Source organism: Pseudomonas sp. LS-2 (assembly GCF_003605735.1).
Lineage (GTDB): Bacteria > Pseudomonadota > Gammaproteobacteria > Pseudomonadales > Pseudomonadaceae > Aquipseudomonas.
Genome location: NZ_QXTJ01000045.1, coordinates 255442 through 313112, shown reverse-complemented (window position 1 = coordinate 313112; position 57671 = coordinate 255442). Strand labels below are relative to the sequence as shown.

General features: G+C 59.1%; 48 protein-coding genes and 2 pseudogenes (1 of these 50 running past the window's edge). 18 read left to right on the top strand and 32 right to left on the bottom strand.

Going from position 1 to position 57671, the window contains the following annotated elements:
- The 8 genes from D3M70_RS29990 to yaaA all read right to left on the bottom strand — a co-directional run.
- Positions 1-716: the beginning of an alginate O-acetyltransferase gene (locus tag D3M70_RS29990; RefSeq protein WP_120129700.1), read on the bottom strand. Its footprint begins 724 nt before the window's first position; 716 of the gene's 1440 nt are visible here — the first part of the coding sequence; the start codon lies at positions 714-716; the stop codon falls past the left edge of the window.
- A gap of 13 nt (positions 717-729) precedes the next feature.
- Positions 730-2373: a mannuronan 5-epimerase AlgG gene (gene algG / locus D3M70_RS29985; RefSeq protein WP_120129698.1), complete on the bottom strand. Its 1644-nt coding sequence runs from the start codon at positions 2371-2373 to the stop codon at positions 730-732.
- A gap of 27 nt (positions 2374-2400) precedes the next feature.
- Positions 2401-3780, bottom strand: a complete 1380-nt coding sequence (locus tag D3M70_RS29980) for an alginate export family protein (RefSeq protein WP_375233061.1) — start codon at positions 3778-3780, stop codon at positions 2401-2403.
- 128 nt (positions 3781-3908) lie between these two features.
- Positions 3909-5321: an alginate biosynthesis TPR repeat lipoprotein AlgK gene (gene algK / locus D3M70_RS29975; RefSeq protein WP_120129695.1), complete on the bottom strand. Its 1413-nt coding sequence runs from the start codon at positions 5319-5321 to the stop codon at positions 3909-3911.
- A gap of 2 nt (positions 5322-5323) precedes the next feature.
- Complete coding sequence (locus D3M70_RS29970) at positions 5324-6496, bottom strand: PilZ domain-containing protein (protein ID WP_120129694.1); 1173 nt, start codon at positions 6494-6496, stop codon at positions 5324-5326.
- A gap of 53 nt (positions 6497-6549) precedes the next feature.
- A complete protein-coding gene (alg8, locus tag D3M70_RS29965) occupies positions 6550-8031 on the bottom strand; it encodes a mannuronan synthase (RefSeq protein WP_120129692.1) in 1482 nt (493 codons plus the stop codon).
- 129 nt (positions 8032-8160) lie between these two features.
- Positions 8161-9477 carry a nucleotide sugar dehydrogenase gene (locus D3M70_RS29960; RefSeq protein WP_120129691.1) on the bottom strand — a complete coding sequence of 439 codons (1317 nt, stop codon included), beginning with the start codon at positions 9475-9477 and terminating at the stop codon, positions 8161-8163.
- A gap of 916 nt (positions 9478-10393) precedes the next feature.
- Complete coding sequence (gene yaaA, locus D3M70_RS29955) at positions 10394-11173, bottom strand: peroxide stress protein YaaA (protein ID WP_120129689.1); 780 nt, start codon at positions 11171-11173, stop codon at positions 10394-10396.
- 291 nt (positions 11174-11464) lie between these two features.
- On the opposite strand from yaaA, the pseudogene D3M70_RS29950 reads away from it, so the two are divergent.
- The 5 genes and pseudogenes from D3M70_RS29950 to moaE all read left to right on the top strand — a co-directional run.
- Positions 11465-12628: pseudogene (locus D3M70_RS29950) on the top strand (polysaccharide deacetylase family protein); the annotation flags it as partial.
- A 417-nt stretch (positions 12629-13045) separates the two neighbouring features.
- Positions 13046-14440 (top strand): PhoH family protein, encoded by a 1395-nt coding sequence (locus D3M70_RS29940; protein WP_074753735.1) that lies wholly within the window; start codon positions 13046-13048, stop codon positions 14438-14440.
- 202 nt (positions 14441-14642) lie between these two features.
- Positions 14643-15128, top strand: a complete 486-nt coding sequence (gene moaC, locus D3M70_RS29935; protein ID WP_120129687.1) for a cyclic pyranopterin monophosphate synthase MoaC — start codon at positions 14643-14645, stop codon at positions 15126-15128.
- The gene (locus D3M70_RS29930) at positions 15125-15376 is read left to right on the top strand and encodes a MoaD/ThiS family protein (RefSeq protein ID WP_165869927.1); all 252 of its coding nucleotides are present in this window, start codon (positions 15125-15127) and stop codon (positions 15374-15376) included. Before moaC ends, D3M70_RS29930 begins: the two co-directional genes overlap by 4 nt.
- Positions 15377-15378: 2 nt before the next feature.
- Complete coding sequence (gene moaE, locus D3M70_RS29925) at positions 15379-15840, top strand: molybdopterin synthase catalytic subunit MoaE (RefSeq protein WP_120129686.1); 462 nt, start codon at positions 15379-15381, stop codon at positions 15838-15840.
- 111 nt (positions 15841-15951) lie between these two features.
- On the opposite strand, the pseudogene rhlB reads toward moaE, so the two are convergent.
- Together rhlB and D3M70_RS29915 are read right to left on the bottom strand one after the other, a co-directional pair.
- A pseudogene (gene rhlB / locus D3M70_RS29920) lies at positions 15952-17235 on the bottom strand (ATP-dependent RNA helicase RhlB); the annotation flags it as partial.
- Positions 17236-17521: 286 nt separating this feature from the next.
- Positions 17522-18178, bottom strand: coding sequence for an alpha/beta hydrolase (locus D3M70_RS29915; RefSeq protein WP_120129684.1), 657 nt, complete (start codon positions 18176-18178; stop codon positions 17522-17524).
- Positions 18179-18667: 489 nt separating this feature from the next.
- Here D3M70_RS29915 and D3M70_RS29910 point away from each other — a divergent pair, with 489 nt between their 5' ends.
- The 8 genes from D3M70_RS29910 to D3M70_RS29875 all read left to right on the top strand — a co-directional run bounded on the left by D3M70_RS29910 (position 18668) and on the right by D3M70_RS29875 (position 26345).
- The gene (locus D3M70_RS29910; protein ID WP_120129683.1) at positions 18668-19699 is read left to right on the top strand and encodes an amino acid ABC transporter substrate-binding protein; all 1032 of its coding nucleotides are present in this window, start codon (positions 18668-18670) and stop codon (positions 19697-19699) included.
- A 67-nt stretch (positions 19700-19766) separates the two neighbouring features.
- Positions 19767-20948, top strand: a complete 1182-nt coding sequence (locus D3M70_RS29905; RefSeq protein ID WP_120129681.1) for an amino acid ABC transporter permease — start codon at positions 19767-19769, stop codon at positions 20946-20948.
- Between the two features lie 10 nt (positions 20949-20958).
- Positions 20959-22056 (top strand): amino acid ABC transporter permease, encoded by a 1098-nt coding sequence (locus D3M70_RS29900; RefSeq protein WP_120129680.1) that lies wholly within the window; start codon positions 20959-20961, stop codon positions 22054-22056.
- Between the two features lie 10 nt (positions 22057-22066).
- Positions 22067-22831, top strand: a complete 765-nt coding sequence (locus tag D3M70_RS29895) for an amino acid ABC transporter ATP-binding protein (RefSeq protein ID WP_081565416.1) — start codon at positions 22067-22069, stop codon at positions 22829-22831.
- 276 nt (positions 22832-23107) lie between these two features.
- A complete protein-coding gene (locus tag D3M70_RS29890; protein WP_120129678.1) occupies positions 23108-24403 on the top strand; it encodes an MFS transporter in 1296 nt (431 codons plus the stop codon).
- An 87-nt stretch (positions 24404-24490) separates the two neighbouring features.
- Positions 24491-24976: a nuclear transport factor 2 family protein gene (locus D3M70_RS29885; protein WP_120129676.1), complete on the top strand. Its 486-nt coding sequence runs from the start codon at positions 24491-24493 to the stop codon at positions 24974-24976.
- 45 nt (positions 24977-25021) lie between these two features.
- The gene (locus tag D3M70_RS29880; protein WP_120129675.1) at positions 25022-25348 is read left to right on the top strand and encodes a GIY-YIG nuclease family protein; all 327 of its coding nucleotides are present in this window, start codon (positions 25022-25024) and stop codon (positions 25346-25348) included.
- A 64-nt stretch (positions 25349-25412) separates the two neighbouring features.
- Positions 25413-26345 (top strand): glutathione S-transferase family protein, encoded by a 933-nt coding sequence (locus D3M70_RS29875; protein WP_120129673.1) that lies wholly within the window; start codon positions 25413-25415, stop codon positions 26343-26345.
- Positions 26346-26392: 47 nt separating this feature from the next.
- Here the strand turns inward: D3M70_RS29875 and D3M70_RS29870 are convergent, their stop codons facing one another.
- On the bottom strand, positions 26393-27358 hold the full coding sequence (locus D3M70_RS29870; protein WP_120129672.1) for a hypothetical protein: 966 nt from the start codon (positions 27356-27358) through the stop codon (positions 26393-26395).
- Positions 27359-27718: 360 nt separating this feature from the next.
- On the opposite strand from D3M70_RS29870, the gene D3M70_RS31800 reads away from it, so the two are divergent.
- On the top strand, positions 27719-28747 hold the full coding sequence (locus D3M70_RS31800; RefSeq protein ID WP_133306540.1) for a hypothetical protein: 1029 nt from the start codon (positions 27719-27721) through the stop codon (positions 28745-28747).
- 14 nt (positions 28748-28761) lie between these two features.
- On the opposite strand, the gene D3M70_RS29860 is transcribed toward D3M70_RS31800, so the two are convergent.
- Both D3M70_RS29860 and yejK read right to left on the bottom strand, forming a co-directional pair.
- Positions 28762-29112 (bottom strand): glutaredoxin family protein, encoded by a 351-nt coding sequence (locus tag D3M70_RS29860; protein ID WP_120129668.1) that lies wholly within the window; start codon positions 29110-29112, stop codon positions 28762-28764.
- 5 nt (positions 29113-29117) lie between these two features.
- Entirely contained in the window at positions 29118-30119 is a 1002-nt protein-coding gene (gene yejK, locus D3M70_RS29855) for a nucleoid-associated protein YejK (RefSeq protein ID WP_081565405.1), read from the bottom strand.
- Positions 30120-30471: 352 nt separating this feature from the next.
- Here yejK and D3M70_RS29850 point away from each other — a divergent pair, with 352 nt between their 5' ends.
- Positions 30472-30753, top strand: coding sequence for an HU family DNA-binding protein (locus D3M70_RS29850; RefSeq protein ID WP_003221909.1), 282 nt, complete (start codon positions 30472-30474; stop codon positions 30751-30753).
- Between the two features lie 140 nt (positions 30754-30893).
- On the opposite strand, the gene rlmF is transcribed toward D3M70_RS29850, so the two are convergent.
- The 5 genes from rlmF to D3M70_RS29825 all read right to left on the bottom strand — a co-directional run bounded on the left by rlmF (position 30894) and on the right by D3M70_RS29825 (position 37683).
- Positions 30894-31922, bottom strand: coding sequence for a 23S rRNA (adenine(1618)-N(6))-methyltransferase RlmF (rlmF, locus tag D3M70_RS29845; protein WP_120129667.1), 1029 nt, complete (start codon positions 31920-31922; stop codon positions 30894-30896).
- A gap of 167 nt (positions 31923-32089) precedes the next feature.
- Positions 32090-34936, bottom strand: a complete 2847-nt coding sequence (locus D3M70_RS29840) for a valine--tRNA ligase (RefSeq protein ID WP_120129665.1) — start codon at positions 34934-34936, stop codon at positions 32090-32092.
- Between the two features lie 309 nt (positions 34937-35245).
- Complete coding sequence (locus D3M70_RS29835) at positions 35246-35689, bottom strand: DNA polymerase III subunit chi (RefSeq protein WP_120129910.1); 444 nt, start codon at positions 35687-35689, stop codon at positions 35246-35248.
- A gap of 7 nt (positions 35690-35696) precedes the next feature.
- The gene (locus D3M70_RS29830) at positions 35697-36125 is read right to left on the bottom strand and encodes a DNA polymerase III subunit chi (protein ID WP_120129664.1); all 429 of its coding nucleotides are present in this window, start codon (positions 36123-36125) and stop codon (positions 35697-35699) included.
- Between the two features lie 67 nt (positions 36126-36192).
- Positions 36193-37683 (bottom strand): leucyl aminopeptidase, encoded by a 1491-nt coding sequence (locus D3M70_RS29825; RefSeq protein ID WP_120129662.1) that lies wholly within the window; start codon positions 37681-37683, stop codon positions 36193-36195.
- Positions 37684-38001: 318 nt separating this feature from the next.
- Between D3M70_RS29825 and lptF the strand changes: the two genes are divergently transcribed.
- Together lptF and lptG are read left to right on the top strand one after the other, a co-directional pair.
- Positions 38002-39120, top strand: coding sequence for an LPS export ABC transporter permease LptF (gene lptF / locus D3M70_RS29820; RefSeq protein ID WP_120129661.1), 1119 nt, complete (start codon positions 38002-38004; stop codon positions 39118-39120).
- Positions 39113-40174, top strand: coding sequence for an LPS export ABC transporter permease LptG (gene lptG, locus D3M70_RS29815; protein WP_120129659.1), 1062 nt, complete (start codon positions 39113-39115; stop codon positions 40172-40174). Before lptF ends, lptG begins: the two co-directional genes overlap by 8 nt.
- Positions 40175-40324: 150 nt before the next feature.
- On the opposite strand, the gene D3M70_RS29810 is transcribed toward lptG, so the two are convergent.
- From D3M70_RS29810 to gap, 14 genes are all read right to left on the bottom strand, one after another.
- On the bottom strand, positions 40325-40803 hold a 479-nt coding region (locus tag D3M70_RS29810), incomplete at its 3' end, for an RDD family protein (protein ID WP_256660036.1).
- A gap of 97 nt (positions 40804-40900) precedes the next feature.
- Entirely contained in the window at positions 40901-41113 is a 213-nt protein-coding gene (locus D3M70_RS29805) for a cold-shock protein (RefSeq protein ID WP_003227496.1), read from the bottom strand.
- Between the two features lie 392 nt (positions 41114-41505).
- Positions 41506-42627, bottom strand: coding sequence for a glycine cleavage system aminomethyltransferase GcvT (gene gcvT / locus D3M70_RS29800; RefSeq protein WP_120129656.1), 1122 nt, complete (start codon positions 42625-42627; stop codon positions 41506-41508).
- A gap of 68 nt (positions 42628-42695) precedes the next feature.
- A complete protein-coding gene (locus D3M70_RS29795) occupies positions 42696-44072 on the bottom strand; it encodes an L-serine ammonia-lyase (RefSeq protein WP_120129654.1) in 1377 nt (458 codons plus the stop codon).
- 209 nt (positions 44073-44281) lie between these two features.
- Positions 44282-47146, bottom strand: a complete 2865-nt coding sequence (gcvP, locus tag D3M70_RS29790) for an aminomethyl-transferring glycine dehydrogenase (RefSeq protein ID WP_120129653.1) — start codon at positions 47144-47146, stop codon at positions 44282-44284.
- 10 nt (positions 47147-47156) lie between these two features.
- A complete protein-coding gene (gene gcvH, locus D3M70_RS29785; protein ID WP_120129651.1) occupies positions 47157-47540 on the bottom strand; it encodes a glycine cleavage system protein GcvH in 384 nt (127 codons plus the stop codon).
- 282 nt (positions 47541-47822) lie between these two features.
- Positions 47823-49331: a sigma-54-dependent transcriptional regulator gene (locus D3M70_RS29780; protein ID WP_120129650.1), complete on the bottom strand. Its 1509-nt coding sequence runs from the start codon at positions 49329-49331 to the stop codon at positions 47823-47825.
- A 181-nt stretch (positions 49332-49512) separates the two neighbouring features.
- Positions 49513-49863 carry a DUF5064 family protein gene (locus D3M70_RS29775; protein ID WP_120129648.1) on the bottom strand — a complete coding sequence of 117 codons (351 nt, stop codon included), beginning with the start codon at positions 49861-49863 and terminating at the stop codon, positions 49513-49515.
- 60 nt (positions 49864-49923) lie between these two features.
- Positions 49924-50349 carry a YbaN family protein gene (locus tag D3M70_RS29770; protein WP_120129647.1) on the bottom strand — a complete coding sequence of 142 codons (426 nt, stop codon included), beginning with the start codon at positions 50347-50349 and terminating at the stop codon, positions 49924-49926.
- Positions 50350-50444: 95 nt separating this feature from the next.
- Positions 50445-51044 (bottom strand): biliverdin-producing heme oxygenase, encoded by a 600-nt coding sequence (locus D3M70_RS29765; protein WP_120129645.1) that lies wholly within the window; start codon positions 51042-51044, stop codon positions 50445-50447.
- Positions 51045-51256: 212 nt separating this feature from the next.
- A complete protein-coding gene (locus D3M70_RS29760) occupies positions 51257-53845 on the bottom strand; it encodes a TonB-dependent receptor (RefSeq protein WP_120129644.1) in 2589 nt (862 codons plus the stop codon).
- Between the two features lie 121 nt (positions 53846-53966).
- Positions 53967-54872, bottom strand: a complete 906-nt coding sequence (locus D3M70_RS29755; protein ID WP_120129642.1) for a FecR family protein — start codon at positions 54870-54872, stop codon at positions 53967-53969.
- Positions 54873-55012: 140 nt separating this feature from the next.
- Positions 55013-55528 (bottom strand): RNA polymerase sigma factor, encoded by a 516-nt coding sequence (locus tag D3M70_RS29750; RefSeq protein WP_165869925.1) that lies wholly within the window; start codon positions 55526-55528, stop codon positions 55013-55015.
- 218 nt (positions 55529-55746) lie between these two features.
- Positions 55747-56748, bottom strand: a complete 1002-nt coding sequence (gene gap, locus D3M70_RS29745; protein ID WP_081565386.1) for a type I glyceraldehyde-3-phosphate dehydrogenase — start codon at positions 56746-56748, stop codon at positions 55747-55749.
- Between the two features lie 236 nt (positions 56749-56984).
- On the opposite strand from gap, the gene D3M70_RS33825 reads away from it, so the two are divergent.
- A partial coding sequence (locus D3M70_RS33825) for a dihydroxy-acid dehydratase (protein WP_256660035.1) occupies positions 56985-57671 on the top strand: 687 nt, incomplete at its 3' end.

Genomic DNA, 57671 nt, shown 5'->3' with positions numbered 1-57671 from the left:
TCCATGTACTGGATGGCGTAGCTGGTGCCGCACAATTGACCGGCCATGTTGTGCAGAGTGCCCTTCTTGCCCATGCGACCTGACAGGTGGGTCTCGAATTCACGCTTGGGAATGTCGGCGAAAGCCGGCATCTTTTTCACGGAATCAGCAACGATTTTCGCGGTGCGTTGAGCGCCGTACGGCGTCCAGTGCTGGTCACCGCGGAAGTAGAAGTCATGGGCCTGCTGTTCGTTGGTCAGAGGCGACAGATCCGGCACGGTGTAGCCCATTTTCGCAAAGCGACCAAGCATGGCCTGGTAGTTGCGCAGGGCGGTGTTGTAGTCGAACTTGTCGCGCTCGGCCGGGAACAGTTTGTTGCGATCGACCAGGCCACGAGTGGGCTGATAGACGACCACCAGTTCTACACCTTTGCTCTTGAAGGCGTCGTGCAACTGTTGCATGCGACGGTAGCCCTCAGGCGTGGTGTCGAACTCGGTGCGCAGGTCTTCCTTGGTACGGAACAGCCAGTCGCCCTGAGCCTGAACCAGTGTGGTGAAGTTCTGCTGGTAGCGGGTGACGTAGTTCTTCTCGTCGTGGGCTTCCGGGCACAGGCTGCAGCAAGGCTCGGCCGTGAACGTCGGTGCGCTTGCATCGGCGGCATACGCGGCGTTGCTGGCGGCGAAGAGTGCTGCGGTCAGGCCGGAGAGGCTGAGCAACTTGATCAAATGTGCGTGCATAGAAATAGCTTCCTCAGTCCCGGAGTTGTTTCTGGCTTTCGACCGGGTCGATCAACACGGCTTTTTGTTGGCGGACAAGCAGATCAAGGATTTCGTCCTGGCGGTCACCCAGTACGCCGTTGAAGCTGATCCCGCTGCTTTTGGTCGGCGCCAGCATCGACACTTTGTACAGCTCGACGCTGAGCGGCGAGTCGATGGACAGCGGGCCGGAACCGTTGGAGGTCAGCTCGCCGCCAACCATGATGAGCGACACCTCGGCGTCGAACGGGTCGAGCTTGATGTCGCGGTCGGTGTCGGAGAGATCCTTGATGTGGCCGTAGACGCCCATCAGGCCGTTGCCGATCGCCAGATTCTCGTACAGCTTGATGTTGGTGCTGTTGCGAACCCGGATGCCGTGGCGTTTGTTGGCGAACACGCGGTTGCCCCACAGCAGGTTGTCAGCACTTTCATACAGCGTGATGCCGTCGGTGTGGTTGCGGTAGATCTGGTTGTAGGCCACCAGATTGTTCACGCTGTTACGGTCCAGAACGATGCCCGACAGGTGGTTCTCGTAGCTTTTGTTGTTAATGATGAAGCTGTCGTTCACCTCACGGGAAATGATGATCCCGTGTTTCTTCTTGGTCCCGTAGACGGTGTTCTCGGCAATGATCAGGCCGTGGGAACGGTCGTGTGGGTCGATGCCGTAGATGATGTTGTCGCGGTAGGTATTGCCCTTGACCACGAAGTCGCGGGTCTCATAGCAGTAGTAGCCGTACCACATGTCCGAGAATTCGGAATTGACGATCCAGCCGGTCGGGTCCGGACGGTTCATCTGTGCCTTCATGTTCGGCGTGTACTGGGAAATACTCAGACCGTACGACTTGCTGTTGTTGTAACCCAGGCTTGCCACCTTGGTGTTGAACATGTAGGTCTGAGTGCCGCCCCAGGACAGCAGGAACGGGCGGAATTCCTTCGGCGCCTTGAAAGTCGACGGGCCGTTGGCCTTCTCGCTCCAACCGGTAATCCGGGTGTCGGAGACGAACAGCAGGTTGTCGTTGACCATGAACGCACCGGCTTCCTGCGACAGGCGCAGTTCACTGGTCTTCTTGTCGATTTCCAGAATACCTTTCTTGCCGACCACGATCGGCAAGCGCGCCAGGAACACGCCCGGGGATGTTTCGTTCAGGTACTGCTTAGGCACTTTTTTCGCCAGGTCCTGAAGGGTCATGTAACCGTCGTCGATGAAGATCGCCTGCGGGATGCCGTGCTGACGGGCAACCCATTCGGCCATCTTGTTATCGCCGCCGATGAACTCCTTCAGCGAGTCCTCTTGCATCATGCGGCGAATCGAGGCCTTACCGGCCTTGCTGCGCACGATCTTCTTCTGCATGGCCTGTTGGGTATAGCCCGACAGATCCGGCAGTTTGGGCTTGTCCATCATCAGTGGGCCGGTGGGCGGGCTGGTGATGGTGTAGGTTTGCGCCTGATGCAGTCCTTTGACCACATCATCGCCGGGCGCAGGTTGCGTCGCAGGTTGTGCCGCGGCAGCGTGGGGCGCCGGAGCAGTGCTGGCAATGGCAGCAGTGCTCGCCAGCAATAGGGCGCTGCTGAGCACTGCGCTTTCCAGCAAGGCATGAGGCCATGCCCGGTGACGCATATTGCTTGCTTGACTGTTCATCTCATTGCACTCCTATCGCGGCTTGCATCAGAAGCGCCAGATGACGTCGACGATGGCGCGGTGCATGTAATCGTCCACACCGCTGTGATATGCATCGCCTGGCTTGAACACGCCTGCGCGCAGGCGAATCAGAGCAGACGGCTCGTCGAACGACTGGCTGACCGAGGCGGGCAGCAGGCCTTGCTTGAAGTACTTGGTGACGACCAGGTCCATCTCCTGCCCCAGATCCTTGCGGCCGTCTTCCAGCGGCAACGAATCGAAGGTGCCAGTGCTTACGCCATCGGCATCGAAGTTTTCGCGGGCAGGATTGACGCCGGCGCCGCCGATACCGGAGTGGCCGTCCACGCGACGGAACTTGTGGTAGATCAGAGAGGCGTCGTAATCCTCTTGCATCTGCCAGGAGGCGAACAGCGAGCCGGATTCCACGTTGGCCATTTCGCCCTGGAAGGCCTCACCGAAGCGATGCACGCGCGAACGCGTACCGGTCCAGTTCGAGCGGTTGCTTTCCAGACCGTTCTGCTCGTAGTTCTTGCTGGCGCGGGAGTAGGCGCCGCCGACCTGCCATTGCGGATCGAGACGCAAACGCAGACCCAGATCGGTCGCCCAGCCGTTGACGTTGCTGCTGTCTTTCTGACCGGCCAGATACTGGTCAGTGGTCGCGTCGTAGGTCGAGCCGATCTGGTCGCGGTTACCGGTCAGCCAGGTCAGGCTGCCCCAGTAGTTGACGGTGTTCAGGTTGCGATAGTTGTACGCGTCGCTGTTGGCCTGAATGCCGAGCCAGGTCAGATCGCCGCGAGACGTCTTGTCCAGATCATCGATCGACTCGCCCTGATGTTTCAGGCTGCCACCATCGTGGCTGTAGTGAGCGCGTACACCCGCCCATTGGCCAGGAGTCCACTGGTATTCGACATCGCCGAACAGGTGCTGGCGATCCTTGTCCTGCGCCGACAGCTCGGTGAGGTCGGTGCGGTATTCGCTGAAGCGCTGGGCAGCGCCGACTTCGGCCTTGAGCAGCGTTGTGTCGAAGGTCCAGTTCAGGGCCTCGATATTGGTGTCGTGCCACTGGCCGTCGTCGTTGCGCAGACGCTGACGACCGAACTTGAGGATCTCGCCAGGGTAGGGCGTGAAACCGCTGTAGCCGATCCAGAATTCACGAAGGGCCGCGTAGCTGTCGTCCACTTCGCGACTGCTGGACGTGCTGCGGGCGCGCTGGCTGGTCTGGCCTTCGGCGTTGGTGGTCTGTTCGTCCAGCGGGTCGGTCTGGATGGTGTCGCTGGCAGTGACCACCTGACCCATCGCGTAGCCGCTCCAGTTGCCCCATTGGCCATACATCCATGGGCGCAGATCAAGACCGATCCCGTTGACGTCGCCACCGCCACGGGTGCCCAGGTCGCGGTCGTCTTCCATCTGGCCGGTGGCCTTCACTTCGATCCCGAAGTTCTTGTCTTCGGTCAAGGCAGCCAATGTCGGGGTAGCCCAGATCAGGGTGAAACCCAGACCGAGCCCGGCCGCCATCAGAGGGTTCAACTTAAGCTTCATAGAGGTGCGTCCTCGCCGTCTTTTTCTTCTTGCAGTGCCTGCATGGCCAGCGCGTTCTGCGCAGTGGTGCCACGGACCTGCTGTTCTCGCTGGAGAAGACTCTGCGCCTGGGCGCGTTTCTCAGGCGGCAATTGATCGTTGAGTTGCTGCGCAAGATCCGTCGCTTGCGGGGTGCCCTGCGCTTGCGCCAACTGGCCAAATACCCAAGCGTTGACCGGGTCGGGTTTGATGCCCTTGCCTTGCGAAAATAGCTGCGCGAGGGCGAAGTCGGCGCTGTTCTGGCCGCCGCGAGCGGAGGTCAGCAGTTCGTTGACGGCCTTCTGGGCATCGGGGTGGCCGAGGTAACCACGGCGATAAAGCTGGCCCAGGTAATAGTGTGCGGATATCTGCGTCGGAGCAGCCTTGAGCAGATGCTCTTCGGCTTTCTTTGCGTCCGGCAACACCAGCTTGCCTTCGTAATAGACCTTGCCCAGCAGCAGTTCGGCGCGCGGTTGGTCGGCGGCCCGGCCGTTGTCCAGGTACTCCATCATCTTGTTGACGTCGCCCAACTCCGGATAGTCGTAGAGCAACTGAGCCAGGCTCACCCAGGAAGCGGGATAGGCCGGCGCGATCTTCTCCAGCAGTTGCTGGGCGGTCTTCTCGTCGGGCTTGCCCAGGGTCGAGTCCGCCAGTACGCGAGCGACACTGTCGACACGCATGGCGGGCACGCTGCCCATGGCATAGCCGCTCTGCATTTGCTCCAGCAGTGCGGCCTGTTTGTCGGCTTCGCCGCGCTTCTGATAGACCGTGGCCAGTTCCATGTAGCAAACGTCGTTGGTGCGCAGGGCCTGTTTGCAGATGCTTTCGACCTCACCCAGATGCTGGTCGTAAGTACCCTGAGTGCGATACAGCAGCACCTGAGCCAGACCCGCTTCCGGATAACCCGACGCGCGCCATTCGTTGATCTTCTGCTGAGCATTCACGTTGGGGAACGTGTGCGGGTATTGCAGATAGAGCATTGCCAGCGGTATCAGCGTGCCGGCCTCGCCGTTGGCGAAGGCTTGCTTCAACAGACCTTCGGCTTCGCGTTGCTCGGCTTCGGTGGAGTTGGGCTTGACCGCCAGCAGCTTGCCCAGGCGCGATTGCGCACGGGGCGATGTCTGGGCTGCGGCGCGGTAAGTCGCCTCGGCCTGTTTGATCAGTTCCGGGTCGCGAGTGCCGACCTGGATGTCCGCAAGACCTACCTGTGCATCGCTATAACCCAGGTCCGCCAGTTGCCGATAGTTTTGCTCCGCCAGCGCGGTATCGCCGCGTTTCAGGGCTTCATTGGCCAGACGTTGATCGGGCAGGCCGGCACAGCCGCCCAGACCGATGGCGATCGCCAGGCTCAACAACGTAGGGGCTGACAAGCTTCGAAGTGGGCTAGCCATGTTTAGAGACCTGCGGCCGTGGCTTTATCGATCAGCCAGTTCAGCGAAGGGCCGCGATCGCTGACCACCTCGACCGGACGGCCTGCCAGGCTGCTGTTGATCGAATCGTCAGGTTTGATCTGTACGCGAAGGTCCGAAGAAAGATCGGCCGGGCTCAAGGCGGTGGAGCTGACCACCTTGCCGCTGTGAGTACCGCTTTCGCCGGCGATCTGGAAGTTCACGCGAGCGCCCGGCTGGACATCGGCGAACTGGCGGTAGGTGAAGCGGGCGTCGACGTTGGCGGCGACGTTGCGAGGGACCAGTTGGAAGATCACCTGACCCTTGGCGGCGTACTGACCATCTGCAACCAGTTGCTTGCCGACTACGCAATCGCATGGGCTGGTCATGGTGCCTGCCAGTTGGCGACCGAACAGCTCTTCAACCTTGGCCGGTTGCATTTCATCCGGGTCCAGGTTGCCCTTGAGCATTTCCAGCATGCTGGTATTGAACGTCGCCAACGGGGCGCCTTTGGCTACCACGCCGTCAGGACCCACCAGGCTGGTGACGGTACCTTCGCGCGGCATGGTCACGTCCATGCTCGGCACGCTGACCAGGCCGGAGGTCGAATGGCTGACGAAATACATGCCGTAGACGGATTTTGCGACGAAGCCGAAAGCCGCCAGGCCGATGACGAAGATACCGGCGCTGAAGGTCACTGCACGCAGGCGACCGAACGCGCTCATGCCGCTGCCGCTGTCCTTGACCTTGCGCGCCTTGGTGAAGTTGTCGCGCTGCAGGGTGGCGAGCACTTCGCCCATGCTGACGATATCGCCCGACAGATGCGAAGTGATCAAGTGACGCAGCGTGGCGATGTCCTGTGGTTCCAGATGCTGGAACTGGCAACCGACGCGGCCGGTTGCGGCATCGATAGCACGAACCTGCAGCTGGACGTCCATCGCCAGTCCCAGGTTATCGATCAGGAACTGCATACGGCCTTTGATAACCTGGCCCGCCGTCAGTTTCAGGCCGCTTGGCGCAATGAAGCTCAGGCCCCCGGCAGAGAGATCTTCGACACGCACCAGAGGCGCGTTCGGCTGACCATTGAGCAGGCGCAGCTTGGCTGGAATCTTGACCCGGGCGTGCTGACGCTGGGCTTCGGATTCATGGACGACGTTCACATTCACGGCTGTATTCATGGCGGTAATTCCTGATTAATCGAGTTGATCCATTAGTGCGGTCAGAGACCCGGTCAAACCATTGTCAGCAGCACGGCAACGAAGATGCTGCCAGCCGAGAAAGTCATGGTCCGAGACGACCAGGTATTGAACCAACCCTGGAAGCTGGCCATGTCGCGGCTCAGTTTGGTGTCCTGGCGTGTCCAGGACTGGCGGTCGAGGCGGAAGAAGACGTAGATCTTCATCAGTGCGCCGACGATCTGGTTGTAATAGAGAATCAAGGGGTAGGCCGGGCCGATGGCATGCCCTGAGCAAGACAGCAGCACTGTCAGGATCAGGCGTGTGATGCCGATCCAGAGCAGGTAGGCCAACAGGACACCCATGCCAAATTTGAAAGCGGCCAGCACTGCGACTGTGAGGCCCAGGATCGAGGTCCACATCGAGACGCGCTGGTCGAACAGGACGATGCTGGTGAACACGCCGAGGCGACGCACGCCTAGGCCGAGAGCACGGGAGTTCTGGCGCAGATTGTTGCCGTACCAGCGATACATCAGCTTGCGGCTGGCCTTGAGGAAGCTCTTCTCCGGCGGGTGCTCAACCGTGTTGATGGCGGCGTCCGGCACGTAGAAAGTGTCGTAACCCAGGCGCATCAGGCTGAACCAGCTGGACTTGTCATCGCCGGTCAGGAATTTGAAGCGGCCCAGGCGCCAGTGCTGCAGCGAGTCGCTTTCGACGTCGGCGATGAAGTCCGGGTCGGTAACCACCGTGGCGCGGAATACCGACATGCGGCCGGTCATGGTCAGTACGCGTTTGGACAGAGCCATCGAGCACATGTTGATGTGCCGCTGAGCGAAACGCAGCTTGTGCCACTCGCTCATGATGTAGCCGCCGCGTACTTCGCAGAATTCGTTGGTGGTCAGGCCGCCGACGTTGCCGAACAGCTGAAACCACGGCACGGTTTTCTGCACCACGCCTTCGGCCAGTACGGTGTCGCCATCGATCACGGCCACGACGGCACGATCATCCGGCATGTGGCGGGAGATGGCGCGAAAGCCGAACGCCAGGCCGTCGCGCTTGCCGGTGCCGGCAATGCGCACGAAGTCCAGTTTCACGTGTTCCGGTGGGTTGTACTTGGCCCACAGGGCCTTGACCAGCAGTTCATCGGACATTTCCACCAGCGAGCAGACGACCGTGGTCGGGTAGCCGCAGGCGATGGCTTCCTGAATCACCGAGCTGTAGACCTGAGCGGTGGTCAGCGCGTCGATGCGAAAGCTGGTGACCATCAGGAACACGTGAGATGGATCCGCTGCCTTGCCGAGCTTGCGCACTTTGCGGCGCAGGTGCGGATAGACGATGTAGAGAAAAATCATGCCGCGCACAAAATGCGTTGCGCCCATCGAGTAACGCCAGATGCCGACGATACCGACGAGAAAAATAAAGTCTTTCGACTGCGAGTCGAAAAGTGTCGAAGGCAGCGCCATGGCAATGGCGGCCAGCAAACTTAAATAAAACAGCCAACCTGCGGCCTGAAGTAAGCCGTGTTTTAGCCTGAGCATAATCTGGACCTCTAGAAGTCAGTTGCAAGCCGCAAGCTTCAAACCGCAGGTCCATGCGAAAACGCATTGGACCTGTGGCCTGGAGCTGGCTTTGAACCTGTCACTTGAAACTTGCAGCTTGCAGCTGCCTTACCAGCAAATACCCTCGGTCTGACCGTCTTCGGTGGTAGTGCCTTTCATGAAGCCCACCAGGTCGATGACACGTTTGCCGGCTGGCGCTTCATTGGCCAGTGCGCGGAAACGTTCGTCGCGGTTACCGAGAATGATCACGTCGGAGTTATCGATGACCGCGTCGAAGTCCGAATTCAGCAGGGACGAAACGTGCGGGATCTTGGACTCGATGTAGTCCTTGTTCGCGCCGTGAACGCGAGCGTATTCGACGTTGCTGTCGAAGATGCTGAGGTCGAAACCCTTGCCGATCAGCATCTCTGCCAGCTCGACCAGTGGGCTTTCGCGCAAATCATCGGTACCGGCCTTGAAGCTCAGACCCAACAGGGCAACCTTGCGGGTGTCGCTGGCAGCAACGATGTCGAATGCGTTCTGCACCTGAGACACATTGCTGCGCATCAGGGAGTTGAGCAGTGGTGCTTCGATGTCCAGAGAGCTGGCGCGGTAGGTCAGGGCGCGAACGTCCTTCGGCAGGCAGGAGCCGCCGAACGCGAAGCCCGGGCGCATGTAGTACTGGGACAGGTTGAGCGCCTTGTCCTGGCAGACGACTTCCATCACTTCACGGCCGTCGACACCGACTGCCTTGGCGATGTTGCCGATTTCGTTGGCGAAGGTGACCTTGGTCGCATGCCAGACGTTGCAGGTGTACTTGATCATTTCGGCAACGGCGATGTCCTTGCGGATGATCGGTGCGTCGAGTTCTTCGTACAGCGATTGCAGAACGTCACCGGAGGCCTTGTCGAATTCGCCGATTACGGTCATCGGAGGATGATCGTAGTCTTTGATCGCAGTGCTTTCACGCAGGAATTCAGGGTTTACCGCAACGCCGAAATCGACGCCGGCTTTCTTGCCCGAGCAGTCTTCCAGAATCGGGATGACCACGTTTGCAACGGTGCCTGGCAGAACGGTGCTGCGCACGACGATGGTGTGGCGAGAGGTCTTTTCACGCAGTACGAAACCGATTTCGCGGCAGACGGATTCGATGAAATCCAGCTCCAGATCGCCATTCTTCTTGCTTGGCGTGCCGACGCAGATCATCGAAAGGTCAGTGGCGCGGATGGCCTCGGAGAAGTCGGTCGTACCGCGCAGCTTGCCGGTCTTGATACCGTTTTCCAGCAGTTCACCCAGACCCGGTTCAACGATCGGCGATTTGCCCTGGTTGATCAGGTCGATCTTGGCGCTGGAGATATCCACACCGACAACGTCATGACCACGTGCCGAGAGGCAACCAGCACATACTGCACCGACATAGCCCAAACCAAAGATGCTGATATGCATCGTAATCTCCTCGATTTTTACGCCATTTAGTTGGCTGGATATAAGTACTGTCTAACAACTTTCGCGCACTCGTTCGCACGGCAAGTTAATGTCGTGACACAAGCACAGGCAGAATTTAAGTGTGAGCGGCCTGATTTCGTAGGCGGGCTCGAATGTTACAGAATATAAGCGTCGAGTAACCGATACATATGTATGTAGGTTCCCGATCTGGGATATGGCATAACACTCCAACGAATGATGCGAGTCGCTGCCGCGCCTCTGGCTCAAGGCTTTTAGCCATGATCAGTCTTGTCTTGCTCGTCAGTGGCTGCAGGCACCCGATTGGTGCTTGCTCGATTTACTTCAACTAGTTTGGTGCGTTCTCTCCTTGTACGTACCACCGGAACGGGTCGTCCAACTACGTTGATAAGCAACTTCCAGAATCGTCCTGCTGCTATGTAAGAGATGTCTCACAAGGTGGACGAGAATTGTTACGGGATGTAGGAGCGTGAGGCTTCCCCATAAGTTCCGGGCCGCTCGTCCTCTTTTTGAGATTTTTTGAAATACCTTCGGTCTTGCGAATAGTTGCACTCTGATAGCACATCCGGTTTAGCCCTTATTAATAAAGGGCCTGAGGCAAGTGTATGTAAGTGTGCCACTAGTGCGAACAGACAAAGTGCCAGCACTCAAAAATGTTGTTAATTTTTTGAGAAAAAAGCGGCCTGCTCGGACGCCGACTTATTGTTGGCGCCAAATAGTTGTCTTGCGTGCCGTTCGTCCGCCAATAGGGCGCAGGAGGAACTTCAAAGGGCATTCAATTGGATGGGCATTAAACGTTTTTTTAAACGCGTCGGGATGTGCTCGACGTCGCTCAACCGGTCTTCAAGTGATGCACAGAATGAAAAAGGGCTCGATCGAGCCCTTTTTTTGTGCCTGATCAAACGGCGGATTCATCCCTCAGGAACACCAGCTTGTCCGTTTTCGACAGGTCCTTGCTGTAGCGGTAACCCTGCAAATCGAACTGCTTGAGGTGTTCAGGGTTGTCTATCCGCTCGGAAATCACGAACCGGCTCATCATGCCGCGCGCCTTCTTGGCGTAGAAGCTGATGATCTTGAACTGACCGTTCTTCTGATCGCGGAACTCTGTGTCGATCACACGGGCTTTGAGCGCAGGGCGTTTGACTGCAGAGAAGTATTCGTTAGATGCCAGGTTGAGCAGCACGTCGTCGCCTTGCTCGGCCAGTGCCTCGTTGAGCCATTCGCTGATGCGCTCACCCCAAAAGGCATAAAGGTCCTTGCCGCGGGCATTGGCCAGTTTGGTGCCCATTTCCAGCCGATAGGGCTGCATCAGGTCCAGTGGGCGCAGCAGGCCGTACAAACCGGAAAGCATGCGCAGATGTTGTTGTGCATAGTCGAGATCGGCTTCACCGAGGGTCTCGGCGGCAAGTCCGGTGTAAACGTCGCCCTTGAATGCCAGCAGAGCCTGCTTGGCGTTTTTCGGGGTGAACGCTGGTGTCCAACTGCCGAACCGCGCGGCATTGAGCCCGGCCAGTTTGTCGGAAAGATGCATCAGCTCGCTGATTTGCGCAGGTGTCAGCTCGCGCAACTGAGTGATCAGTTCCTGTGAGTGGTCCAGGTATTGCGGCTGGGTGAAGCGCTCGGTGGTCGGCGGGGTCTCGAAATCGAGGGTTTTCGCTGGGGATATCACCATCAGCATGCAGTCGTCTCCTTTAATCGTGGGGGCGATTCTAGGGGTTGTGACCCGATGACTCCAGCTATGGTGATGATAGGTAGAGGTCCACAGATGGTCGGAGTAAATGCAGGAGCGCGCTTGCCCGCGATTGTGGTGTTCCTGCTAGCCAATGGATAACTGAAACACCGCAATCGCGGGCACGCGAGCTCCTGCAAGGCCTGAGCATGAATTCGAGACTCTGGGTGCAGCCATCAAATCCGCTATAGTGCCTCGCCGGTTTCGGCCGCTTTGTTCAAGGATTGGGAGCACATCGTTTTGCGCATGCCGTTATTGATCGGTGCCTGTCTGCTGGCGTTCAGCGCCCAGGCGGCGACCGGAGAGATTGCGACGATGGATCGCAGTGTCTGGCCGGAGGTTCTGGAGACTCCGCAACTGTTCGATGTCGCCTCTCGCGCCGAAATCCTGAGTTTTGCCCATCAGTTGCTCGAGAGCGAAAACCTCAGCGATGTTCAGCTTGCCGAACGCATGGGCTTGCGCCAGATCAATGTGCAAACGGTCAACGTGATCCGCACGCGCATGTGGGCGAGGTTGTTCGAGAACTGGAAATCCGCCGAAAAATCCTGCGAGGCCGATGCTTCGTTCTGCGTGCTGGTCGACGACGTACCGATGCTGCGTCAGCGAGCGGCGGAGTACAAGGTTGCTGACGACTCCTTCTATGCACATTGGGCCGCCCCTGCTGATGCTTTCAACCAGCGTTATCTCAACGAGCTGCTGCGCATGGCGGCGTTGTTCCCGCAGACCAGCAGCGAGATCGAGCGCTACAACTCGGACGAGTTGAGTGGCGAGGAGATGCCGGATCGCACCTTCCTGCTCAATTTCGAGAGTGGCCCTACGGTGGCTGACGGTGCAACCGACTGGCTCGCTGACTTCATGCGTCAGCAGAAAATCAACGCAACGTTCTTCGTGCTTGGCAAAAACCTGCAGAGCCGTATTGATGCCAGTTCCCCACAAGCGCTGCAAACGTTGTATCGCCAGCAGTGTGTCGGCCTGCAAGGCTGGGAATATCGCTCGCACGCTCATTGGAACGACTGGCAGGATTCGATCGAGCGCAGCGCGGCGCTGGTTCAGCAAACGCTGCCGGATAATTTCGTGCCGCTGTTCCGCCCGCCGTACGGTCATCGTCGGGCCGACGGTGCACAGTTCTTCCGTGATCAGCAGTTGCAGGTATCGTTGTGGAATATCGATTCACAGGACGCGACCGGACGCATTTCCGCTGAACAGAGTGCGCACCGGGTGCTGACCCTGATGCTGTTATGGCGGCGTGGCAATATCGTCTTCCACGACAGCACTGACAAGCCGCAACAGGCAGTGCCCTGGCTGATGGCCAATACCGCGCAGAGCGGTGTGACGTGGGAGGACTGTCATATTTATCCGCAGCAATTGCCGGATGAAACCGATGAGGCGCCACCCGACGACGATGACTCCGACGAGCCCTCGGACGAGCAGACGCAAGATTCTCAGGAACAACCAGCGGATCAGGCTCAAGAGCCCGTAAAACAAGGCGAGTAGCGGGGTGATGCGGCAGGGCCGGTCAGAAAAATCCGAGGATTTCTCGTCGACCGGACTTCCGACTGTAAACGCGTGGAAGACATCCGCCAAGGGCTATTCGTCATGCTGTGAAATAAACTTCGAATTACGTTCAAAACGCTTTTTTATGTCATCGGTTTTGCGGTATTACGACAACAGACCGCCGAACCCTGCAACACAGGTGGCGTCCCCCCAGACCCCACTTTGCGCATTTCTCTCCTGCCTTAAGGGGAGAGCCTCGGCGGCCTTTTCGTGGCGCGACATCGTTTCGTGTGTCGCGTTACCTGGCTTCTACAAAGGTGAGCGAGTATGGATGACCACGGACGCACCCCTTCCTCTAACCAGCCAATCCTCTATGTGCTCGATACCAACGTATTGATTCACGATCCAAACGCTCTGCTGAATTTCGAAGAACACCACGTCGCACTCCCCATGACTGTCCTCGAAGAACTGGACAAGCTCAAGGCGGGCAAGCACTCGGTCGCCGCTGAATGCCGTCAGGCCATCCGGTTGATCGACAAGACACTGGGCGAAGCGACCCCGGAGGAGGTCGAACGAGGCGTACCGATCGATCGCGGTACTGGCGTTTTCAAGGGTTATCTGTCCATCCTGATGAACAAGCGTGAAGAGCCCAACAGCCTTCTGCCCGAGCATCTGAACGACAACATCATCATCAACCAGTTGATTGACCTGCATGCGCGCAAAAAGGACATGCGCATCGTGCTGGTGACCAAAGACATCAACATGCGCCTCAAGGCGCGTGCCTGCGGTATCGCGGCAGAGGATTACAGCACCGACCAACTGGTCGATGACGTATCGATGTTGTCGCGTGGTTATCACACCATGACCGGCTCTTTCTGGGACCGCGTCAGCAAGGTAGACACCCGTCAGGATCACGGTCGCACCTGGCACAAAGTGCAGATGACGGAACAGATTCCGGCCGTCCATATCAACGAGTTCATCATCGACGAGCAGGGCTTCGTCGGCTGGGTCAAAGGCGTGAAGCCGGATGAGTTGCTGCTGCTGGACATGCACCAGGAGCCGCTGCTGCATCAGGAGGCGTGGGGGCTCAAGCCTCGCGACATCTATCAGGGCCTTGCGCTGTTTGCGCTGCTCGATCCCGATATTCACCTGGTCAACCTGTCTGGCGCTGCGGGCTCCGGCAAGACCATCCTGGCGCTGGCCGCTGCCATCGAGCAGACCATGGTCAGCAAGCGTTATCGGCGCATCATCGCCACTCGCAGCGTGCAGGGGCTCGATCAGGAGATTGGCTTCTTGCCCGGTACCGAGGCGGAAAAAATGGAGCCGTGGCTAGGCGCCATCACCGATAACCTGGAAGCGCTGCACATGGATGATGAAAACACCCATGGCAGTGTCGACTACATCCTGAGCAAGGTGCCGTTGCAGTTCAAATCCCTCAACTACATTCGGGGCCGCAGTTTCCAGCAGAGCCTGATCCTGATCGACGAATGCCAGAACCTCACACCGCACCAGATGAAAACCATCATCACTCGTGCCGGTGCGGGTTCCAAGGTGGTCTGCCTGGGTAACCTGGCGCAGATCGACACCCCCTACCTGTCGGCCACGAGTTCAGGGCTGACTTACCTGACGGAGCGCTTCAAGGATTTCCCCAACGGCGTGCACATTACCCTGCAAGGGGTTCCACGCTCGATCCTGGCCGAGTATGCGGAGAGTCATTTGTAACGTCGCCGTTTGAAACTGTGGGAGCCGGCTCGGCTCCCACGTCCTTCTCGCACCACAACTCCCCCGTAGCAGTCCGGCTTGCCGGCGGTGGCGTCATTCAGGTCGCTGCCGCCGGCAAGCCGGACTGCTACAGATTCAAAAGCGGATCGCAGCGTCATCCGCACACGCGCTACAATCGCGGCTCCTGTCCAGGAGTCATCCCGTGCTTACTCATCTCGATTCCCAAGGTCGCGCCAACATGGTCGACGTCACTGAAAAATCCGTGACGTCCCGTGAAGCCGTGGCCGAAGCGCGTGTGCGCATGCTGCCCGAAACCCTGCAAATGATCGTTGCCGGTGGACATCCGAAAGGTGATGTCTTCGCCGTGGCGCGTATTGCTGGCATTCAGGCGGCGAAAAAAACCAGTGATCTGATCCCTCTCTGTCACCCGTTGATGCTGACCAGCGTCAAGGTCGAGCTCAGCGCCGAAGGCACTGACACCGTCCACATCGTCGCTCGCTGCAAACTGTCGGGGCAGACCGGCGTTGAAATGGAAGCCCTGACGGCTGCCAGCGTCGCCGCACTGACCATCTACGACATGTGCAAGGCGGTCGATCGCGGCATGGTCATCGAACAGGTACGCCTGCTTGAAAAGCTCGGCGGCAAGAGCGGGCACTTCGTCGCTGACGAGAAGGTGGAGGCCCCATGAGTATTCACGTGCAGGTTCAGTTCTTTGCTCGCTTCCGGGAGACCCTGGGCACTGAAAGCGAGCGCCTGGAAGGTACGTTCGCCACTGTCGAGGCTGTACGTCAGCATCTGCTGCAGCGCGGTGGAGTCTGGGATGTGCTGAGCGAACAGAGCATTATGTGCGCCCGCAATCAGGAGCTTTGTTCGCTCAACGAACCGGTCGAGCAGGGCGACGAGGTGGCGTTTTTCCCCACTGTCACGGGAGGTTGAGCATGGGCGTTCGCGTGCAGGTCACGGCGTTCGATCCGGGCGCTGAAGTCAACGCGATGCACGACGCCAATGTCGGCGTTGGCGCGGTGGTGAGTTTTATTGGATATGTGCGCGATTTCAACGACGGTCGTGAAGTCGCAGGCATGTTTCTGGAGCATTACCCCGGCATGACCGAGAAGGCGCTGATCAAGATCGCAGACGAGGCGCAACAACGCTGGCCGCTACTCAAGATCGAGGTGCTGCATCGCATCGGTGCGCTCGAGCCAGGAGAGCCGATCGTGTTCGTCGGCGTTGCCAGCGCCCACCGTCAGGCGGCGTTCGAAGCCTGCGATTTCGTCATGGACTACCTGAAAACCCGCGCCCCGTTCTGGAAGAAGGAAAACACTTCGCAAGGGCCGCGTTGGGTGGAGGGGCGAGACAGTGATCACGCGGCTGCGGATCGCTGGAAAAAAGCCGAGCTTTAACTCGGTATGGGTAGGAGCGCGCTTGCCCGCGATAGCGCTGTGTCAGTCACCCAGGAGGTAGCTGAACTCATGCTATCGCGGGCAAGCGCGCTCCTACAGGCGCAGTGTTCGTTACTCCGCCGCAGGCTCAACCCTTGGCTTGCGCACCACGGCCCGCAACAGCTCGGTCGGCGGCATTTCACAGCTGATCTTGCGACCCAGCTTCTCTTCGATCGACGGCAACTGATACGAATCGTCTTCGCCTGCGAAGCTGATCGAGACACCGTCGGCACCTGCGCGACCGGTACGACCGATGCGGTGCACGTAGTCGTCCGGCACTTCCGGCAGGGTGAAGTTGATCACGTGGCTGATACCGTCGATGTGGATTCCCCGACCGGCAACGTCGGTGGCGACCAGCACACGAATCTTGCCTTCGCGGAAGCCTTCCAGGGTCTTGATTCGCTTGTGCTGTGGCACGTCACCTGACAGCTGCGCGGCATTCACGCCATCGCGCACCAGGCGCTCTTCGATCCGGCGCACCTCGTCCTTGCGGTTGGCGAACACCATGACCCGGGACCAGCCGTTGTCGTTGATCAGGTTGAAGAGCAGCTTGTACTTGTCCGCCGCAGCCACCGCATAGATGTGCTGCTCAACGTTGTCACTGGCGACGTTTTCCGACTCGATCTCGACAATCGCAGGGTCGGTAGTCCACTGCTTGGCAAGGTTCATCACGTCGTCGGTGAAAGTTGCCGAGAACAGCAGCGTCTGACGCTCGCCCTTGTGCGGAGTCTGGCGAATGATCGAGCGCACCTGCGGGATGAAACCCATGTCCAGCATGCGGTCGGCTTCGTCCAGCACCATCACTTCGACCATGTCCAGATGCACTTCACCGCGCTGATTGAAGTCCAGCAAACGGCCTGGCGTTGCCACCAGAATGTCGCAGTGTCGCGCTTCCAGTTGTTTGAGCTGTTTATCGAAATCCATGCCACCGACGAACGTCATGACGTTCAGGTCGGTGTATTTGGTCAGTGCAGCGGCGTCTTTGGCGATCTGAACCACCAACTCACGGGTCGGTGCAATGATCAGTGCGCGAGGCTCGCCCATGTACCGCTCTTTCGGCGGTGGGGTCTGGGTCAACTGAGTGATGATCGAGATCAGGAACGCGGCGGTCTTGCCGGTGCCGGTCTGTGCGCGACCGATCGCATCCTTGCCCTTGAGGGTGAAGCCCAGAACGCCTGCCTGAATCGGCGTGCAATACGGGAAGCCCAGGTCCTGAATGGCGTGCATCAGTTCGGGTGCGAGCGGGAAGTCATGAAAGCGGGTCTTGCCTTCTGCGGGGTCGACCACGAAATCTTCGATTTTCCACGGCGCAACCACAGGCTTGGGCGCGCGTTCGCGGCGAGGTCGCTCGGCCTTTGCCCGCGTGGGGGCGGGTGAGCTTGAGGCCTCTGGTTCCGCAGTGTGCGCTACAGGCGTAGCGAGTTCCCGGTATGAGCCTTCGGTCGGGCTTTTGGAAGCGGGGAGGGGAGCAGCGGGTGCGAGCTGCTCAGCCTCGCTTTTACCGAACATTTTTTTAAGTGCTTTGAGCACGGTCATCTCGTCGATTGATTAAGGAATGTACGCCCGGCAGTGTAAAGCAAGAACCCGGCCGGGCGTAGTGCCCTACCAAATTCACACGACAAATGAAAGCAAGAAATGGTGGTTAACGCAGCCGGTCCCCGAGCCAGGCGCCTATGTCGGCAATCTCCTGCGGTAACACTTCGTGGCCCATTGGGTATTCCTGCCATGTCGCGGTGACGCCGTGCGACTTCAGATGCTCGTAGGCGGTGCGGCCCATGGCGTTCTGGACAACTTCGTCATAAATGCCGTGCAGACAATACGCCGGAATGCGCTGTTGGCTGGCCGACAGAGCCATGTCATCACTGAACGTCGGTGCATAGGTGGACAGCGCGAGAACGCCGCCCAGCGGGCCTTCCCAACGCAGGAATGCGGTATGCAGCACCACTGCGCCGCCTTGGGAAAAACCGGCCAGGAAGATTCTAGCGGGATCGATGCCGCTGTCACGCTGCCCTTCGATCAGGGTCAGGATGCGCTGGGCCGAGCCTTCAAGTTGTCCGCTGTCAATGGCGCGGGCCGGACTCATGGCCTTGATGTCATACCAGCTCGGCATTTCATACCCGCCGTTGACGGTAACGGCACGGGTCGGCGCTTGCGGGAGAACGAAGCGGGTTGTCAGCAGGTTCTGCTGGAGGGCTTCGGCAACCGGCAGGAAGTCATAACGGTCGGCGCCCAGGCCGTGCAACCAGATGACGCAGGCATCGACGGACTTTTCCGGTTCGATGATCAGGGGTTCGCTCATGTGTGCTCCAATTGTGTGCAGCGGCTCTGGCGCAGCGCCTTAAGGCGGTGCGCAGCCTATATCGAGATATGAAAGAAGATGTCGCAAGACTACAAGTTTTGATCTTGACCTGTCGCTAATTCGAGTTTGCCACCATGGTGGTACGCGCTTTGCTACGAAAGCTTCGGAGTGAAGGCGCTCACTTTGGCGGTAACACTATTAGGCTATTAATCATGCAGCCTAACGTTACGCTGAGGCAGCAGGGAATCCATCGATGAGGATTCCGGCACGATTCGCTTTGGACCTCGGGGTTCAAGGACATCTGGGGGCTTCAGTCCATTTGACCAAATCGGGTCCGCAAACATGTCAGGCCGGTTGCCTGACGCCGGTGGCGGATCCGGGTCTTACGTCGCATGACCCAAAAACAAGCCAGCACGGGTCATCAATGCCTCACAAGGGTGCGACGGGGCTGAAGCTCCTACACAACAAAGAGCAAACTTGGAGGTTTGAATGAAGATGTTGAAATCCACCCTGGCTGTAGTGGCCGCCGCAGCAGCACTCGGCATGACCGGTTTCGCTCAAGCGGGCGCAAAACTCGATGCCATTCAGAAGAAAGGCTTCATCCAGTGCGGCGTGAGCGACGGTCTGCCAGGTTTCTCGGTACCTGACAAAAGCGGCACCATCCAGGGTATCGATGCGGACTTCTGCCGCGCAGTCGCGGCTGCCGTTTTTGGCGACGCCAAGAAGGTCAAGTTCAGCCAGTTGAACGCCAAAGAGCGTTTCACTGCGCTGCAGTCTGGCGAGATCGACATCCTGTCGCGTAACACCACCTGGACCAGCTCCCGCGATGCGAGCATGGGTCTGGAATTCCCGGGCTTCGTGACTTACTACGACGGCGTTGGCTTCCTGGCCAACAGCAAGCTGGGCGTGAAGAGTGCCAAGGAACTGGACGGCGCGACCATCTGTATTCAAGCCGGTACCACCACCGAGCTGAACGTGTCCGACTACTTCCGCGCCAACAACCTCAAGTACACCCCGATCACCTTCGACACCTCTGACGAAAGCGCCAAGTCGCTGGAGTCCGGTCGTTGCGACGTGCTGACCTCCGACAAATCGCAGCTGTACGCACAGCGCTCCAAGCTGGCCTCGCCGAAAGACTACGTCGTTCTGCCTGAAACCATCTCCAAAGAGCCTCTGGCACCGGTTGTTGCCCGTGGTGACGACGAATGGACTGCCATCGTTCGCTGGGTTGGCTACGCACTGCTGAACACCGAAGAAGCTGGCATCACGTCGAAAAACGTTGAAGCCGAAGCCAAGTCCACCAAAAACCCTGACGTTGCCCGTCTGCTGGGCGCTGACGGTGACTACGGCCCGCAGCTGAAACTGAAGAAGGACTGGGTTGTTCAGATCGTTGCTCAAGTAGGTAACTACGGCGAAATCTTCGACAAGAACCTGGGTAAAACCACCCCTCTGGAAATCGACCGTGGCATGAACGCCCTGTGGACCAACGGCGGCATTCAATACGCGCCACCAGTGCGTTGATTGACCTGCACCCGGCTATGTGAATCGTGGCCGGGTGCTTCGTTGCATTCTTCTTCTGGGGCACTCCATGCAAAATCAAATCAGCGCACCAAAGCAGAGGCTATCCCTCAGCGATCCCAAAGTGCGTGCGTGGCTATTTCAGATAATCACGGTTATCGCTGTAGTCGCGATGGGTTGGTATCTGTTCGATAACACTCAAACCAACCTGCAACACCGGGGCATCACTTCAGGTTTCGGTTTCCTTGAAAACAGTGCCGGCTTCGGCATCGCGCAGCATCTGATTCCTTTCACAGAGTCCGACAGCTACGCGCGAGTTTTCCTTATCGGTTTGCTCAACACGCTGCTGGTGACGTTCATTGGCGTGATTCTCGCGACATTGCTGGGCTTCATCGTTGGCGTGGCGCGTCTGTCAAACAACTGGATCATCAACAAGCTGGCGACTGTTTACGTCGAAGTGTTCCGTAACATTCCGCCGCTGCTGCAGATCCTGTTCTGGTACTTCGCTGTGTTCCTGACGCTGCCGGGGCCTCGTGCGGCGCATGGCTTCCTCGGTTCGTTCTTCGTCAGCAGCCGTGGTCTGAACATGCCCGCGGCGATCACCAACGATGCAACCTGGCCATTCGTGATCAGCATCGTGCTGGCCATCGTCGCTATCGTGTTCATGACCAAGTGGGCGAACAAGCGCTTCGAAGCCACGGGCGTTCCGTTCCACAAGTTCTGGGCGGGCCTGGCTCTTCTCATCGTGATCCCGGCACTGTGTGCGCTGATCTTCGGTGCGCCGGTTCACTGGGAATTGCCGGTACTCAAGGGCTTCAACTTCGTCGGCGGCTGGGTACTGATCCCTGAACTGCTGGCGTTGACCCTGGCCTTGACCGTATATACCGCGGCGTTCATCGCCGAGATCGTGCGGTCGGGCATCAAGTCGGTCAGCCACGGCCAGACCGAAGCTGCGCGTTCCCTGGGCCTGCGCCCGGGTCCGACTCTGCGCAAGGTCATCATTCCGCAAGCGTTGCGAGTGATCATTCCGCCGTTGACCAGCCAATACCTGAACCTGGCGAAGAACTCCTCGCTGGCGGCCGGTATCGGTTATCCGGAAATGGTTTCGCTGTTCGCCGGTACCGTGCTCAACCAGACCGGTCAGGCCATCGAAGTCATTGCCATCACCATGAGCGTGTACCTGGCGATCAGTATCAGCATTTCCCTGCTGATGAACTGGTACAACAAGCGCATTGCGCTGATCGAGCGGTGAGGAAACGCGCATGACATCCCATACTTTCAAACCCGACATGCCGCCGCCGAGCAAAGTTTTCGGCCCGGTTGCATGGATGCGCCAGAACCTGTTCTCGAACTGGATCAACACCCTGTTGACCCTGTTCGCGATCTACCTGATCTGGCTGGTCGTTCCCCCCCTGCTGAGCTGGACCCTCTTCGATGCCAACTGGGTTGGTACTACGCGCGCCGATTGCACCAAGGCAGGCGCCTGCTGGGTGTTCATCGAACAGCGTTTCGGCCAGTTCATGTACGGCTACTATCCGCAGGAACTGCGCTGGAGGGTCGATCTGACTGTCTGGCTGGCGATCATCGGCGTTGCGCCGTTGTTCATCAAAGCCATGCCACGCAAGGCGGTCTACGGCCTGAGCTTTCTGGTGATCTACCCGATCGTCGCTTACTTCCTGCTGCACGGCGGCGTCTTCGGCATGACCGAAGTGGCCACCAGTCAGTGGGGCGGCCTGATGCTGACACTGGTGATCGCCACCGTCGGCATCGCCGGCGCATTGCCGCTGGGCGTGGTTCTGGCGCTCGGACGCCGTTCCGACATGCCGGCGATCCGTGTGATCTGCGTGACCTTCATCGAGTTCTGGCGTGGCGTTCCGTTGATCACCGTGCTGTTCATGTCCTCCGTGATGTTGCCGCTGTTCCTGCCCGAAGGCATGAACTTCGACAAGCTGCTGCGCGCGCTGATCGGCGTGATCATGTTCCAGTCGGCCTATGTGGCTGAAGTGGTGCGTGGTGGCATGCAGGCCATCCCGAAAGGTCAGTACGAAGCGGCTGCTGCGATGGGCCTGGGCTACTGGCGCCGGATGGGCCTGGTGATTCTGCCGCAAGCGTTGAAGCTGGTGATTCCGGGTCTCGTGAACACTGTGATCGCACTGTTCAAGGACACCAGTCTGGTGATCATCATCGGCCTGTTCGACCTGCTCAACAGCGTCAAACAAGCTGCCGCCGATCCGAACTGGCTCGGCATGGCGACCGAGGGTTACGTGTTCGCGGCCCTGGTGTTCTGGATCTTCTGTTTCGGCATGTCCCGCTACTCCATGCATTTGGAGCGTAAGTTGGACACAGGCCACAAGCGTTAGGAGTTATGTGATGAGTGAAGCTATCAGCAAGCCTCTGGGCGCCGAAGGCATGATCCGCATGGAAGGCGTACATAAATGGTACGGCCAGTTCCATGTATTGAAAGACATCAACCTGAACGTGCGTCAGGGCGAGCGTATCGTCCTGTGTGGCCCGTCGGGCTCGGGCAAGTCGACCACCATTCGCTGCCTCAACCGTCTGGAAGAACACCAGCAAGGTCGCATCGTCGTTGATGGCACCGAACTGACTTCGGACCTCAAGCAGATCGAAACCATTCGCCGCGAAGTGGGTATGGTGTTCCAGCACTTCAACCTGTTTCCGCACCTGACCATTCTGCAGAACTGCACACTGGCCCCGATGTGGGTGCGCAAGATGCCGAAGAAGAAAGCCGAAGAAATCGCCATGCACTACCTGGAGCGCGTACGCATTCCAGAGCAGGCGCACAAGTATCCCGGTCAGTTGTCCGGCGGTCAGCAGCAACGTGTGGCCATCGCTCGCGCGCTGTGCATGAAGCCGAAAATCATGCTGTTCGACGAACCGACCTCGGCCCTTGACCCTGAAATGGTGAAAGAGGTGCTGGACACCATGGTCGGCCTGGCTGAAGAAGGCATGACCATGCTTTGCGTGACCCACGAAATGGGCTTTGCCCGCACCGTGGCCAATCGCGTGATCTTCATGGACAAAGGCGAAATCGTCGAACAGGCCGCGCCGAACGACTTCTTCGACAACCCGCAAAGCGACCGTACCAAGCTGTTCCTCAGCCAGATTCTGCACTGAGTCGATAGCCGCTTTACCAACGAACCCGGGCCATGTGCCCGGGTTTTTTATTACGAATCTCTGTAGGAAAGCGCTTGCCCGCGAATGCTTTAAACCGGGGGGCGGGTTTGCCCGGCACCGGCCCATCGCGGGCAAGCGCGCTTCTACAATCGGCCACCTGGCCTTGGGCGCAAAACTGTACCCAATCCGCGCGAAACTTGTGTTCTTTGCCGTTCTCCAACAGGATTGCATCTTTGCGCACTGCGCTGCTTCACATCCTGCCTCCACGAGAATCCCATGACGACCAAGGCGCCACCGGCGAGCGACACGCTATCCCCTTCAAAACAACACCACGATATCGATGAACTGTTGATCGATGCCGAGGCTGACGACGAGCAAGTCCAGCAACATCGCCCCGTGCTCAAGCGCCCGTGGTTTCTATTGTTGGGGCTGGTGTTGGTCGCGCTGAACTTGCGACCGGCATTGTCGAGCATGGCGCCGCTGCTTAGCGAGGTGTCCAAAAGCCTCGGGCTGTCCGCCGCAACGGCGGGCCTGCTGACGACATTGCCAGTGTTGTGCCTCGGCCTGTTTGCGCCTCTCGCGCCGGTCCTGGCGCGCCGCTTCGGTAGCGAGCGCGTGGTCTTGGGCATTTTGCTGACACTGACCTGCGGCATCATTCTGCGCAGTTCGTTTGGTCCTGTCGGATTGTTCGCTGGCAGCATCATGGCGGGTGCGAGCATCGGTATCATTGGCGTGTTGTTGCCCGGTATCGTCAAGCGGGACTTCGCCAAACAGGCCGGGACCATGACCGGCGTGTACACCATGGCCCTGTGTCTTGGGGCTGCTGTGGCAGCCGGCTCCACGGTGCCACTGAGCCAGTTCTTCGGTAATAGCTGGAACATGGGCCTGGGCTTCTGGATTGTCCCGGCGCTGTTGGCCGCGATTTTCTGGTGGCCGCAAACTCGCCAACGTCATGGCCAGCATCAGGCGTCCTACCGGGTCCGGGGCCTTTTCCGCGACAAGCTGGCACGGCAGGTCACTTTGTACATGGGCCTGCAATCGTCTTTGGCCTACATCGTGTTCGGCTGGTTGCCGTCCATTCTCATCGGTCGTGGTCTGACGCCGACCGAGGCAGGGTTGCTGCTCTCGGGCTCGATCATGGTCCAATTGATCAGTTCGCTGGCCGCACCTTGGCTCGCCACCCGTGGCAAGGATCAGCGCGTTGCCATCTTGCTGGTCATGCTGCTCACGCTCGCCGGGCTCTACGGCTGTTTGTATGCGCCCCTCAATCAACTGTGGATCTGGGCCGTCGTCCTCGGTCTGGGGCAGGGCGGTACGTTCAGTCTGGCCCTGACCTTGATCGTGCTGCGTTCCCGTGATTCACACGTCGCTGCGAACCTGTCGAGCATGGCTCAAGGCGTGGGTTACACGCTGGCTTCGCTGGGGCCGTTCGCAGTGGGTGTGGTGCATGACTGGACCGGCAACTGGAACTCCGTGGGCTGGATCTTCGGCATCATCGGCGTGCTTGCAATAGTTGCCGGTATGGGCGCAGGCCGCGCGCTTTATGTCGACGTAACCAGCGAAAAAATCTGAGTTACGGTATTTGCATCGCAAATGTCCATGGCAAAAACAGGTGGCGGCGCTTATCGTGCAGACACCTTTCCCATGGACATTCCCCGCATGAGCGATCCCCTTCCGAGCGAGCAACACAGCGCGCTGATCTACGACTTCTATGACGCGTTCAATCGCCTCGATGCCGAGGCCATGGCCGCCTGCTACACCGAAGACGTGGTATTCAGCGATCCGGTGTTCGGTGAGCTGCGCGGTCGTGATGCCGGGGACATGTGGCGCATGTTGACCTCGCGTGCCAGGGACTTCTCGGTGCGATTCGACAACGTGCGTGCGGACGACCGATCGGGAGGTGCGCATTGGGTGGCGACGTACCTGTTCAGCCAGACCGGTCGCACGGTGGTCAACGATATCCAGGCGCGCTTCGTGTTCCGCGACGGCAAGATCTGCGAGCATCACGACCACTTCGATCTCTGGCGCTGGTCGCGTCAGGCCCTCGGTATGAAAGGCATCCTGCTGGGCTGGACGCCGCTGGTGCAGAACGCCATTTGTGCGCAGGCGCAGAAGGGTTTGAAGGCGTTTCAGGCGGGCCGCTGAGGCTCTGCTAGAATCGCCGATCCTGTACTGCCTCTCCGATCCCCTATGTCTGACGCCGCGATTGCCCCGCAACCTGCTCTTGAAGGCGCCACGCCAAAACCATGGTTCGTTTATTTGGTACGTGCGGCCAATGGTGCGTTGTACTGCGGCATCAGCGACGACCCTCATCGTCGCTTTGAAAAGCATCAGAGTGGCAAAGGCGCGCGTTTTTTTTACTCCAGTCCGGCGGTGGCATTGGTATACGTCGAGGCCTGCCGCGACAAGGGGGATGCGCTACGCCAGGAACGCCTGATCAAAAAGCTGCGCAAGAGTGCCAAGGAGGCGCTGGCGGCGAGCTTTATCCACACCGTTGATGCGTCGCCATCAGCCTGAGCGGGTAGGCCCCAAGCGTCGGGACGGCTAAGCTGTCGGTTTATCCTCGCGGATGGACCAAAGCATGTCAGAGCTGATTCTTCATCATTACCCAGCGTCGCTGTTCGCCGAAAAGGCCCGTCTGATGCTTGGCTTTAAAGGGTTGTCGTGGCGTTCGGTCACCATCCCGCCGATCATCCCCAAACCGGATTTGACGGCCCTGACCGGTGGCTATCGCAAGACCCCGGTCTTGCAGGTCGGTGCTGACATTTATTGCGATACCTCGCTCATCGCCCGTCGTCTCGAGGCAGAAAAGTCATCGCCGACCTTGTTCCCCGAAGGGCAGGAATTCACTGCCGCCAGTCTGGCTGGATGGGCTGATTCTGTATTGTTTCTGCACTCGGTCAGCCTGGTATTTCAACCGGCATCGCTGGCAATACGTTTTGCCAAGCTGCCGCCCGAAGCCGTGAAAGCCTTCGTCGCCGACCGGGCTAACTTGTTCAGCGGCGGTAGTGCAACTCGTGTGCCGCTCGAGTTGGCGCAGTATCAATGGCCGACTCTGATGGGCCGACTTGAAACTCAACTTGAACGCAATGGCGACTTCTTGTTGGGCATCCCCTCGATTGCCGATTTTTCAGTGGCCCACACTTTGTGGTTTCTCAAGCAGACCCCGGTTACAGCAGCGCTGGTGGATGACTATCCGGCCGTGCTGTCGTGGTACCAACGGATAATCGGCTTTGGGCACGGTGCGCCAAGGGAGTTGAGTTCGGCAGATGCAGTTGAAGTTGCTCGACGAGCGACCCCGGCTGCACTGCCTCAGGCGACGTTGACCGATCCCGCTGGCTTTCAGGTTGGCCAGCAGGTCGCTGTCTCAGCGGTGGATTATGGCGTCGACCCCGTGCGCGGCGAGCTGGTGTTCAGCGGCTATGAAGAAATCATCCTGCGCCGTGAAGATGAGCGCGCGGGTGTCGTGCATGTCCACTTCCCGCGCTATGGCTTTCAGATCACAACCATTTGACGTTAACCCCAAAACCCTAACCCATCATTCAGGGCGCCACTGTTTAGCTACTGAGCTATGGCTTGATCAGCCGGGTCGTAGCTGAAAATATCGCCAGTAGCATTGGCGAAGTTGAGCCGTAAGATCGGAACGTTGTAGCCCGCATTGTTCATCTTCCGCTGAAAATTACGCGCTGTAGTGAGCGCCCCTGCCTTACTGATGTCCCAGAAAAAAGCGGCTATGTATTTGGGCATTTGGCTGCCGTCGCCATAGTTGCTCAACAGAATCTCGTTCCAGATGTTTTGCAGGGCAGGGAAATCGTCTCGCGAGGCAATCATGTTGTTCCAGCCATGCTGGCTGTCGATGTTCCACGAGCATTGGCGGGTGCGGGTCTGTCCCACGCTCTGAAAATGTACATCCCACTGCTTGGCAGTGGTGATACCGAGCCCCGCGCACGATCCCCACGCGTATGCGGAATTGTCGTCATTGGGCGTTATCGCGGCGTCATTCTTGACGTGCCTGCCGCGATAACCGCAACCCTTATGCCCGTTGGCGGTGGATGTACCGGCGTCATAGGGATAAAGGCAGATAAAGCCGGACTCCAGTGCCGGAAGACGATGAGCGACTCCATCAATGCGATTGCGCAGGATAAACCCGGCTGGGTGATACAGCGTTTTCTGTATGACCCCCCGACGCAACCATGAGTAGGATGTCGCACCGACCGCGACGGCGCTTGGACTGTACATCCATGGATTGAAGGCGCCGTCGTCGACCGTTCTGACCAAGACCCCACTGCAGTAATAATGCCCTCGGGGCTTGCCACTGCCATATTCCCGGCAATCAGTCGTCGTCTCCTTATAGTTAGTGAGTACATCCGCCAGTACCTCGGCCGGTTTCTGTAGTTGAGCAGTGGGGGTAATTCCGGTGGTTGTATTGGCGGGGGTGGGATGGGGGGAGAGAATAGGCTGAGGGTTCTGAGATGAACAGGCGACCAATAATATCAATAACGGGGCGAAGAGTATCGAGGCCTTCATGGCGGTTTATCTCCATTGACGATGCGAGGTGTCTACCCAGTAATGGAAGTTTGTTATTCACCGCGTGTCAATCTGAGCGCCTACGTATTTTTTGAAGATATATCAGTACGTGAAACTCGCTAGCCTTTTTTGATAACCCTTCGAAATTAATGTGGACAGATGTGATCGCCAAGGCGTCTTCAGTTGCATCATTTCGACATTAAATGGTGAATGTGATTTCGAAATAATCTAAATGATCAGCGTGCATCAGTGATTAATACCGAATCGAAATCATCGCTATCGCTAACCTGTCTAATGCCAAAAAAGTCAGTGCCTACCCTTGGGGAAAGGAGTGATTAGGGACATCCAGTGGAGGGGCTTATGATGAAGAGATCGTTGCTGCTGCCGGGGTTGATAATGGCCGTTTTGATCGGGTGCTCTGCTCAGGCCCCCGAGCGAGGTTCCAACGGCACATCGGGTCGCGTAGCGCCGAATCGCTCATTGTTTACGGGCCCTAACGCTGCGGTGCAGACTTCGCTGAGCGATGGGCCGGGCATTACGGCACTGATCAACAATAATTACAACGAAGACACGACTTCTTGCACGGAGTATGGGACAGGTAAAGCACGGGGCTATTATTTCTGCACTGGGGTGTTATTGCGCACCACCGATAACGGTAATTTCAATCCTTGGGAGTCCAGTCCAACGGCATTGCAACTGAGGGCAACATCCTATGCCTGGATTCGGCATGATATGAAGACCTCTTCGCTCTATAAAGGCGCCGGCTTCATTCTTTTAAATCCTGCGGATATTTTGGCAGGGGCAGTGCCAGGGCTGGATTTTCTTCGATGGGGAGGCACCCGTGCGACGGCGGTGCAGTGTGTTTATCCCTTCGATGCCTGGACAACACGAACGATGGATCGCAACCGCTTTGGTTGTGATGAGGAAGGCACGGGACTTGGATCTCCAGAGCTGACCAATACCTACGGAAGTTGTGATAATAAATTCGGCTTTACTACGACGGAACAGTGGAACAATCATTTTCGGTCAGTCGGGCAACTTTATCACCGGCAATGTTCCTGGAATGCTGATAATGCTCAGGGTTGGCGCAACATGATCGCCTCTCACAACAGTTTTCCCGGCCAGGTCTATTGGAATGAGGTGATGTTTTACAACTGGGGGCCGGGAGGGCAGGCAGCGACCAGTGCCAATGAAATGATACGCAGATGGACCGTAGCCTATTTTTACGATCAGGCTGCCGCTGGCGCGCTCGCCACCGCGCAAGTGTTTCAACAAAAAATGGCGGCGACGGGCAAGCGTGTCCCGATTTTGCGGCTGAACTTCACGGCACCGGCAGCCAATCGCTTTGAATTTCGCGCAGCCGATCAATCTGCCGGGGCCTACCCCTAAAAATGAACAGCGCTTCATTTCAATGCGGCGAGAATCTCGTCCGGGGAAAATCCTCTGATCAGCGTACCATTCACGTCGATCAGAGGAATCCCGCGTCCACCCAGCGCTTCATACGCCTTGCGTCCTTCAACCGACTGCTCGATGTCGTACTCGGTGTAGGGAATGCCCTTGCTGTCGAGAAAACGCCGCGTCTGTTTGCAGTACCCACACCAGTCGGTGGCGTACATCGTGACCCTGGCCTGCGCCTGAACCTGCGCGGGCACCGCTCGGGACGGATTGACGAAGTGTTCGATCTTGCCCCAGTTCTGATAGGCCACGACCACCAGCATGATCAGGACGAACTTCTTCAGGGTGCGCGTGAGCATGGCTGTCAGCGCCGCTTGAGTTGATCGGTGAGCTGGGTTGGCAGGCCCTTGATGATCAGGGTGCCTTTTTCTTCGTCGTACTCGATCTTGTCGCCCAGCAGGTGCGCTTCGAAGCTGATCGACAGGCCTTCGGCGCGACCGGTGAAGCGGCGGAACTGATTGAGGGTGCGCTTATCGGCCGGGATCTCTGGCGACAACCCGTAATCCTTGTTGCGAATGTGTTCGTAGAATGCGCGCGGGCGGTCTTCGTCGATAAGGCCGGACAGCTCTTCCAGTGCAATGGGTTCACCCATCTTGCTCTGGCTGCTGGCGTAATCGACCAGGGCCTTGGTCTTTTCCCGGGTCGATTCTTCCGGCAGGTCTTCGCTTTCGACGAAATCGCTGAAGGCCTTGAGCAGCGTGCGAGTTTCGCCGGGCCCGTCGACGCCTTCCTGGCAGCCGATGAAGTCGCGGAAGTATTCCGAGACCTTTTTGCCGTTCTTGCCCTTGATGAACGAGATGTACTGTTTGGAGGCCTTGTTGTTCTGCCACTCGGAAATATTGATTCGCGCGGCCAGGTGCAACTGGCCCAGATCCAGATGCCGAGACGGGGTGACGTCCAGTTCTTCGTTCACCGCCACGCCTTCGCTGTGGTGCAGCAGGGCAATGGCCAGGTATTCCGTCATACCCTGTTGATAGTGGGCGAACAGTACGTGTCCACCGACCGACAGATTGGACTCTTCCATCAGCTTCTGCAGATGCTCGACTGCCACACGACTGAATGCGGTGAAGTCCTTGCCGTCGTCGAGGTACTCCTTCAGCCAGCCGCTGAATGGGTGGGCGCCGGACTCGGGGTGAAACAGACCCCAGGCCTTGCCTTGTTTGGCGTTGTAGCTCTCGTTGAGGTCGGCCAGCATGTTCTCGATGGCCTGGGACTCCGCGAGTTCGGAGTCTCGAGCGTGGAGGACTGCGGGCGTACCGTCGGGTTTCTTGTCGATCAGGTGAACGATGGCGTGACGGATCGGCATGGATTTCTCGGCTGCTGAAGTGGAACTGAACGGGTGACGCAGGGCCCGTGCGAAAGTCGGCAAGTGTACCGCAACCTGCCGCGCGGGCGCCCTGATGAGGCCGAAAACAGGGCTCAAAACAGTGATATATGACTTTTTTGCCTTTCAGGCGCGATAAAGCTGACCAAATGGGTAGGTAGGTGCGGATATTTGCTTGGCTCTGTGCTAGTTTTGCCCGGTCTTGCGCACTGAAGCGCGCCAAGCACGCAGTTTGTGGGCGTTCGGCCGAACCAAAGGCCGATTTGAGTATCTACATTTCGCGTCTGTGCACACTCTGCAAACCAAATGAATTTGATAGGGAAGGAACACCACCATGGCTCTGACTAAAGACCAATTGATCGCCGATATCGCAGAAGCTATCGACGCGCCTAAAACCACCGCGCGCAATGCTCTGGACCAATTGGGCCAAATCGTCGCGGACCAGCTGGAAAACGGCGGCGAAATCACCCTGCCAGGCATTGGCAAGCTGAAAGTGACCGAGCGTCCTGCCCGTACTGGCCGTAACCCTTCGACTGGCGCAGCCATCGAAATCCCTGCAAAGAAAGTGATCAAGCTGGTTGTGGCCAAAGGCCTGACCGACGCAGTCAACAAGTAAGCGACAACGCCTCCTTGTTGTAAGAGGAAACCGTGTGACGGAGCGATCCGAACACGGTTTTTTTGTGCCTGGGATTTGAAGGCCGCGAGGCTCGCGTGCGGCAGTCCGGCTTCGGCGGCGGCGATTTCAGCGTGCAGGGATCATTGAGCCTGCCGCGGCCAGCGTTGCTCGCGCCACGCATCCTGCTGCGCCTTGTCGTGAAAGGTCCAGGCCACGAAGCGGCTCTGTTTCTGCCCCTGCGACATCTCGACGACGTGGCTCTCCAGCGCACCGACTTTCTTCAGCGTGCTGTGAATCAAAGGCAGATTGGACGCCTTCGAGACCAGTGTGCTGAACCACAGCACTTGCCTGGGGACCGCTGCGCTCTCCGTGATCAATTGCGCCACAAACCGCGCCTCGCCACCTTCGCACCACAGTTCAGCGGCCTGCCCGCCGAAGTTCAGCACCGGCAGCTTGCGCTTGGGATCCGCTTTGCCCAGTGCACGCCACTTGCGTTGACTGCCGCGCAAAGCGTCCTCGGCAGAGGCGTGGAAGGGCGGGTTGCACAGGCTGATGTCGAAGCGTTCATCAGGTTGCAACAGATCGACGAGGATGTGTTTGCGGTTGTTCTGCTGGCGCAGGTTGATGGCCTTGCCCAGGTTGTTGGCCTTGACGATGGTGGTCGCCGATGCCAGTGCGATCTTGTCGATGTCCGAACCCAGGAACTGCCAGCCGTAGTCGCTGTGACCGATCAGTGGGTAGACGCAGTTGGCGCCGGTGCCGATGTCCAGCGCCTTGACCACCGCGCCACGAGGGATGACCCCGTCGTTGCAGTCGGCCAGGAGGTCTGCCACAAAATGCACATAATCAGCACGGCCGGGGATCGGCGGGCACAGGTAGTCCGCAGGGATGTCCCAATGCGCGATGCCATAGAAAGCTTTGAGCAGCGCACGATTGAATACACGCACCGCTGCAGGGTTGGCGAAATCGATGCTTTCCTTGCCGTACGGGTTGGTGATCACGAACTTGCCCAGTTCCGGGCTGCCTTTGATCAGGCGCGGGAAGTCGTAATGGCCCTGATGGCGATTGCGCGGATGCAGGCTGGCCTTTTCACGGGGCTCGGCAGGTTTTGCCGTTTGCGCCGGTTTTGGCTTTTTGCGCGGTGGTTTGGGTTTTTCCTGCGTAGTCAATTTCGATTCTCTTGATAGCGCAAAACCCTGTAGGAGTGAGCTTGCTCGCGATAGCGGTGTGTCAGGCAACGAGTTCGTTACAGACAGATGGCTATCGCGGGCAAGCACGCTCCTACAGGGTTTGCGACAGGCGCCAGCCCCTGTTCAAGGCTGGCGAGGTGCATCGCTTACAAACTGGCGATCCGTGCGTGTTGCTCGGCCAGCTTGCTCAGCGCCTGTTCGGCTTCCGCCATTTTGGCGCGTTCTTTGGCGATGACTTCAGCCGGCGCCTTGTCGACGAACGCGGCATTGGACAGCTTGCCGCCCACCCGTTGCACTTCACCTTGCAGGCGCTGGATTTCCTTGTCCAGACGGGCCAGTTCGGCGTCCTTGTCGATCAGGCCGGCCATAGGCACCAGGACTTCCATCTCACCCACCAGCGCGGTGGCTGACAGCGGTGCTTCAGCGCCAGGGGCCAGTACGGTGAACGATTCAATCTTGGCCAGCTTCTTGAGCAGGTGCTCGTTCTCGTTCAGACGACGCTGGTCTTCAGCACCAACGTTCTTGAGGAACAGTTGCAGAGGCTTGCCCGGGCCGATGTTCATTTCGCCGCGGATGTTGCGCACGCCCAGCATCACGCCTTTGAGCCACTCGATGTCGCCTTCTGCGGCAGCATCGATACGCGACTCGTTCGCCACTGGCCAGGGTTGCAACATGATGGTCTTGCCTTCGATACCGGCCAGCGGCGCCAGGCGCTGCCAGATTTCTTCGGTGATGAAGGGCATGAACGGGTGAGCCAGACGCAGAGCGACTTCCAGCACGCGAACCAGCGTGCGGCGAGTGCCGCGCTGACGTTCGATCGGGGCGGTTTCATCCCACAGTACCGGCTTGGACAGCTCCAGGTACCAGTCGCAATACTGGTTCCAGATGAACTCGTAGAGCGATTGTGCCGCGAGGTCGAAACGGAACTGATCCAGGTGGCGAGTCACTTCGGCTTCGGTGCGTTGTAACTGAGAAATGATCCAGCGGTCCGGCAGCGACAATTCGAACGCTTCGCCGTTCTGACCGCAGTCCTCGCCCTTGTCCAGAACGTAACGCGCAGCGTTCCAGATCTTGTTGCAGAAGTTGCGATAGCCTTCGACGCGGCCCATGTCGAACTTGATGTCACGACCGGTCGAAGCCAGCGAGCAGAACGTGAAACGCAGGGCGTCGGTGCCGTAGCTGGCGATGCCGTCGGCAAATTCGTCGCGGGTCTGCTTTTCGATTTTCTTCGCAAGCTTGGGCTGCATCATGCCCGATGTGCGTTTTTGCACCAGTGCTTCGAGCTCGATGCCGTCGATGATGTCCAGCGGGTCCAGAACGTTGCCTTTGGACTTGGACATCTTCTGACCCTGACCGTCGCGCACCAGACCGTGTACGTACACGGTCTTGAACGGGACCTGCGCAGTGCCGTCTTCGTTCTTCACCAAATGCATCGTGAGCATGATCATCCGGGCAACCCAGAAGAAAATGATGTCGAAGCCGGTGACCAGCACGTCGGTGGGGTGGAAGGTTTTCAGGAAGTCAGTCTGCTCGGGCCAGCCCAGTGTGGAGAACGTCCACAGGCCGGAACTGAACCAGGTGTCGAGTACGTCGTTGTCCTGTTGCAGCGCAACGTCAGGACCGAGGTTGTGCTTGGCACGCACTTCGGCCTCGTCGCGGCCGACGTAGACTTTGCCGGATTCGTCGTACCAGGCCGGAATGCGATGGCCCCACCAGAGCTGACGGCTGATGCACCAGTCCTGGATATCCCGCATCCACGAGAAGTACATGTTTTCGTATTGCTTGGGCACGAAGGCGATGCGGCCGTCTTCCACGGCAGCGATGGCAGGCTCGGCCAGCGGCTTGGTCGACACATACCACTGGTCTGTCAGCCATGGCTCGATGATGGTGCCGGAGCGGTCGCCTTTGGGCACTTTCAGGCCGTGGTCGTCGACGCTGACCAACAGGCCGGCAGCATCGAACGCTTCAACGATTTGCTTGCGCGCTTCGAAACGGTCCAGGCCGGCGTATTGGGCAGGCAGGGTGCCGTCGATGGATTCGTTAAGCGTGCCGTCGAGGTTGAACACTTGGGCGGCAGCCAGAACGTTGGCGTTCTTGTCGAAGATGTTCAGCAGCGGCAGGTTGTGGCGCTTGCCAACTTCGTAGTCATTGAAGTCGTGGGCCGGGGTGATCTTCACGCAGCCGGTGCCGAATTCAGGGTCGCAGTAGTCGTCGGCGATGATCGGGATGCGACGACCCACCAGCGGCAGTTCGACGAACTTGCCGATCAGGGCCTTGTAGCGCTCGTCCGAAGGGTTCACCGCGACGGCCGCGTCACCGAGCATGGTTTCCGGGCGGGTGGTGGCAACGATCAGGTAGTCCAGACCTTCAGCGGTTTTTGCACCGTCCGTCAGCGGATAGCGCAGGTTCCACAGGTGGCCTTTCTCGTCGTGGTTTTCCACTTCCAGATCGGAAATGGCGGTGTGCAGCTTGGTGTCCCAGTTGACCAGGCGCTTGCCGCGATAGATCAGGCCGTCTTCGTGCAGACGCACGAACGCTTCTTTAACGGCTTCTGACAGGCCGTCGTCCATGGTGAAGCGCTCGCGGCTCCAGTCTACGGACGAGCCGAGACGGCGGATCTGACGGCTGATGTTGCCCCCCGACTGATCTTTCCACTCCCAGACTTTTTCGAGGAATTTTTCGCGACCCAGATCGTGACGGTTCTGGCCCAGTGCTTCGAGTTGACGCTCTACCAGCATCTGGGTGGCGATACCGGCGTGGTCGGTGCCCGGCTGCCACAGGGTGTTGCGACCCTGCATGCGGCGGAAACGGATCAGGGCGTCCATGATCGCGTTGTTGAAACCGTGGCCCATGTGCAGGCTGCCGGTCACGTTCGGCGGCGGAATCATGATGGTGTACGAGTCGCCCGCGCCTTGCGGAGCGAAATAATTCTCGGACTCCCAGGTCTGGTACCAGGAAGTTTCGATGGCGTGCGGCTGGTAGGTCTTGTCCATGCGCGGCGGGAACCTGATCTGCTTTCAGTCGGAAAAGCCGGGAAGTATAGCTTTTCACGGCCGCTGCAAGCTACAAGCTGTGAGCCGCGAGCGTATGAGCGGTGCGAGGCAGGCTTTTGATTCTGCCCGCAGGGCGTAGGAGCAAGCTTGCTCGCGATCTGCCGGGCACCGGCAGTAAATCAGCCAACCCGTGGTGTCAGGCAAACGGTAATGTCTGAAATGGCTGCCGCTTCGCGGCAGATCGTCAGCAAGCTGGACTCCCACGCCCGCCGGGCAGAAGCACAGCAATCGACCGTGAGGGGTTCCGAGTCAGTTCTGGTATTGGCTCAACAGCCTTTCCATCCGGGCATCGAGGCGTCGTTTGATTTCATTCTCGATGTGCGGAGCGAAGTCATCGATCACATCTTGCATGATCAATTGCGCGGCGGCGCGCAGTTCACTGTCCAGATGCAGCAGGTCGTCCGGATTGGGCGTACGGGGCTCAGGTTCCCGTACGCCAGAAGGCGTTGCTGGCTTGGCGGTGGCGATCGGCTCGGGTGTGAGCACGGGAATCTCGTCGGCGTGTCGATGCGGCTCGTCGACAGCGATGACCTGGCCACTGACCACGTCGAACAGCAGGGGAATCTGGCCTTCGCTCTGGACCGTATCGGTCAGTAATGGCGGGTTCAGAGAGTCATCGTCAAGCAACTGGCGGATCGACTCGAGGTCGTCCAGCAGGTGCGCGGAGTCTTTCAGGTTTTTTGAATTGTCCATCATGTGCTCAAAGACGCTGCAGTCGGTGATCCTGGAGAGGATAGCCCTGTTCACGGTAGAAGCGGAAACTCTCTCGAGCCGCCAGCCGGATGGCAGGGTCTTCCACCACGATTTCCGCGATGCGAGCGAACCGTTTGAAGAATTCGGGAATACGCAGGTCAAGGTTGACCAGCAGGTCCTGATGTTGGCCAGGGTCGTTGGCGATGCCCAATGCCACCGGGGCATCGTGATCGTCTTCTATCGAACCATGGGGGACGAAGGTTTCACCCTTGAAGCGCCACAGACGGGCGTCCAGTTCTTCGCGCTGGCTTGCGTCGCTGCAATGCAGATAGACCCGATGGCCGAGGCGCCAGGCCTTGTCCGTGAGCTTGCAGGCGAAATCCAGGCGCGCGAGCGGGTCGGCGCTGGGCAGGATGTAGAAATCGACTTGGGTCATGAAGGTTCCAGAACGCAAACGTGCCGAGCCCTTTTCGACTTCAGGGCTCAGCACGTTTTCGAGGCGCTTAGACGCCAGCGCGGTCGATCAGGTATTGAGTCAGCAGCGGAACCGGGCGGCCAGTGGCGCCCTTGTCCTTGCCGCCGCTCAGCCACGCAGTGCCGGCGATGTCCAGGTGTGCCCACTCATAAGCCTTGGTAAAACGCGAGAGGAAACAGGCTGCGGTAATGGTGCCGCCCTTCGGGCCGCCGATGTTGGCGATGTCGGCGAACGGGCTGTCCAGTTGCTCCTGGTATTCGTCGAACAGCGGCAGTTGCCAGGCGCGGTCATCGGCGCGCTTGCCGGCGTCCAGCACCTGATTGATCAGCGCATCGCTGTTGCCCAGCAACCCGGAAGTGTGGCCGCCCAGAGCCACGACACAGGCGCCGGTCAGGGTGGCGATATCGATCACCGCCTGAGGCTTGAAGCGTTCGGCGTAGGTCAGGGCGTCACACAGCACCAGACGGCCTTCGGCGTCGGTATTGAGGATTTCGACCGTCTGGCCGCTCATGGTCTTGACGATGTCGCCAGGGCGAGTGGCGTTGCCGCTCGGCATGTTTTCCGCAGCGGCGACGATGCACACCAGGTTGATCGGCAGTTGCAGTTCGAGAACGGCATTGAGGGTGCCGAAGACGCTGGCGGCGCCACACATGTCGAACTTCATCTCGTCCATGCCGGCGCCAGGCTTGAGGCTGATGCCACCGGTGTCGAAGGTGATGCCTTTGCCGACCAGCACGAAGGGCTTGTCGCCTTTCTTGCCATTGGAGTATTGCATCACGATCAGGCGTGGTGGCTGAGCGCTGCCCTGACCGACCGCCAGGAACGAGCCCATGCCCAGGTCAGCGATTTTCTTCTCGTCGAAGACTTCAACCTTCAGGCCTTTATTGGCCTTGCCCAGCGCCTTCGCTTGCTCGCCCAGATAAGTCGGGTGGCAGATGTTCGGGGGCATGTTGCCCAGGTCGCGGGTTACCGCCATGCCAGCGGCGATGGCCTGTGCGTGTCTGGCCGCGCGTTCCACGTCGGCGACGTTGGCCTTGGCGGTCAGCAGCGTGATTTTCTTCAGGGCTCGTGGGTCGACTTTCTGGCTCTTGTAGCGATCAAATACATATTCGCCATCGGCCAGGGTTTCGACCAGCAGGCGGTTCTTGCCATAGATGTCGCGGTTCTTGACGCTCAGTTGATCCAGCGCGAACGCGGCGTCGGTGCCACCCAGACTTTTCAGGGTATTCAGCGCGCCGCTGACGATCTTGCGAAACTGGCGGTCGCTCAGCTCCGGCTCTTTCCCGCTACCCACCAGCAGAACGCGCTCTGCCTTGAGGTTGGGCAGGTTGTGCAGCAACAGGCTCTGGCCAACCTTGCCGGCCAGGTCGCCGCGCTTGAGTACGGCGGAAATTGCGCCACCGCTCAGGGCATCGACAGTTTTTGCAGCATCGCTCAGTGTGCGGCCTTCGCCCACGGCAACCACCAGCGTGGCGGTCTTCAAGGTTTCTGCACTGACGCTTTTAACAACCAATTCCATGTCGGGGTCCCCGAATAAACTGTGGGTAATCGCTGAATGTGTTCGCGGCTGAGCGCGGTCGCGCAGAGAGCGCAGCGCCATGCCAGCGGCAAGGCCCGCAGTTTGACCCTGCAAAAGGTCAGATGACAACCCCGCGTAGCACCCGCTGGCGCGCTCCTGTCAGCATCGGTTCAGGAAGTATCCCGCGCGCGCAGTGACAGACACACTCAATCACAGGATAATGCCGCATATTTTTTTGGTGGTTCGCCATGGCGAGCACCATGCCTGATCCATTTCCTTGTCAGGCTGCCTGAGCGTGACAACCCTGGAGTGTCTGGTTTGATTGTCTTCCGTTACCTGTCCCGAGAAGTGCTGGTTACCTTGAGCGCTGTGAGTGCTGTGCTGCTGGTAATCATCATGAGTGGCCGTTTCATCAAATATCTCGCCCAGGCGGCCTCGGGTGCGCTCGATCCGGGCGTGCTGTTCATGATCATGGGCTTTCGTCTGCCCGGGTTCCTTCAGCTGATTCTGCCGCTGGGTCTGTTCCTCGGCATTCTGCTCGCCTACGGGCGGCTGTATCTGGAAAGCGAGATGACCGTGCTCGCGGCAACCGGCATGAGTCAGCAGCGTCTGCTGTGGATGACCCTGGCACCTGCCGCGTTGGTGTCCCTGCTGGTCGCCTGGTTGAGTTTCAGCCTGGCGCCTCAAGGCGCCACGCAATTCCAGTTGCTGATCAACGAGCAGGACGCGATGACCGAGTTCGACACGCTGGTACCGGGCCGATTCCAGTTGCTTCGCGACGGCAGTCGTGTGACTTACACCGAAACCATGACCGATGACCGCATCAACCTCGGTGGCGTCTTCATCTCCGAAAAGAAACTAGAAGAGAAGAAGGACCGGGGTATCACCGTTCTGGTGGCTGAAAAAGGGCGTCAGGAAATCCGGCCGGACGGCAGCCGTTATCTGATACTGGAAAACGGCTATCGCTATGACGGTAATCCGGGGCAGGCCGACTATCGTGCGGTCAAGTACGATACTTACGGTGCCTTGTTGCCCAAGCCTGACATCAGTGACGAAATCACCGATCGCGACGCGATTCCCACCAGTGAACTGCTGACCGGAGAGAAGAGTCTGCGTAACAAGGCGGAATTGCAGTGGCGTATTTCGCTGCCAATTCTGGTCTTCATCGTGACGCTGATGGCCGTGCCGTTGTCTCGAGCCAATCCGCGACAGGGGCGCTTCCTGAAGCTGCTGCCGGCCATTCTTTTGTACATGGCCTATCTGACCATTCTGATTGCCGCTCGCGGCGCCCTGGAAAAAGGCAAGATCCCGGCGGCGCTCGGTTTGTGGTGGGTGCACGCGCTGTTCCTGGCCATCGGCCTGGGCCTTCTTTACTGGGAGCCGTTGCGCCTGAAAATGGCGAGTCGCCGCAGTGTGTCGGAGGTGGCTCATGTCTAAACTCGATCGGTACATCGGCAAAAGCGTCTTCATGGCGATCCTTGCCGTTCTGGGCATCATCCTGGGCCTGGCTTCGCTGTTCGCGTTCATCGATGAGATGGCCGACATCAGCGACACCTACACCTTCTGGGACGCGGGCAGCTTCGTCGTCATGACCGCGCCTCGTCGCCTCTACGACATGCTGCCGATGGCGGCGCTGATTGGCTGTCTGATCGGCCTCGGCGCGCTGGCGAGCAGCAGCGAACTGACGATCATGCGCGCTGCCGGTGTGTCCATTGGCCGGATCGTCTGGGCCGTCATGAAGCCAATGCTGGTGCTGATGGTGGCGGGTCTGCTGATTGGCGAATACGTCGCTCCAGTGACCGAGGCCCAGGCTCAGGCGGCTCGATCGCTGGCGCAAGGCACAGGTGATGCACAGAGCGCCAGACATGGCCTGTGGCACCGTCAGGGAGAAGAATTCATTCATATCAACACGGTGCAGCCGGATGGGTTGCTGTACGGTGTCACGCGATATCGCTTCGATGAGCAGCGTCACATGCTCAGCGCCAGTTTTGCCAAACAGGCAAACTTCAAGACCGATTACTGGCAGCTAAAGGACGTGACGACGACCCTGTTTCATCAGGATCGTACCGAGGTCGTGAGTGCGCCAGAAGAACGCTGGGACATCGCACTCAGCCCGCAATTGCTGAGCACGGTGGTGTTGCCGCCTGAGTCGCTGTCGATGACCGGGCTCTACAGTTATGCCCGCTATCTGGCAGATCAGGGCCTGGCCAATGGTCGTTACTGGCTGGCGTTCTACACCAAGATTCTCCAGCCGTTGGTGACCGTGGCGCTGGTATTGATGGCGATTTCGTTCATCTTCGGCCCGTTGCGTTCGGTTACGCTCGGGCAGCGCGTTTTCACGGGTGTGCTAGTGGGCTTCACCTTCCGCATCGTGCAGGATCTGTTGGGGCCTTCCAGTCTGGTCTTCGGCTTCTCGCCCTTGTTCGCGGTGCTCGTGCCAGCCGGTGTCTGTGCGCTGGCCGGTATCTGGCTGCTGCGCCGCGCGGGCTGATCGCCACGCAGCAACGAAAAAGCCGACCTCAGGGTCGGCTTTTTTGTGCCTTCTGCCGTCGTTGCCCTGTGCTGTCCGGCTTGCCGGCGGCAGCGATTTCAAAGCTGCCACCGCCGGCAAGCCGGACTGCTACAGGAGCCTTATTTGCCNTGCTTCGGAATACGCACCAGCTGTGTTTCGGAATATATGTCGTGCCAGCTGCGTTTCTGTTTGTCGAACAGACTCCATAAGAAACCCAGTCCAACGCACAGCCATGAAGCGATAGCGACGACAAAGCGCAGCAGCGCCTGCCACAGACTGATACCGGTGCCGTCGGCGTTCTGCACGCGAATTCCCCAGACCTGCATGCCCAGGGTCTGACCTGCGTGGGTCCAGAACTTGGCGAAGAAAGCGAACACGGCGAACAGCAGGAGGGTCGAGAGCAACGGATCGCCATCCAGGGATCCGGACTCGGACATCTGACGTAACCTGGCCTCGCCGACAAAGGCCATCCAGACCAGCTTGTAAATGAACGTCGTGACCATCAGCAGCGCTACGCAAAGCAACGCGTCATAGCATATCGCGGCCAGCCGTCGGCCAAGGCCTGCGGGGGCGAAGTCGCCTTGTGGGCGCAGCAGGTGTTTGGCCATGTAGGGCGCTCGTTCACCGGTAAACTGGCAGTTTACGGAATTTCAGGCATAAAAAAGCCCCTGATGTTGCCATCAGGGGCTTTTGTGCTTTCAGCGATCAGGCTTCAGCTTGTACTTCGTCAGCCTGCATGCCTTTCTGGCCTTGCACAGCGACGAAGGTAACTTTCTGGCCTTCTTTCAGGCTTTTAAAGCCGTTGCCCTGAATAGCGCGGAAGTGGACGAACAGATCCGGACCGCTCTCTGGAGTGATAAAACCAAAACCTTTCTCGTCGTTAAACCACTTAACGGTACCGCTCTGACGTGTAGACATTTTCTTATTCCTTGGAGCATAAATTAATGACAGTCCCTTTCACACGAAAGAGTACTGGGCTGGTTGCAGGAAGAAGAAACGTAGAGCGGGATGTAGCATTGCTTTTGGCGCTACTGCCCAGGTCACGATCCCAGCGACCTATGCAAACACAGTCGAGAAACTCTACGCTAACTCTCGCAGAAAAAACAAGCCCCGGATAACCCCGGTTTCAGGGGGTTTCGCTGACTTTTTGAAAAGTTTAACCACGTCGGGGTAATCGATAGTTTTTAGTGTTAAGAACCGACACAAGTGCAATTTTCTGACAGTTTCATTGCTGTTTCGAAAGGTATCAAACTGCGGCACTCCAACAGTTTCATGCACTGTTGCGGTGCCGCAATTTCTTGACGTCAGCGTTAGCCGCGGAAGTAACGTGGCGCAACGAAAGGCATTTTGCTGACAAGCATCGGGACTTTCTTACCTCGAACGATGGCCCAGACTGGCGTTTCGAGTGCAGTGAAAGCTGCGTCCAGGTAGCCCATGGCCAGCGGCGCGCTCAGGCTCGGCCCGAATCCCCCGCTGCAGATAACGCCGATGACCTTGTCGTCGGCGTCGACGATTTCTGCACCCTCGCGTACGGGCGTACGCTCTTGAGGTAACAGGCCTACACGCTTGCGGGCTGCACCGCCTTGGTGCTGAGCGAAGACCTCGGCTGCTCCGGGGAAGCCACCTGCGCGCGCGCCATCGGCACGACGAACCTTGGAAATCGCCCACAGCAGGCTGGCCTGAATGGGGGTGGTGTCGGTGTTCATGTCATGGCCATACAGGCAAAGGCCAGCTTCGAGACGCAGCGAATCACGCGCACCCAGACCAATTGGCGCGACTTCCGGCTCGGCGAGCAGACGACGTGCGAGGGTTTCGGCTCGATCGGCCGGTACGGAGATCTCGAAGCCGTCTTCACCGGTGTAACCCGAGCGGCTGACGTAGCAGTCGATACCGTCGATGATGATCGAGGTGTATTGCATGAACGTCATTTTTGCCACATCCGGCGCCAGACGCGCGAGGGCGGTCACCGCTTGAGGGCCTTGCAGGGCCAGCAGGGCACGCTCTTCGAACAGCGGGGTGATCTGGCATTGAGCGCCGATGTGTTTCTGCAGGTGCACCAGGTCTTCGTTCTTGCAGGCGGCGTTGACCACTAGCATCAACTGATCATTACCCAGATTGGCGACCATCAGGTCATCGAGAATGCCGCCGGTTTCGTTGGTGAACATCGCATAGCGTTGCATGCCCACCGGCAGATCAATGATGTCCACCGGGACCAGAGTCTCCAGTGCCTTGGCGGCATCTGGGCCGCTGAGCAGGATCTGACCCATGTGCGACACGTCGAACAGACCGGCCTGTTCACGGGTGTGAAGGTGTTCTTTCATCACGCCCGCCGGGTACTGGACCGGCATATCGTAACCGGCGAATTCGACCATCTTGGCGCCCAGTTCTCGGTGCAGGGCGTTGAGCGGGGTTTTCAACAGTTCTGTGGACATCGATGACTCCTTGAAGGCGTTTCCGGTCCCTGCCATTAACGGTGGAACACGATGAAATTGGGCTGATATCAGCACTCGATAATGTTCACGGCCAGCCCGCCACGGGCTGTTTCCTTGTATTTGCTTTTCATGTCGGCGCCGGTCTGGCGCATGGTGCGAATCACCTTGTCCAGCGAGACGAAGTGCTGGCCGTCACCGCGCAAGGCCATGCGCACGGCGTTGATGGCTTTCACCGAACCCATGGCGTTGCGTTCGATGCAGGGCACCTGAACCAGGCCGCCAATTGGGTCGCAGGTCAGGCCCAAATTGTGTTCCATGCCGATTTCTGCAGCGTTTTCCACTTGCTGGACATTGCCGCCCAGCACTTCACAGAGTGCACCGGCCGCCATTGAGCAAGCCACGCCGACTTCACCCTGACAGCCCACTTCAGCGCCAGAAATCGAGGCGTTCTCTTTATAGAGAATGCCGATGGCAGCAGCGGTCAGCAGGAAACGCACCACGCCGTCTTCGTTGGCACCGGTGATAAAACGCATGTAGTAATGCAAGACCGCCGGAATGATTCCCGCGGCGCCGTTAGTGGGGGCAGTGACCACGCGCCCGCCATTGGCGTTTTCTTCGTTGACCGCCAGCGCATACAAGTTGACCCAGTCCAGCACAGACAGTGCGTCACGCAGCGCCGCTTCGGGGTTCTTGCACAGTTGACGATGCAACGCCGCCGCCCGCCGTTTGACCTTCAGGCCACCTGGCAAGATGCCCTCGTTACGGCAACCGGCTTCGACACAGTCCTGCATCACTTGCCAGATTTTCAGCAGCCCTGCGCGGGTTTCCGCTTCCGGTCGCCATGCCGATTCGTTGGCCAGCATGATCTGACTGATCGACAAGCCGGTGCTTGCGCAGTGGGCCATCAGCTCTTTGCCGGTTTTGAACGGGTAGGGCAGCGGTGTGCTGTCCTCGACGATGCGGTCGGCGCCAGCGGCGTCCTCATCCACGACGAAACCGCCGCCGACCGAGTAGTACTCACGGCTGCGGATCTGCAGGCCAGCACCGTCAAAAGCGCGAAAGATCATGCCGTTGGGGTGGTAGGGCAATGGTTTGCGGATCATCGCCAAGTGCTGCTTTTCGATGAATTCGATGCTGTGTTCGCCGAGCAGGTTGATCCGTTCGCTGCTGCGGATACGCTGCAGACGTTCGGCCACGTGTTCGGTGTCGACGGTATCCGGGTGTTCGCCTTCCAGCCCCAGCAGCACAGCCTTGTCGCTGCCATGGCCTTTGCCGGTCGCGCCAAGCGAGCCGTACAGCTCGACCTTGACGCAGGAGGTGGTTTGCAGAAGGTCGTCGCGGCGCAGGCCTTCGGCGAATCTTGCTGCGGCACGCATCGGCCCCACGGTGTGGGAGCTGGAGGGGCCAATGCCTATCTTGAACAGGTCAAACACGCTCAGGGACATGATTGGGCTCCGGTTGTTGTTATGGGTTTTTGCAGACGGATCGAGCTGAATTCAATCGCGAGCAAGCTCACTCCCACAGGATTGTGATGTTTGATAGGACTGGGTCCAACGCAGATCCTGTAGGAGTGAGCTTGCTCGCGAAACGGTTCCACATCCGCTCGATGCCACATTGAAAAAGGGCCACTGCTCGCACAGTAGCCCCTTATCCTTCACGCGTCCTGATAGCTCTCGATGGATGGGCACGCGCAGATCAGATTGCGGTCGCCGAACACGTTGTCCACGCGACCGACCGGAGGCCAGTATTTGCCTTCGATCAGCGAAGCAACCGGATACACCGCCTGCTCACGGCTGTACGGATGGCTCCACTCGCCTACAAGCTCCGCAGCGGTGTGCGGGGCGTTTTTCAGCGGGTTGTCATCCTTGTGCAGCGCGCCGCTTTCTACTGCGCGAATTTCTTCGCGAATCTTGATCATCGCGTCGCAGAAACGATCCAGTTCTTCCTTGGATTCACTCTCGGTCGGCTCGATCATCAAGGTGCCGGCCACCGGGAACGACATGGTCGGGGCGTGGAAGCCGAAGTCGATCAAGCGCTTGGCCACGTCGTCGACGCTGATGCCGCTGGTTTCTTTCAGCGGACGCAGATCCAGAATGCACTCGTGCGCCACCAGCCCGCTGCTGCCGGTGTACAGGACGGGGTAGTGCTCTTCCAGGCGACGGGAAATGTAGTTGGCGTTTAGGATCGCCAGCTGCGAAGCGCGTTTCAGGCCTTCGCCGCCCATCATGCGGATGTACATCCAGGTGATCGGCAGAATGCTCGCGCTGCCGAATGGCGCCGCGCAGACCGCGCCTTCCTTGCGCTCCATCTTGCCGTGACCCGGCAGGAACGGCGTCAGGTGCGATTTCACGCCAATCGGGCCGACGCCCGGGCCGCCACCGCCGTGTGGAATGCAGAACGTCTTGTGCAGGTTCAAGTGGGAAACATCACCGCCGAACTTGCCCGGCGCGCAGAGACCGACCATGGCGTTCATGTTGGCGCCGTCGATGTAAACCTGGCCGCCGTTGTCGTGGATGATGCCGCAGATTTCGCGGATGCCTTCCTCGAATACACCGTGAGTCGACGGGTAGGTGATCATCAGGGCCGCGAGGTGTTCGCGGTGCTCGATAGCCTTGGCGCGCAGATCCTCGATGTCGACGTTGCCGCGTGCGTCGCAAGCGGTCACGACCACTCGCATACCGGCCATGTTGGCGGTCGCCGGATTGGTGCCGTGGGCGGACGACGGAATCAGGCAGATGTCGCGGCGATCATCGCCACGGCTCTGGTGATAGGCGCGAATCGCCAGCAGGCCTGCGTATTCACCTTGGGAGCCGGCGTTCGGCTGAAGGGAAATCGAGTCGTAACCGGTGGCGGCACACAGCATCGCTTCCAGTTCGTCGGTCAGTTGCTGGTAGCCGGCGCTTTGCTCGGCAGGGGCGAAGGGGTGCAGGTTGCCGAACTCGGCCCAGGTCACCGGGATCATTTCGCTGGCAGCGTTCAGCTTCATGGTGCACGAACCCAGCGGGATCATGGTGCGGTCGAGGGCCAGGTCCTTGTCGGCCAGACGACGCAGGTAGCGCATCAGCTCGGTTTCGGAATGGTAGCGGTTGAACACCGGGTGGCTGAGGATCGGCGACTGGCGCTTCAGGTCGGCTGGCAAACGCGCTTCGACATTAGCGGCCAGGACAGCGAACTCAGGAACGGGCTGGCCATCGGTCGCGAACAGTTTCCACAGGGCTTCAACGTCAGCTTGCTGGGTGGTTTCGTCAAGCGACAGGCCCAGACGTTCGGCGTCCACTTCGCGCAGGTTTATCTGCTGAGCGCGCGCCTTGGCGTGCAGTTCGGCAGTCTTGGCGCCGGTGTTCAGGGTGATGCTGTCGAAGAAGAAAGCCTGTTCGACGCTCAGACCCAACTGGCTCAGGCCCTTGGCGAAGATCGCGGTCAGGTGATGCACGCGGTTGGAGATGCGGGTCAGGCCGCGTGGGCCGTGGTAGACGGCGTACATGCTGGCGATATTGGCGAGCAGGACCTGCGCGGTGCAGATGTTGCTGGTCGCCTTCTCGCGGCGAATGTGTTGCTCGCGGGTCTGCATGGCCAGACGCAGTGCGGTCTTGCCGAAACGGTCAATGGACACGCCGACCAGACGGCCCGGCATGTCGCGCTTGTACGCGTCTTTGGTAGAGAAGTAAGCGGCATGGGGACCACCAAAGCCCAGCGGCACACCGAAGCGTTGTGCGCTGCCGATGGCGACATCGGCGCCGAACTCGCCTGGAGGCGTAAGCAGGGTCAGGGCCAGTAGATCGGCGGCAACCGCGACCAGTGCGTGGGCGGCGTGGAAGCGCTCGACGAGTTCGCGGTAGTCGAACACATCACCGTTGCTTGCCGGGTATTGCAGCAGCGCGCCGAAGAACTCGCTGACATCGGTCAGTTGGCTTTCGTCAGCCACGACCACATCGATGCCCAGCGGCTCGGCACGGGTGCGTAACACGTCAAGGGTCTGCGGGTGGCAATGGGCGGAGGCGAAGAACTTGTGGCTGCTCTTGTTCTTGCTCAGGCGTTTGCAGAAGGTCATGGCTTCGGCGGCGGCGGTGGCTTCGTCCAGCAGCGAGGCGTTGGCGATCGGCAGGCCGGTCAGGTCGCTGATCAGCGTCTGGAAGTTAAGCAGCGACTCCAGACGGCCTTGGGAAATTTCCGGCTGATACGGGGTATAAGCGGTGTACCAAGCCGGATTCTCCAGCAGGTTACGCAGGATCGGCGCAGGCGTGTGGGTGTTGTAATAGCCTTGGCCGATAAAGGTCTTGAACAGTTGGTTCTTGCCGGCGATGGCTTTGATGTCAGCCAGCGCGTCAGCTTCGCTCTGACCCGCAGACAGGCCCAGTACGCTGGTGCCCTTGATCGATTCAGGAATGACGCTGGCGCTCACGGCTTCCAGTGAGTCGAAACCCAGGGTGGCGAGCATGGCTTTCTCGTCATCGGCGCGAGGGCCGATGTGACGGGCGATGAACTCGTTGGCAGTGCTCAATTCAATACGATCAGTCATGGCGCGTTCCTCAGGCTTCGGCGTTGGCTTTGATCAGACGGTCGTAGGCGTCCTGATCCAGCAGCTGGCCGACAGCGGCGGCATCGGAAGGAGTGAAACGGAAGAACCAGCCTTGGCCCATAGGGTCTTCGTTGACCAGTTCCGGGTTGGCGTCCAGCGCCGGGTTGATCTCGACGACTTCGCCATCGAGCGGCATGTACACGCCGCTTGCAGCTTTGACCGACTCAACGGTAGCGGCTTCTGCGCCTTTGTCATAGGACTGAAGCTCAGGCAACTGAACGAATACCACGTCCCCCAGTGCGTCTTGCGCGAAAGCCGTGATGCCGACCGTGACGCTGCCATCTGCTTCGGCACGCAGCCACTCGTGATCCTCGGTAAAACGCAATTCGCTCATGAAAACTCCCCTGAATGGAAAATTGCTCGTCGTTGGCGCGAGCATGATGGGGAGGGTATTAGCAAGTTTGCGGCCAACCTCGTCCGGGGCCTGTAAATCAAGGCTTGGAGCGATATTTTGCTAGTTGTAAAACTGCCAGGTGTAGCGAAATCGATACGCTTATAAGCGCTTTGGAAACTGTCGTGGGATCAAGGCCTTGTAGGCTGGGGATGCACAGACTTTGGAATGATATCGTTCCAATGTTGCGAAATCGTTCCGGCATTCAGGGCGCGGCGGCGATTTTCAGGTTTTCCCCGAAATCCCGTACTTGCGCAGGCGATGGGCGATGGCGGTGTGAGAGGTTTGCAGGCGAGCTGCCAGTTGCCGGGTCGAGGGGTAATGGCTGTAAAGCTTCTCCAGTAAGGTTTTCTCGAAACCTTCGACCGCAGACTCCAGGCTTTCGATTTCGCCGTCGCTTTCCCGCGCCACGGAAGTACCGGCAATGTCGAGGTCGCCAATGTCCACCAGCGAGCTTTCGCAGATCGCCGCCGCGCGGAAGATCACGTTTTGCAGTTGCCGTACGTTGCCCGGCCAGCGGTTGCCAAGCAGCGCCGGATAGGTGCCGGGTGCGAGGCGACAGACCGGGCGTTGAATCTGCGTGCAGGCCTGCTCCATGAAATACCGCGCCAAGAGCAAGATGTCCTGCCCTCGCTCGCGAAGGGGCGGGACATCCAGGTTGAGCACGTTCAAGCGATAGAACAGGTCTTCACGGAAGGTGCCTTCGGCGACCATTTTTTCCAGATTGCGATGGGTCGCGCTGAGGATGCGCACATTGACCTTCACTTCCTTGTCGCCACCCACTCGCCGGAAACTCCCGTCATTGAGAAACCGGAGCAGCTTGGCTTGCAGGTACGGTGACATTTCGCCGATTTCGTCGAGAAACACGGTGCCTTGGTTTGCCAGCTCCATCAGGCCGGGCTTGCCGCCCCGTTGCGCGCCGGTGAACGCGCCGGGGGCATAACCGAACAATTCGCTCTCAGCGAGGTTTTCTGGCAATGCAGCGCAGTTGAGCGCAAGAAAAGGTGCACTGTGTCGGGCGCTCACAGCATGACAGGCGCGGGCCACCAGCTCTTTGCCGGTGCCGGTTTCGCCTTGAATCAGCAGCGGCGCATCCAGGGCCGCGACTCGCTGGGCGCGGGCTTTCAAGGTGCGTATTGCGGCGGAGTCACCCAGCAGTGCGTCGAAGCCTTCGGCGTGGTCGTGGTGCAACGCCGACAGCCGTTCGCCAATTCGACTCGGCAAATACAGCGTCAGCAGCGCGCCCGCGTCCGTAATGGGCGTCGCATCCAGCAGCAGCGCCTCGCCGTTGAGCGTGACCTCGCGCAAGGGCAGGCGAAAGCCGTTTTCCAGCAACGCCGATTGAAGGCCGGGATCGGAAAACAGCTCGCCGACGGACTCACCCGCAGGCTCTCGGCCATAAAGGCCGACCAGGGCAGGGTTGGCGAGCAAGACGTGGCCAGCACTGTCGAGCGCCAGCACCGGGTCGGCCATCGCTGCCAGCAAGGCATCGAGTTGCAGATGCCGACGCTGACCGGGAAGGATGTCCACGACCGTGATGGCTTCCACGCCGCGCACCCGAAACAGCCGGTCCTTTAGCTCTTCGAGCACTTCGTGGCTCAGGGTCGGGGCATCGATGTAGACGTTGGGCGGCACCATCTCCACGGCATCGAGGTTCAGATTCCGCCCGCCGAGAATCGCCAGAACTTCCTGGGTGATGCCGACGCGGTCGATGAATGTGACGTGGATGCGCATGGGGGACGAAAAGGTTCGGGCGGGAGATGGGGGCGATTATGCCAGTAAACACCCCCCGTTTTCTCTAACGCCGCATTTGTAGGAGCGCGCTTGCCCGCGATAGCGCAATGTCAATCAACGCACTCGTTGAAGGAAGAGCGCAATCGCGGGCAAGCGCGCTCCTACAGGGTCGCGAACTGTCTCATTCCAAATGTTCCGGCTTCACTGGATCGCCTGACTTCATGTCGAGCTTTTGGCGGATGTCTTCGAACATGAGGTCGTAGTCAGTGTGCGCCGCGCGCATTTCGGTAGCTCGGGGCAGACCGTGTTTTTCGGCGATGCGCGAGGCTTCGCTGGCGAAGTTGTAGGCCAGGTCCTTGGGCATGTCGAAGGCTTCGTTGAACGACTTGCCGTTGATTTCACCTTCCATGGTGAAGTGCATGCCGGGACCAGAGTCGGTCTGGGCAATTTCGTAGCGGATGTGGATGTCATAACCCACGTCGTCGGGCTGCAGGGCGGGGCGGGCGATGTGCAAATGACCTGGCTCGAACATGTGACTGCTCCTTCAGAAATCAATGACGGTAAGGAGCAGACCTTGCACGCTGCCTTGGGTTCAGCGCTGGCCGGACGACTCCCCGCACTCACTGCGCTGCGCATTGGGCTCCGGTCGCGACCAGATCCACAGGTTCACCAATACCATGCCGGCCACGGCGAAATAGATCCACCAGTTGTGCGTCAGCAGTACCAGCATCATGACCGCGCAAATCAGCATGGTGACTGTAGCGCTGATCTTGGCACTGCGTGCGATCAGCTTGCCGTTGCGCCAATTGCTCAGCATGGGGCCGAAGAGGCGATGGTTTTCCAGCCAGGCACTCAGGCGGGGCGAGCTCTTGGTAGCGGCCCACGCGGCGAGGAGGATGAATTCGGTGGTTGGCAGGCCTGGAATGAAGATGGCGATGATTCCGATGGTCAGGCTCACGTAGGCCAGAATGCCAAACAGGATGCGGGACAGTTTGCTGCCTTGGGGTTTGCTGGTCATGAGTCTCGGGTAGTGCCGGGTGAAGAAGTGCGCCGAGGATTTCACCCCTCGCAAAGGCGCCCAGCTTAACAGCGCCGGGCGCAAAAGGCGTGTGTTCAGGCGGGTTCGGCTTCAACAGCCGACTTATAGGCGTGTTCGAGAAGCACGTTGAAGCGTTCAAACGCAGCGACTGCACCTCGATCGATCTGACGTTCCTGCTCTTCGTTGAATGGCAAATCGTCGAGGATGCGGATGAAGCGCTTCCAGCCATCGGCGCGACCGCCTGCCGGTTCGCCCAGATGACGGGCGCCGAAGGTTTCGCTGAGGTTCAGTGACACTGCGCGCTTGATCAGAAATGCAGCGCCCAGCTTCGAACCCTCGGACACGAACAGCCAGCCCAGAGCCTCGGCCAGTGGTGGGTTACTGACCGAACCGGCGACAGGGCCGGGGATGGGCGTATCGAGGTCGTTCAGGTCGGCCCTTGCCTGTTCGGCACGGCAGCGTTGGGGCAGATCGGCGATCAGCTCGATCAGTTGCGGATCGGTGTACAGCGTTTTGAGCTCGTGTTGAAACAGGTATTGGGCGCTTAGAAAGCGGCAGTAGCTGGCGAGGGTTTCGAACGGCGCGTTGGCTTTGACTGCCTTGTCCAGTTGCTCATGCGGGGCGTGGGTGATCTGGTTCAGACGCTGAGAGCGACGAATCGGTGCTGGGGACATGGTGTCTTCCTTGGAAAAAGAGGGGCTTGTAGACGAGACGAGTGAGCGGCTTTCAAACGTAAAAATGTGTGGGCGTGTGCATGGAATCTTTTGCGTCGGCTAACGAACCTGTAGCAGCACGGCTTGCCGGCGGTGGCGTCGTTACATTCGCTACCGCCGGCAAGCGAAACGCCGCAGGATTTGCCGCTACAGAGAATTGCGTCGTGTGAATATCAGATATCCCACACCAGATTGATCGCGAAATTGCGGCCTGGCTGAGTCAGGCGGTCGAGGTTGGCCGGCGCGGTCACACCCGCTTCGCCGACGCCGTCGTAACCGCGTACGTCATCCCACAGCCAGTATTTTTTGTCCGCCAGGTTGTACAGGCCGCCGCTGACGGTCACATCGTTGGTCACCTTGTAGTAGCCAGTCAGGTCCACCAAGCCGAAGCCCGGGGTTTTGAACTGGGTCGAAGCGCCGTCCGGGGCGTGGAAGTTGGTGTCATCCACACGGGTCTTGCGTTTGACCAGCGTCCAGCTCAGCAAGCCCCCGTAGTTGTCCTGGTCATACCCCAGGCCGAAGAGGCCGGTCAGCGGATTCACGCTGTTGATCGGTTGGCCGGTGTCGTCGTTGCGACCGTACAGGTACGCCACGGAGCCCTGGGTGTAGAGGCCTTGCGGTGCGCCGAAACTGTCGAGGTTCAAACGGCCCTTGAGCTCCACGCCCTTGATGGTGGCGTGCTTGATATTGTTGGACTGGAACACCGCCTCGGTCGACGTTGCCGGCTGAATGGCGTCCTCGTTAATGAAGTCACGGTATTTGTTGTAGAACACCGCGACGTCGAAGGAGCCTTCGTCGAAACGGCCGCGCAGACCGGTCTCGTAGCTTTTGCTCTTTTCGGGTTCCAGATCAGGATTAGGCTCGACGACATAACCGGTATTGAGGTTTTCGAAGCGGCCATACAGCGCCTTCGCACTCGGCGTGCGGAACCCTTCGGCGTACTGGCCGTACCAGGTGTAGGCGTCGTCGATGGCATAGGTGATGCCCAGTTTGGGCGACAGACGATGCCATTTTTTCTCTTTATCGTTGAACTGGTCGGCACTGGTCAGGCTGACTGCCCGCAAGAACTCGTCGGTGACGTGCGGATCGAGCGTGGTGTGGTCATAACGTGCGCCCGGCATGAATGTCCAGTCGCCCCATTTGATCTGGTCCTGCGCGAAAAGGGCGTAGGTGTTGATGGTCGGGTCCGGAAAATCGCTGGTGGGCGCAAGGCTGTCCGAGGCGGTGGGGCTTGGGGCGCCAACTGTGCGGCAGGTGCCCAGCACGGCGGCGCAGGTCGCGCTGCCGCTGCGTTCACCTGTGACTTTCTGCTGCTTGAGGGTGGTGCCGTAGGTCAGCAGGTGCTCGGTGTCGCCGATGCTGAAAGCTTTGTCCAGCTGAGCATCGAAGATCCACTGACGTTCTTTGTAATAGGTGTCGCGTGTCCGCCAGACATCGCGGCTGCCGGGCACATAGCGCTCGATGGTGTCCTGATCGGTCTTGGCGATCTGATAATTCAGGCTCCACTTGACGTTGTCCACCAACAGGCTGTCCAGCGCGAAGCTGTTTTCCAGGCCGAATCGCTCGCGGGTGATCACGGCGTTGCCTTCACGTCCGAGATAGAAGTCGAAGCCGCGGCCACCGGTGAACGGCCCACCGACTGCGCTCTTCTGGTTGGTGTGGGTGTCGTCCTTGTACTTCTCGTAGGTGAAGGCCAGACGGTCGTTGTCACCGTAGTTCCAGCCCAGTTTGGCCAGCACGTTGGTGGCGCGCACGTCTTCAGGGTTGGCGGCGGTGCGGCCCAGGCCGGTGCCGCCGTGCTCGCCGTAGGACTCGGTTTCGCGACCGTTGCGCTGGCTGACGTGCAACAACCCGTCGAAATCACCCTCACGACCTGCCACGGTCGCCGAGTTCAGCCAGCTATCGTCCGCCGAGCTGTAGCCGGTTTTAAGGCGTGCGCCGATGTCTTTGCCCGGCTTGATGATGTCTTCCGGGTCGAGGGTGTAATAGCTCACCGCACCGCCGATGGCGCTGCTGCCGTACAGGGCTGATGCCGGGCCGCGCAGGATTTCCACGCGCTTGACGATTTCTGGATCGACGTAGTTGCGATGGGTGTTGGCGTAGGGGCCGGAGAAATAGTTGTCCGGGACTTCAACACCATCGACCTGAGTCAGAATCCGGTCGCCGTCGATACCGCGAATATTGAAGCCGCTGGTGCCCGCACGCTGACCGGCGCCGCCTACGGAAACGCCGGGCTCATAGCGCACCAGATCACGAACGTTGTTGACGTTCTTCCGATCCAGGTCTGCACGGTCTCGCACAGTGACGGTGCTGGGAACGGAGTCCACCGACTGCGCCTGACGTGTGGCACTCACGGTCACTTGATCCAGTGCCAGAGCGCCGGTGGTGTTGCGTTTTTCCAGTACGACGTTATTGCTGCCCAGGTTGCGATAGCTCAGATTGCTGCCCGCAAGCAGGCGATCCAGTGCTGTTTGCGCCGACATCGTGCCGTTGACGCCGGGTGAGGTGACGTTCTGTGCCAGATCCGCAGACATGCCCACCTGCCAGCCAGTGATCTTGCTGAACTCGTTCAACGCCGAGACCAGCGGTTGTTGCTTGATCGTGAACTGATAGCTGCCCGCGACACGTGCCGGTTGATCGGCGGCCAAGGTTGGCGCGCTGTGCAGGCCGGCGGCAAAGATGGCGACGCTCAGCAGCGAAAGGGCGAGATTGCGGCGGCTCTGGGGTGAGTCGGATGCAACGGGGGTGAACGTGGACGGCATCGATAGCGCTCCCTGTCGTGCGGGTCGTTATGGTGTTGGCAAGTGCTTTAGTAATGGGAATCACTTGCATTGGCTATAACGAGACGTACGACGAACGGCTATCGCGTAAAAATAATTATCCTCAGTTCAAAATCATCAGCGCGGGCAGTTCATGGAGCCGTGCCGAGGTGATTTGCGCCAGTGAGCGCACCACGTCGACAGGGTCGTCCAGACGGTAGTTGCCGGTCACGGCGACCTGATCCAGGCGGGTATTGGCATTAACGATCCAGCCGGGGTAGTACCGTCGCAATTCGGCCAGCACTTCACTCAGTGGGCAATTATCGAAGATCAAGCGTCCCTGGACCCAGGCGAGGTCTTTGTTCGGATCGACCTTTTCGCGATGTCCAAAACCTTCGGGCCCGACTCTGAGGCTGTCGCCCGCGCCCAGGCTGACCTGCGAATTGCCTTTGGTGGCCTGTACCTTCAGCGCGCCGCGCTCTACCTGTATCTGCGCCACGCCGTTGAGATAGCGGACCGCAAATGCGGTGCTGCTGGCGCTCATCCGGACGGGGCCAGCCTCCACTTCGAGGGGCAGCCCTTTGGCAACAGGGACTTCAAAGAAGGCTTCTCCCTCATACAGCCGGGCAACGCGCTGCTGGTCGTCAAGGTCACTGGAGAAGGCGGATCGAGTATTAAGTAGCACCTTCGAACCATCCGAAAGCTCAAGGCGCTGGCGCTCTCCGGCGACAGTCAGGTGATCGGCTTTCAGGCGTAGCGGCAGGTCGCTGAAGTTGAACAGCCCCAGCAGCAGGACCGCAGCGGTCGCCAGCGGGAGCCAGTGCGGGCGCAGGCGGCGAAGCACTGAGGGCTTTTTAGGCGCGGCAAGTTTTACCGCTGCATCGAACACGTGCTGCGAATTCCAGGCGGCCTCGGCTTTTGCGAAGGCCTGAGCATGTGCAGGGTCGGCCGCCAGCCAGTCCTGAAACTGGGCTTGCTGCTGCGCGTCGGCGCCTTCCAGTTCGATCAGCCAGTTGAGGGCCTGATCCATGGCGCTGTCAGTCTCAGGGCCAGGTGAGTGAGAGTCCGTCAAGGAGCGTCCTCGGATACACGGTGTGGGGCGGGAGTGTAGCGAGATGGTCGCTGGGCTGCCGCCGGTTTTCTTATGAAGTATGGATCAGGCTGCTCTCATCAACGATCGAGTCGGGCGGCAACGCCGACACAGATCGCCATGATCAGCTTGAGTTCCTTTTGTACGGTGCTGGCAGAGACACCCAGTTGCTCGGCGATTTCAAGATAGCTGCAACCGTTGAGTCGGCTCAGGGTGAATATTTTCTGCTGGCGCGGCGTGAGCTTTTCCAGGCTCGCATTGAGGCTCTGCAGCACGCGATTGGCGTGGGCGGCGTCTTCCAGCGCAGCGTCGGGAGCGACCACGTTGTAGATGTCGGCGATGGGCGCGTCTTCGATGATCGTGCGTGAATGGATGCGTGTGGCGCGCAAATGATCGAGCGCCAGATTGCGCGCGGTCTGGAACACGAACGGCTCCAGGTGATCGATGGCTCGCTCGCCCAGCGCGCGGGTCACGCGCAGGTAGGTTTCCTGCAGCAAGTCTTCGGCGGTGCTGGGGTTGCGAACCATGCGCTGGAGGGTGCGCAGCAGAATCGTCCGCCTTGCCAGGAAAACGTCATTGAAGTGCGACTGACTCACGGAGATACCCGACCAGAAATTCAGCGAATGATAATGCTTATCATCTGCTGTATTGGCAAGGTGGGAAGTTGCAAAGAATGTGTAAATGCGGCATGGCTGCAAAGTCGTTGCCGTAGGAGCGCGCTTGCCCGCGATTGCAGTGTGTCAGTCCATCAATGATCGTCTGATCCAACGCTATCGCGGGCAAGCGCGCTCCTGCAAATTCGATGCGTCAGTTTTTACTCTGCATTCATCAACGCCAGGCAGTTATCCAGCATGCGGTTGGAAAAGCCCCACTCGTTGTCGTACCAGGCCAGCACTTTGAGCAGGCGACCGCTCACTTTGGTGTGGTTGGCATCGAATATAGACGACAGCGGATTGTGGTTGAAGTCGTGAGACACCAGCGGCAGCGTGTTGTAGCCGAGGATCTTCGAGTGTTGAGCGGCTTCTTTCATGATCGCGTTGACTTCATCAGCGGTCGCATCGCGCTTGAGCTGAATGGTCAGGTCCACCAGCGACACGTTGATCACCGGCACTCGTACCGCCATGCCGGTCAGCTTGCCCGCCAGTTCCGGTAACACAAGGCCCACCGCCTCAGCGGCGCCGGTCTTGCTCGGGATCATCGACTGAGTCGCCGAACGCGCGCGGTACGGATCGGTGTGGTAAACGTCGATCAGGTTCTGGTCATTGGTATACGCGTGAATCGTGGTCATCAGGCCACTTTCGATGCCCAGTTCACGATTGAGCACCTGTGCCACAGGGGCCAGGCAGTTGGTGGTGCACGATGCGTTGGAAATGACCTGATGGGACTGACGCAGCACGTCATGGTTGACGCCGTAAACGACGGTGGCGTCTGCGCCCTTGGCTGGCGCGGAGATGATGACTTTCTTGGCGCCGGCGGTGATATGTGCAGCGGCCTTGTTGCGGTCGGTGAACAGACCGGTGCATTCGAACACCACGTCGATGTTCTCGGACTTCCAGGGCAGCTCTGCCGGATTGCGAATGGCACTGACCGAAATACGGTCACCATTGACGGTCAGGCTTTCCTTGTCGTGTTCCACGGTCCCGTCGAACGGGCCATGAACCGTGTCGTATTTGAGCAGGTGGGCGTTGATCTCGCTATCGCCCAGATCGTTGATGGCGACGACTTGCAGGTCCTGACGATAGCCTTGGGTATAAAGTGCACGTAGGACGTTGCGGCCGATGCGGCCAAAGCCGTTGATTGCGATGCGGAGAGTCATACACCCGTCCTCAGTAAATTTGTTGTTGGAATTACAAGATTATTCTCATAAAAATAGAAAACAAGCCCTTTTAGTGGCAGTATTTTGTTTTATCTACAAATAGAAACCCGTAAAGCCATCACAACTGTCTGAAAATCATAGCCTTTGCTGAAGCGTTTCTCTGGGCCATGATCGATTGACGGTTTTTGTAAGCGCCTGAACGGGTGACCACATCCGCTAGCCTGGAGTTCATGACAATGCATCCCCGCGTCCTTGAGGTAACCGAACGGCTGATCGCTCGCAGCCGTGAAACCCGTCAGCGCTATCTGCAAATGATCCGGGGCGCGGCGAGCGACGGACCGATGCGCGGCAAGTTGCAATGTGCCAACTTCGCCCACGGCGTGGCGGCCTGTGGCACCGAAGACAAGAACAGCCTGCGCATGATGAACGCGGCGAACGTCGCTATCGTTTCTTCGTACAACGACATGCTCTCGGCGCATCAGCCGTACGAACATTTTCCTGAACAGATCAAGAAAGCCCTGCGTGAAATCGGCTCGGTGGGCCAGTTCGCTGGCGGCGTTCCCGCCATGTGCGATGGTGTGACCCAAGGCGAGCCGGGCATGGAACTGAGTATCGCCAGCCGGGAAGTCATTGCGATGGCAGCAGCGGTGGCGCTGTCGCACAACATGTTCGACGCGGCGCTGATGCTGGGTATCTGCGACAAGATTGTGCCGGGCCTGCTGATGGGGTCCCTGCGTTTTGGTCACCTGCCGACCATTTTCGTACCGGGCGGGCCGATGGTCTCGGGCATTTCCAACAAGGAAAAAGCCGACGTGCGGCAACGTTACGCCGAAGGCAAGGCGACCCGTGAGGAGCTGCTGGACTCGGAAATGAAGTCCTATCACGGCCCGGGCACGTGCACGTTCTACGGCACGGCGAACACC

What these genes read in the sequence shown, in the direction of transcription:
- algG (WP_120129698.1), bottom strand. Translation starts at nt 2,373, where the DNA reads ATGAACAGTCAAGCAAGCAATATGCGTCACCGGGCATGGCCTCATGCC.
- D3M70_RS29980 (WP_375233061.1), bottom strand. Translation starts at nt 3,780, where the DNA reads ATGGAAGACGACCGCGACCTGGGCACCCGTGGCGGTGGCGACGTCAAC.
- algK (WP_120129695.1), bottom strand. Translation starts at nt 5,321, where the DNA reads ATGGCTAGCCCACTTCGAAGCTTGTCAGCCCCTACGTTGTTGAGCCTG.
- D3M70_RS29970 (WP_120129694.1), bottom strand. Translation starts at nt 6,496, where the DNA reads ATGAATACAGCCGTGAATGTGAACGTCGTCCATGAATCCGAAGCCCAG.
- alg8 (WP_120129692.1), bottom strand. Translation starts at nt 8,031, where the DNA reads ATGCTCAGGCTAAAACACGGCTTACTTCAGGCCGCAGGTTGGCTGTTT.
- D3M70_RS29960 (WP_120129691.1), bottom strand. Translation starts at nt 9,477, where the DNA reads ATGCATATCAGCATCTTTGGTTTGGGCTATGTCGGTGCAGTATGTGCT.
- yaaA (WP_120129689.1), bottom strand. Translation starts at nt 11,173, where the DNA reads ATGCTGATGGTGATATCCCCAGCGAAAACCCTCGATTTCGAGACCCCG.
- D3M70_RS29940 (WP_074753735.1), top strand. Translation starts at nt 13,046, where the DNA reads ATGGATGACCACGGACGCACCCCTTCCTCTAACCAGCCAATCCTCTAT.
- D3M70_RS29930 (WP_165869927.1), top strand. Translation starts at nt 15,125, where the DNA reads ATGAGTATTCACGTGCAGGTTCAGTTCTTTGCTCGCTTCCGGGAGACC.
- moaE (WP_120129686.1), top strand. Translation starts at nt 15,379, where the DNA reads ATGGGCGTTCGCGTGCAGGTCACGGCGTTCGATCCGGGCGCTGAAGTC.
- D3M70_RS29915 (WP_120129684.1), bottom strand. Translation starts at nt 18,178, where the DNA reads ATGAGCGAACCCCTGATCATCGAACCGGAAAAGTCCGTCGATGCCTGC.
- D3M70_RS29910 (WP_120129683.1), top strand. Translation starts at nt 18,668, where the DNA reads ATGAAGATGTTGAAATCCACCCTGGCTGTAGTGGCCGCCGCAGCAGCA.
- D3M70_RS29905 (WP_120129681.1), top strand. Translation starts at nt 19,767, where the DNA reads ATGCAAAATCAAATCAGCGCACCAAAGCAGAGGCTATCCCTCAGCGAT.
- D3M70_RS29900 (WP_120129680.1), top strand. Translation starts at nt 20,959, where the DNA reads ATGACATCCCATACTTTCAAACCCGACATGCCGCCGCCGAGCAAAGTT.
- D3M70_RS29895 (WP_081565416.1), top strand. Translation starts at nt 22,067, where the DNA reads ATGAGTGAAGCTATCAGCAAGCCTCTGGGCGCCGAAGGCATGATCCGC.
- D3M70_RS29890 (WP_120129678.1), top strand. Translation starts at nt 23,108, where the DNA reads ATGACGACCAAGGCGCCACCGGCGAGCGACACGCTATCCCCTTCAAAA.
- D3M70_RS29885 (WP_120129676.1), top strand. Translation starts at nt 24,491, where the DNA reads ATGAGCGATCCCCTTCCGAGCGAGCAACACAGCGCGCTGATCTACGAC.
- D3M70_RS29880 (WP_120129675.1), top strand. Translation starts at nt 25,022, where the DNA reads ATGTCTGACGCCGCGATTGCCCCGCAACCTGCTCTTGAAGGCGCCACG.
- D3M70_RS29875 (WP_120129673.1), top strand. Translation starts at nt 25,413, where the DNA reads ATGTCAGAGCTGATTCTTCATCATTACCCAGCGTCGCTGTTCGCCGAA.
- D3M70_RS29870 (WP_120129672.1), bottom strand. Translation starts at nt 27,358, where the DNA reads ATGAAGGCCTCGATACTCTTCGCCCCGTTATTGATATTATTGGTCGCC.
- D3M70_RS31800 (WP_133306540.1), top strand. Translation starts at nt 27,719, where the DNA reads ATGATGAAGAGATCGTTGCTGCTGCCGGGGTTGATAATGGCCGTTTTG.
- D3M70_RS29860 (WP_120129668.1), bottom strand. Translation starts at nt 29,112, where the DNA reads ATGCTCACGCGCACCCTGAAGAAGTTCGTCCTGATCATGCTGGTGGTC.
- yejK (WP_081565405.1), bottom strand. Translation starts at nt 30,119, where the DNA reads ATGCCGATCCGTCACGCCATCGTTCACCTGATCGACAAGAAACCCGAC.
- D3M70_RS29850 (WP_003221909.1), top strand. Translation starts at nt 30,472, where the DNA reads ATGGCTCTGACTAAAGACCAATTGATCGCCGATATCGCAGAAGCTATC.
- D3M70_RS29840 (WP_120129665.1), bottom strand. Translation starts at nt 34,936, where the DNA reads ATGGACAAGACCTACCAGCCGCACGCCATCGAAACTTCCTGGTACCAG.
- D3M70_RS29835 (WP_120129910.1), bottom strand. Translation starts at nt 35,689, where the DNA reads ATGGACAATTCAAAAAACCTGAAAGACTCCGCGCACCTGCTGGACGAC.
- D3M70_RS29830 (WP_120129664.1), bottom strand. Translation starts at nt 36,125, where the DNA reads ATGACCCAAGTCGATTTCTACATCCTGCCCAGCGCCGACCCGCTCGCG.
- D3M70_RS29825 (WP_120129662.1), bottom strand. Translation starts at nt 37,683, where the DNA reads ATGGAATTGGTTGTTAAAAGCGTCAGTGCAGAAACCTTGAAGACCGCC.
- lptG (WP_120129659.1), top strand. Translation starts at nt 39,113, where the DNA reads ATGTCTAAACTCGATCGGTACATCGGCAAAAGCGTCTTCATGGCGATC.
- D3M70_RS29805 (WP_003227496.1), bottom strand. Translation starts at nt 41,113, where the DNA reads ATGTCTACACGTCAGAGCGGTACCGTTAAGTGGTTTAACGACGAGAAA.
- gcvT (WP_120129656.1), bottom strand. Translation starts at nt 42,627, where the DNA reads ATGTCCACAGAACTGTTGAAAACCCCGCTCAACGCCCTGCACCGAGAA.
- D3M70_RS29795 (WP_120129654.1), bottom strand. Translation starts at nt 44,072, where the DNA reads ATGTCCCTGAGCGTGTTTGACCTGTTCAAGATAGGCATTGGCCCCTCC.
- gcvP (WP_120129653.1), bottom strand. Translation starts at nt 47,146, where the DNA reads ATGACTGATCGTATTGAATTGAGCACTGCCAACGAGTTCATCGCCCGT.
- gcvH (WP_120129651.1), bottom strand. Translation starts at nt 47,540, where the DNA reads ATGAGCGAATTGCGTTTTACCGAGGATCACGAGTGGCTGCGTGCCGAA.
- D3M70_RS29780 (WP_120129650.1), bottom strand. Translation starts at nt 49,331, where the DNA reads ATGCGCATCCACGTCACATTCATCGACCGCGTCGGCATCACCCAGGAA.
- D3M70_RS29775 (WP_120129648.1), bottom strand. Translation starts at nt 49,863, where the DNA reads ATGTTCGAGCCAGGTCATTTGCACATCGCCCGCCCCGCCCTGCAGCCC.
- D3M70_RS29770 (WP_120129647.1), bottom strand. Translation starts at nt 50,349, where the DNA reads ATGACCAGCAAACCCCAAGGCAGCAAACTGTCCCGCATCCTGTTTGGC.
- D3M70_RS29765 (WP_120129645.1), bottom strand. Translation starts at nt 51,044, where the DNA reads ATGTCCCCAGCACCGATTCGTCGCTCTCAGCGTCTGAACCAGATCACC.
- D3M70_RS29760 (WP_120129644.1), bottom strand. Translation starts at nt 53,845, where the DNA reads ATGCCGTCCACGTTCACCCCCGTTGCATCCGACTCACCCCAGAGCCGC.
- D3M70_RS29755 (WP_120129642.1), bottom strand. Translation starts at nt 54,872, where the DNA reads ATGGATCAGGCCCTCAACTGGCTGATCGAACTGGAAGGCGCCGACGCG.
- gap (WP_081565386.1), bottom strand. Translation starts at nt 56,748, where the DNA reads ATGACTCTCCGCATCGCAATCAACGGCTTTGGCCGCATCGGCCGCAAC.